Source organism: Kitasatospora sp. NPDC127111 (genome assembly GCF_042677465.1).
Lineage (GTDB): Bacteria > Actinomycetota > Actinomycetes > Streptomycetales > Streptomycetaceae > Kitasatospora.
Map to the genome: position 1 here is coordinate 1 of NZ_JBHXTG010000066.1, position 51,549 is coordinate 51,549.

Sequence of the window (51,549 nt, forward strand, 5' to 3'; positions counted from 1 at the left end):
GGCCGGCCGGCCCCCCCCCGGCACGGGGGGGGGGCCCCCCCGTCGTGTCGCGCTCGGACGGACACCGGGACCGGACCGCACGGGGGTCGGTCGCGGTCCGGTCCCGGCCTCCGGCGGTCAGGAGTCGCGTCGAACAGCCTCGAAGCGACGGCGCCGGAGCACCATGCCGGCCCAGCCGACGCCGATCGCGGCGGCGCCCGCCAGCAGCAGCGGGCCGGTGGCCGAGCCGCCGACGGCGGCATGGGCGGTCGGGACGACCGCGCCGGCCGGCTCGTTGGCGTCGCCGCCGTGCCCGTGGTGGGAAACGGTGGACTTGGACCGGCCCGCGGCGATCTGCTCCTCGCTCGGCGCGGCCGGCGCCGGCGCGGCGAGGGCCGGTACCGGCTGCCCGGCGGTGGCGGCCTTGCCGAAGTCGACGTCGGAGCAGCTGTAGAAGGCCTCGGGGCTGTCGGTGCGCTGCCAGATCATGTAGAGCAGCTGGCGGCCGGTGCGCTGCGGCAGCGTGCCGGTGTAGGTGTAGTAGCCGTCCGTCGCGGTCCGGCTGGTCGGCACCACGGCGACCGGGGTCGGGTCGAGGTCGGACCACTTCAGCGGCTGGGTCGGGTCCCAGCTCTGCTTGGTGATGTAGACGGTCTGGTTGCCCTGGTGCGGCGCGGTGACCCGGAACTTGACGTTGACGGTGCCCGCGCTGACCGGGGTGGCCGGCCAGTCGGTCCGCGGCAGGTCGAGCGCCTTGTACTTGTCCCGGTTGGCGGAGCAGAGCTTGCCGTCCGGGATCAGCGCCTGGTGGCGGCCGTCCGCGTTGGCGATGTTGACCTCGTTCCAGTCGTACAGCGGCTGGGTGCCGCTCATCGCCACGAGGTCCTTGCAGATCTGGGACTTGGGGTTCTCCGGGCCTTCGGCGTAGCAGGCGGCGACCCGGCTGACCGGGTTGGTGATGGTGCCGTGGGCGCCGGCGGTGCCGGTGGCGGCGGCCGACACGGCGATGACCGCGGCGCCGATCACGCCGACGGACAGGGCGGTTCGCTTCATGGACATGGGGTGGGGACTCCTTGACCGTGGTCCGGGTCGATCGTGTGGGGGAGGGACACGTCTGCCCGAGGGGCCGCCGACCCGGCGCGCGGACCCCCGGCCTGAGCGTATGATTGGACTAGACCAGCTGGCAATAGCCCTTTGTGGGCCACTTTTTGACGGACTGTAGCCTCCGGCGCAGCGCAAAGGCCCGACAGGAAGCCGGAGTTAGGCATCCCAGCGGGCCTTCTTAAGACGGCGGAAAGGTCGTCGGCCGCCGTGCTGTCAGAGGAAGGTCTTGGACTCGCCGCGGTAGGTCGGGACGGTCCGCACCACCTCGTCGCCCTCGATCAGGTGCAGTTCGGCGAAGCGCTCGCACAGCTCGCCCGCCTTGGCGTGCCGGAACCAGACCCGGTCACCGATCAGCAGGTCGTCGGCGGCGGAGCCGAGCAGCGGGGTCTGCACCTCGCCGGCGCCCTCCATCGGGTCGTAGCGCAGCCCCGGCGGCAGGTACGGCACGGGGGAGCGGTCCGGGCCGGCCGCCCCGGAGGCCGGGTAGCCGCCGCCGAGCACCGTCACCACGCCGACGCCGGGCCGGCGCACCACCGGCTGCCCGAACAGCGCGGCCGGCCGGCCCCGGAAGGCGCGGTAGTGGTCGAACAGCTGCGGCACGTACAGCCCGGAGCCGGCCGCCACCTCGGTGACCGCCCGCTCCGCGACCGTCGACTCGACGCTGCCGGTGCCGCCGCCGTTGACGAACTCCAGCTCGGCCACCCGGCGCAGCCGGCGGACCACGGCGGCCCGGCGCTCGGCCAGTTCGGTCCGCGCCGTGGCCTGCATGAGCCGGATCAGCCGGGAGCGCACCGGCCGCCCGGGCACGTCGTCCCCCACGCCGGCGATGTGCCCCTCGTACGCCATCAGTCCGACCACCCGGAACCCCCGGCGCCGCTGCACCAGTTCGGCGAAGGCGCCGAGGTCCTCGGGGGTGCGCAGCGGGGAGCGCCGGGCGCCGACCCGGACCCGCCCACCGAGCAGGTGCAGCGCGGTGTCCAGCTCCAGGCAGACCCGCACCTCGGCGGAGCCGGCCCGGGCCGCGTCGATGAGGTCCAGCTGGGCCGGGTCGTCCAGCAGCACGGTGATGGTGGCGGCCAGCTCGGGGTCGGCGGTCAGCTCGGCGAAGCCGGCCCGGTCGGCGGAGGGGTAGGCGAGCAGGATGTCGCGCATCCCGGTGCGGGCCAGCCAGAGCGACTCGGCGAGCGTGAAGCTCATCACCCCGGCGAAGCCGTCCGTCGCGAGCACCCGTTCCAGCAGGGCCCGGCACCGGACCGACTTGCTGGCCACCCGGACCGGCTTGCCGGCCGCCCGGCGCACCAGATCGGCGGCGTTGGCGTCGAACGCCGCCAGGTCGACGACGGCCACCGGCCCGTCCAGGTGGGCGGTGGCCCGGTCGTAGCGGGCGCGGTCGGCCGCGGGCGAGGGCGCGGCGGCGGTGCGGGCAGCAGCTTCGAGCGTGGCCATGCGCGCAGACTGCCACACCTCGCTACCGGTCGGTAGTGGAACGGACGGGGGACCTTCGGTCCGTGTGGTGACGGCCGGGTGGTGGCATAGGGTCGGCCGGGTGGACCGCAAGAACATCCCGAACCCAGGATTCGCCGCCGACGACGGCAGTGCCGACCCCGCGCTCGCCGAGGCGCTCGCGCGCTGGTCGCAGGACCGCGCCGCCGAGCCGGAGGTGCTCGCGGCGCTGACGCCGACCCGGTTGATGGTCCCGATCGTCGCCGTCCTCGGCGAGGTCGAGGTGGACGAGCACGGGCACAAGCACGAGAAGACCAGTGACATGGCCGTCCCGGTGGTCGAGGCCGCCGACGGCCGCCGCGCCCTGCCGGCCTTCACCTCGATGGACGCGATGACCCGCTGGCGGGCCGACGCCCGCCCGGCGCCGGTCGCCGCGCCGCAGGCCGCGATGGTCGCCTTCTCGGAGCGCGCCGACACCCTGCTGATCGACCCGGCCGGCCCGGTGGCCTTCCAGCTGTCCGGCGCCCGGCTGCGCGCGCTGGCGGAGAACCGGCCGTACCTGCCGCCGGTCGCCGACCCCGAGGTGCGGGAGGCGGTGCGGGCGCTGCTGGCGGCCGAGCCGCAGGTGGTGAGCGGTCTGCTGGCGCCCTACCAGGACGGCGACGGGCTGCTCGCGGTGGTGCTGGACCCGGCGCTGGACCAGCCGGGCGTGCAGGCCGCCGCGCAGCGGGTGGGGCAGGCGGTGGCGGCCGACCCGGTGCTGCGGGTGCGGCTCGACCGGGGCCTGAGCCTGGCGGTGCTCCCGGCCGACGCCCGGCTGCCGGGCGAGCCGCTCTACCGGCGCTAGGACGAGCTGCCGGCGCTGGACCGGTGCTGGGCCGACGCCCCCCGGCGCCGGGGAGCGGTGTCCGTTGAACGGCGGAGGGGGCCACCCGCTCACGTGAGCGGATGGCCCCCTCCGTCATCGGGTTCAGGCGTAGACCGGCCCGGTGAACTTCTCGCCCGGGCCCGCGCCCGGGGCGTCCGGGACGAGCGAGGCCTCGCGGAAGGCGAGCTGGAGCGACTTCAGGCCGTCCCGCAGCGGCGCCGCGTGGAAGTTGCTGATCTCGGGGGCGCCGGCGGTGACCAGCCCGGCCAGCGCGGTGATCAGCTTGCGGGCCTCGTCGAGGTCCTTGTCCGCCTCGCCGCCCTCGGCCAGGCCGCACTTCACGGCGGCGGCGCTCATCAGGTGCACCGCGACGGTGGTGATCACCTCGACGGCCGGGACCTCGGCGATGTCCCGGGTGAGGTCGTCGAAGCCGATCGTCTCGTCGTCCGCGGCGGGGTTCTGGGTGGGCTCGCTGCTCAAGGGGGGCTCGTTCCGTCGTGCCGGTGTCCGTACACAGGGAGCGTACAAGGGCGGCTCGGCGGGGGCGGAATAGCATTCGACCCCCCGGCGCTGTATGCTTCGAGACTGACCGGCCAGGTGCTCTCAAGGGCGCCCGGCCAGCAAGTGGAGGCTCCACCCAGGAGGCCCGAGAGGGCAACCGCGAAAGTCTCCCACCTGATCGGCCTCGCGGTCGACGGGTCCGGTCCGCGACGGGCACCACGGTGCCGAGTCGCCCGCAGCGCCCCCAAAACGGGCGCAGCCCCCGGTTGTGTGGAGCCCCGCTTGTACCGAGCGGGGCTTTTTTCGTGTCGCGGTGCGTGCAGTGCCTAGCAGCAAGTCAGGCAGCGCAGCACGAATGAAGCCCCGCCCAGTGGTCGAGTCCACTACGTGCGACCGCCGTCCGACGGCCGCATCGCAGAAGGTGCAACCGAGGAGGCCCCATCAGCACCGAGCCCCGCATCAACGACCGGATTCGCGTCCCCGAGGTGCGACTCGTCGGTCCCAGCGGCGAGCAGGTCGGCATCGTGCCGCTTGCCAAGGCGCTGGAGCTCGCGCAGGAGTACGACCTCGACCTGGTCGAGGTCGCGGCGACCGCCCGGCCGCCGGTGTGCAAGCTCATGGACTACGGCAAGTTCAAGTACGAGTCGGCCATGAAGGCCCGTGAGGCGCGCAAGAACCAGGCGCACACGGTCATCAAGGAGATGAAGCTCCGGCCGAAGATCGACCCGCACGACTACGACACCAAGAAGGGTCACGTCGTCCGGTTCCTCAAGCAGGGCGACAAGGTCAAGATCACGATCATGTTCCGCGGTCGTGAGCAGTCCCGCCCCGAGCTGGGCTTCCGACTGCTGCAGCGGCTGGCCAACGACGTCCAGGACCTGGGCTTCGTGGAGTCCTCGGCCAAGCAGGACGGCCGTAACATGATCATGGTTCTTGGCCCGCACAAGAAGAAGACCGAGGCGATGGCCGAGGCCCGCGCCCTCGCCGACGCCCGCAAGGCCGAGCGTCAGGGCCGGACCACCGGCCCCGACGCCGCCGCGGACGACGCGGACGCGGCCGTCGAGGCCCAGGACGCCACGGCCGAGGCGGAGGCCGTCGAGGACGCCGCCGAGGTCGAGCAGCCGGCCGAGGCCTCCCAGGACGCCTGAGCCTTCACGGCCAGGGCGGCCCGGGGGACCGGCCACCAAGGGTGACGGGGCGTCCCGCCCGGTCACCGCAGATCCATCCTTCACGCCCGCGCGGCAACCACCGCGCGGGCGTGGACGGACTGACGAGGAGATACGGCGAAATGCCGAAGCAGAAGACGCACAGTGGCGCCAGCAAGCGCTTCAAGATCAGTGGCTCTGGCAAGGTGCTGCGCGAGCGCGCCGGCCGTCGCCACCTCCTGGAGCACAAGCCCTCGACGCTGACCCGCAAGCTGGCCGGGACCGTCGAGATGGCCCCCGCTGACGCCAAGAAGATCAAGAAGCTTCTCGGCAAGTGATCGCCCTCCCGCCCGGCGCGAGCCGTGAGCGGGGCAGCTGATCCTTCCCGACCCATTCGAATGACGGACCGCGTGAAGTAGTCCGTGGTCCTACCCAAGGAGTAATCAAGTGGCACGCGTCAAGCGGGCAGTCAACGCCCACAAGAAGCGCCGGGTCATCCTGGAGCGCGCCAGCGGCTACCGTGGCCAGCGTTCGCGCCTGTACCGCAAGGCCAAGGAGCAGGTCACCCACTCGCTGGTCTACAACTTCAACGACCGCAAGAAGCGCAAGGGCGACTTCCGTCAGCTGTGGATCCAGCGCATCAACGCTGCGGCCCGTGCCAACGGCATCACCTACAACCGCTTCGTGCAGGGCCTGAAGGCCGCCAGCGTCGAGATCGACCGCAAGATGCTGGCCGACCTCGCGGTGAACGACCCGGGCGCCTTCGCGTCGCTGGTCGAGGTCGCGCAGAAGGCGCTGCCGGCCGACGTGAACGCCCCGAAGGCCGCCGCCGACGCCGCCTGATCCTTCTTGGATCGGTAGTCGTGACTTGACCGGACCCGCAGGCACCCCCTGCGGGTCCGGTTTTGCGTTCCCCCCAGCGCCCCACGCCGGCGCCCCACGTCAGCGGCACCACACCAGCGCCCCACGTCAGCGCCCCACGCACTCCCAGCGCCACAGAGACGAGACCATGCCGAGCACCGACACCCCCCTGCTCACCTCCCTGCGCTCGCCGCGCGTCGTCGCCGCCCGCCGGCTCGCCAAGCGGAACCAGCGCACGAAGGAGCGCCGCTTCCTCGCCGAGGGCCCGCAGGCGGTCCGCGAGGCCGTCGCGTTCGGGAAGCTGCCGGGCTCGGCCGAGCACGCCGTGGTCGAGGTGTACGTGACCCCGGAGGCCGCCGAGCGGCACGCCGCCATCGTCGGGGCCGCGCTCGCGGAGGGGCTGCCGGTGCTCACCGCGACCGACGAGGTGATCGCGGACATCTGCGACACCGTGACCCCGCAGGGCATCGTGGCGCTCTGCCGGTTCATCGACACCCCGTTCGCCGAGGTGCTCAAGGCCCGGCCGAAGCTGGTCGCGGTGCTCGCCCACGTGCGCGACCCCGGCAACGCCGGCACCGTGCTGCGCACCGCCGACGCGGCCGGCGCGGACGCCGTCGTGCTCACCGACGCCTCGGTGGACCTCTACAACCCGAAGGCCGTCCGGGCCTCCGTCGGCAGCCTGTTCCACCTCCCGGTCGCCGTCGGCGTACCGGTCGAGGAGGTGGTCGGCCGGCTGCGCGAGGCCGGTGTGCGGGTGCTCGCCGCCGACGGCGCGGGGGAGCGCGACCTCGACCAGGAGCTGGACGAGGGCACCCTGGGCGCGCCCGGCGCCTGGGTGTTCGGCAACGAGGCGTGGGGGCTCCCGGAGGAGACCCGCGCACTCACCGACGAGGTGGTGCGCGTGCCGATCCACGGGCACGCCGAGAGCCTGAACCTGGCCACGGCCGCCGCCGTCTGCCTCTACGCCTCCGCGCGGGCCCAGCGCTCGCCGGGCGGATGCCGGGCCAAGGAGTAGCCGCCCTGCGGAAGCCGTCGCGGCCGGGGGCGCGCCCGACGTTTCCCGCCGGGCGCACATTGTCGGTCACGCCCTATTACCAGGGGCTGCGAGACGCTAGGGTCTGCCTCGGTGGGGGGAAAGACACGGTGGGTAATCGGGGAGGACACCCATGGTCGGCAGCGGGCCAGAGCTCGATCCGGACGACCTGCCGGACGGCCTGGTGGTCGCCGATGCGCTGGGCCGGGTGGTCTGCTTCAACCGGGCCGCCGCCCGGCTGACCGGCATCCGCCCGGAGGCCGTGCTGGGCAGTCCGCTGGAGGACGCCCTCCCGCTGGAGGACCTGGACGGCCGCCGCTGGTGGCAGCTGACCGACCCGTACGGCGGGCTGGCGATCCGGACCAGCCAGCCGGAGCGCAACCTGCTGCTGCCCGGCGGGCGTGAGGTGCTGGTCTCCGCCCGGTACGTGCGGGCCCGCCCGCAGGGGCGGCTGGAGCGCCTGGTGATCGCGCTGCGCGGCACCGAGGCCCGCCGGCGGACCGAGCGCAGCCACGCCGAGCTGATCGCCACGGTGGCGCACGAGCTGCGGTCGCCGCTCACTAGCGTCAAGGGGTTCACCGCGACGCTGCTGGCCAAGTGGGAGCGGTTCACCGACGGCCAGAAGCGGCTGATGCTGGAGACCGTCGACGCCGACGCCGACCGGGTCACCCGGCTGATCGCCGAGCTGCTGGACATCTCCCGGATCGACGCCGGCCGGCTGGAGCTGCGCAAGCAGGTGGTGGACCTGGCCGCGGCGGTCCACCGGCACGTGGCGCGCAAGGTCGCCACCGGCATCCCCGAGGACCGCTTCGACATCCGGGTCAGCGAGCCGCTCACCGTGCTCTGGGCCGACCCGGACAAGGTCGACCAGGTGCTGGCCAACCTGCTCGAAAATGCGGTGCGGCACGGTGAGGGAACTGTCACCATCGAGGTGGCACCGGCCAAGGAGGTCGTCGAGGCGCCCGTCTGGGAGCGCTCCGGCACCCCGCCCCGCACCGTGGAAGGCACCGCAGTCACCGTGAGCGACGAAGGAACGGGCATCCCCGAGGATTCGATGCCGCGCGTCTTCACCCGCTTCTGGCGCGGCTCCAAGCGCGGCGGCACCGGCCTGGGCCTCTACATCGTCAAGGGCATCGTGGAGGCCCACGGCGGCTCGATCCGCGTCGACCGCGCGCCCGGCGGCGGCGCCCGGTTCCGATTTATCCTGCCCGCCGGCGTGCCCGACTTCATGCTCTGAGCAGTTCCCGAAGTCGCCGCCGGGCGGGCATCACGACGGTCGCGCTACGCGCTGCGACTACACTCGACCTTTGGCGTTGCGCAACGCCCTGCGCGGCTGTGCCGCGGACACCCTCCCCGAGTACCGAGGCGGGGGCTGCCCGTGCCCCGGCCCCGCCGGGCGTGACGCGAAGGGCCCCTCCTGCCCGTTGGCGGGCGAGGAGGGCGCACGAGCCCCCTTTACCTGAGCACGGACGAGCAGGAGCACGGGAAAGATAGAGATGTCGGCACCCAACAAGTCGTACGACCCGGTCGAGGTCGAGGCCCTCAAGCCCGAGGTGGTGGAGCAGGCCCGGGACGAGGCCGTCAAGGCCTTCGCCGCCGCCACCTCCCTCGACGAGCTGAAGCAGGCCAAGGTCGCCCACACCGGCGACCGCTCCGCGCTCTCCCTCGCCAACCGCGAGATCGGCGCCCTGCCCCCGCACGCCAAGGCCGCCGCCGGCAAGCTGATCGGCCAGGCCCGCGGCGCCGTCAACCAGGCCCTCGCCAAGCGCCAGGCCGAGCTGGAGGCGGAGCGCGACGCCCGTGTGCTGGTCGAGGAGGCGGTGGACGTCACCCTGCCGTACGACCGCACCCCGCGCGGCGCCCGGCACCCGCTGACCACGCTGGCCGAGCGCATCGAGGACACCTTCGTCGCGATGGGCTACGAGGTCGCCGAGGGCCCCGAGGTCGAGGCCGAGTGGCTGAACTTCGACGCGCTCAACCTGGGCCCGGACCACCCGGCCCGCTCGATGCAGGACACCTTCTTCGTCCAGGCCCCGGACGGCTCCGCCGACTCGGGCGTGGTGCTGCGCACCCAGACCTCCCCGGTCCAGGCCCGCACCATGCTCGACCGCGAGCCCCCCATCTACGTCGTCTGCCCCGGCCGGGTCTACCGGACCGACGAGCTGGACGCCACCCACACCCCGGTCTTCCGGCAGGTCGAGGGCCTGGCCGTGGACGAGGGCATCACCTTCGCCGACCTCAAGGGCACCATCGAGCAGCTGGTCTCCAAGCTGATCGGCGACGGCCTGGAGCTGCGCTGGCGCCCCTCGTACTTCCCGTTCACCGAGCCGAGCGCCGAGATCGACCTGCAGTGCTTCGTCTGCCGCGGCGAGTCCGTCGGCAACCCGGACAAGCCCTGCCGGACCTGCTCCTCGGAGGGCTGGATCGAGCTCGGCGGCTGCGGCGTGGTCAACCCGCGGGTGCTCGTCGCCTGCGGCGTCGACCCGAGCCGCTACAGCGGGTTCGCCTTCGGCCTGGGCCTGGAGCGGATCCTGATGAACCGTCACAACGTCGCCGACATGCGCGACATGGTCGAGGGTGACGTGCGTTTCACCCTCCCGTTCGGGATGGAGATCTGATGCGCGTCCCGCTTTCCTGGCTGCGCGAGTACGTCGACCTGCCGGCCGGCGAGACCGGCCGTGACGTCGCGGAGCGGCTGGTCCGGGCCGGCCTGGAGGTCGAGACCGTCGAGCAGCTCGGCGGCGACCTCAAGGGCCCGCTGGTGGTCGGCGAGGTGCTCTCCATCGAGGAGCTGTCCGGCTTCAAGAAGCCGATCCGGCACTGCTTCGTCAACGTCGGCGACGCCAACGGCACCGGCGAGCCGCAGGAGATCGTCTGCGGCGCGACCAACTTCGCCGTCGGCGACAAGGTCGTGGTCGTGCTCCCGGGCGCCGTGCTGCCCGGCCCGTTCCCGATCTCCGCCCGGCAGACCTACGGCCACACCTCGGCCGGCATGATCTGCTCCGCCCGCGAGCTGGGCATGGGCGACGACCACAACGGCATCATCGTGCTCCCGCCCGAGTACGAGCCCGGCACCGACGCGATCGAGCTGCTCCAGCTGGTCGACGAGGTGCTGGACATCGCCGTCACCCCGGACCGCGGCTACTGCCTCTCGATGCGCGGTGTCGCCCGCGAGGCCGCCGCCGCGTACGGGCTGCCGCTGGCCGACCCCGCGCTGCTCGACGTGCCCCCGGCCAACTCCTACGGCTACCTGGTCAAGGTCGCCGACCCGGCCGGCTGCGACCGCTTCGTGGCCCGCACGGTGGTCGGCCTCGACCCGGCCGCCAAGTCGCCGATCTGGCTGCAGCGCCGCCTGCAGAAGTCCGGCATCCGGCCGATCTCGCTGGCCGTCGACATCACCAACTACGTGATGCTCGAGGTCGGCCAGCCGCTGCACGCCTACGACAAGCAGCGGGTCGACGGGCCGATCCTGGTCCGCCGGGCCGAGGCGGGCGAGACCCTCACCACCCTCGACGGGGTCAAGCGCAAGCTGTCCCCCGAGGACCTGCTGATCTGCGACAACAGCGGCCCGATCGGCCTGGCCGGCGTGATGGGCGGCGCCTCCACCGAGATCCTCGACCCGGCCGCCGGCCCGGGCACCACCGAGGTGATCATCGAGGCGGCGCACTTCGACCCGGTCGCCATCGCCCGCGGCGCCAAGCGGCACAAGCTGCCCTCCGAGGCGTCCAAGCGCTTCGAGCGCGGCGTCGACCCGGAGGCCGCCCGCGCCGCCGCGCAGCGCGCCGTCGACCTGCTGGTGCTGATCGCCGGCGGCACCGCCGAGGCCGGTGTCACCGACATCGCCGCGCCGCACCCGGTGCGCACCATCACCATCGCCGCCGACCTGCCCGACCGGGTCGCCGGCACCGAGTACGGCCGCGAGACCGTCACCCGGCGCCTGCAGGAGATCGGCTGCTCCGTCGCGGGCGCCGACGTCCTGGAGGTCACCCCGCCGACCTGGCGCCCCGACCTCACCGACCCGTACGACCTCGCGGAGGAGGTCATCCGCCTGGAGGGCTACGACAACGTGCCCGCCCGGATGCCCACCGTGCCGCCGGGCAAGGGCCTGACCGAGGCCCAGCGGATGCACCGCCGGGTCGGCGTGGCGCTGGCCGCGGCCGGCTACGTCGAGGTCAACAACTACCCGTTCGTCGGGGACGCCGCCTTCGACGCGCTCGGCCTGGAGAAGGACGACCGGCGCCGCCGCACGGTGAAGCTGGTCAACCCGCTCAACGACGAGGAGCCGGCGCTGCGCACCACGCTGCTGCCGGGCCTGCTCGGGGCGCTGCGCCGCAACGTCGGCCGCGGCAACACCGACCTGGCGATCTTCGAGATGGGCACGGTCTTCCTGCCGAAGGACGAGCTGTCCGTGGCGCCGCGCCCGGCCGTCGACCGCCGGCCGACCGACGAGGAGCTGGCCGCGCTGGACGCGGCGCTGCCGCACCAGCCGCGCCGGGTCGCCGTCGCGCTGGCCGGCGAGCGGCTGCCGTCCGGCTGGTGGGGCAAGGGCTCCCAGGCGAGCTGGGCCGACGCGATCGAGGCCGGCCGCACGGTGGCCCGCGCCGCCGGCGTCGAGCTGACCGTCCGCCAGGGCCAGCTGATGCCGTGGCACCCGGGCCGCTGCGCCGAGCTGGTGGTGGCCGGCACCGACCGCGTGGTCGGCCACGCCGGTGAGCTGCACCCGCGCGTCGTCAAGGCCATGGGCCTGCCGGAGCGCACCAGCGCGATGCAGCTCGACCTGGACCTGCTGACCGAGGACGGCGCCGAGCGGGTCTCCGGCCCGGCGGTCTCCGGCTTCCCGGTCGCCACCCAGGACGTGGCGCTGATCGTGGACACCGCCGTCCCGGCCGCCGAGGTCGAGGCCGCGCTGCGGGCCGGCGCCGGCGAGCTGCTGGAGGCGATCCGGCTGTTCGACGTGTTCACCGGCGAGCAGGTCGGCGAGGGCAAGAAGTCGCTGGCGTACGCGCTGCGCTTCCGCGCCGCCGACCGCACGCTGACCGCCGACGAGGCGACCGCCGCCCGCGAGGCGGCCGTCGCCGAGGCCGTGGCCCGGACGGGCGCGGTGCTGCGCGGCGCCTGACGCCCCGTCCGCCGAAGGGCCCCCGGAGACCGACCGGTCTCCGGGGGCCCTTTGCCGTTCCTTGGTTGACGTCCCGTCACTTCTCCACTTCACTCATTAACTATGCAAGTAGATAAAACAGGGGAGGAGCAGCCCCCGCCGATCGAGTTCCGCCTGGACCCGGCCTCCGGCGTCCCGACCTACCTGCAACTGGTGCAGCAGGTCGAACAGGCGCTGCGGATGGGCTGGTTGCGGGAGGGCGACCGACTGCCGCGGGTGCGCGAAGTGGTGGCGGGGCTGGCGATCAACCCCAACACCGTGCTCAAGGCGTACCGGGAGCTGGAGCACCGGGGGCTCGCGACCGGGCGGCGCGGCCAGGGCACCTTCGTCCGCGGGCTGCCCGCCGGCGTCGTGCCGCTGCGCGAACGGGCCGCGCTGCGGAGGGGGTTGCTCGACTGGCTGCGCACCGCGCGGGCCGCCGGGCTGGACGAGGAGGGGATGGCCGCGGTGTTCGAGGACGCGCTGCGCGATCTGCGGAACGGTTCGGACGGGGTGGTGGCGTGAGGGCGCCGGACACGGTGATCGACTGCGGCGGACTGGGCAAGCGCTACCGCCGCTCCTGGGCGCTGCGGGACTGCCACCTCGCGATCCCGGCCGGGTACGTGGTGGCGCTGGTCGGCCCGAACGGCGCCGGCAAGTCCACCCTGCTGAACCTGGCCGCCGGGCTGACCGCCCCGACCGAGGGTGCCCTGAGCGTTCTCGGCGGCGAACTTCCCGGCTCCCCGGGTGCGTTGGACCGGATCGGCTTCGTCGCCCAGAACGCCGCGCTCTACCCGGGGCTCGCCGTCCGCGACCTGCTGCGGATGGGCCGCGGCCTCAACCGGCGCTGGGACGACACCCGGGCCCGCGCCCATCTGGACGGTCTGGGTATTCCGCTCGACCGCAGGTACGGTCGGCTCTCCGGCGGCCAGCAGGCCCAGGTCTCGCTCGCCCTCGCACTCGCCAAACGGCCCGAACTGCTGTTGCTGGACGAGCCGTTGGCCGCCCTCGACCCGCTGGCCCGGCACGACTTCATGGCCCTGCTGCTGACCGCCGTCGCCGAGGACGGCCTCTCGGTGCTGTTCTCCTCGCACGCCGTCGCCGAGCTGGAGCAGACCTGCGACTACCTGGTGGTGCTGGCCGGCGGACGGGTCCAGGTCGGCGGCGAGGTGGACGACCTGCTCGGCGCCCACCGGATGCTCACCGGCCCGACCGCCGAGGCCGATGCGGTCGCGGCCCGGCTCCCGGTGGTCCGGGACCGGCGGGCCGGCGCCCAGTCCCACCTGCTGGTGCGCACCGGCGGCGTGGACGCCCCGGTCGGCCGCGACTGGCGCCAGCAACGCGTCGGACTGGAGGAGCTGGTCCTCGCCTACCTGCGCGAACCGGCCGCCTCCGCGCTTCCCGGCCCGAGCGGGGCCGTCCGTCGAGACGAGAGGGTGCTGCAGTCGTGAGCACGATCACCGCCGGCCTGCCCCTGGGCGGCGTCCTCGGGGCGGTCTGGCTCCGCCACCGCACCGCCCTGCTGACGGGACTCGCCGTCCTGGCCGGCGTCTGTGCCGTGCTGCTGGCCAGCGGCCTGTACGTGCGCGCCGGCTACCGGAGCTCGGGGGCGGAGGCGTGCGATCCGGCGCTGCTGGAGTGCAACCGGGTCTGGAAGGACTTCATCCACGGCTGGGGTGCCCCGCTGATGGTGGGCAACACGGTGCTCTACCTGTTCGGCGGCGCGGTCGGCGCGTTCGTCGGCGGGCCGCTGGTCGCGCGGGAGTTCGAGCACGGCACGTTCCGCTTCGCCTGGACCCAGGGTGCGGGCCGGGGGCGCTTCACGGTGGGCGGGCTGGCCCTGGCCGGGGTGGCGCTGACCGGCGCGACGGCGCTGGTCGGGGTGGAGCTCGCCTGGTGGAACGAACCGCTGGCCCGTCAGGGCGGGCGGTTCAGCCCGGCCCTGTTCGTCGAGGGCGCCCCGGCGCTGGCCGGCCGGGCACTGCTGGCCTTCGGATGCGCGGTGCTGGCGGGTGCGGTGCTGCGCCGGACGGTGGTGGCGGTGGGGGCCGGTCTCGTGGCCTCGGTCGCGGTCACCTTCGTGGCCGAGGGCCTGCGGTTCCACTACCGGACGCCGCTGGAGGACACCGTCCACACCCTGGTGCAGACCTCGGTGGACCAGCGCTGGACGGGGAGCACCTGGTACTCCGATCCGGCGGGGAACCGGATCGGCAGCAGTGAGCTGTTCGACCTCGGGAAGGGCTTCGCCGACGCGGAGAAGCTGGTCCGGGACGGCGGCTACGCGGTGCACGAGGTCTACCAGCCGGCCGACCGCTACTGGTCCTTCCAGTTCGTCGAGTTCGGCTGGATGGCGGTGCTGGGAGTGGCCGCCTGTGCCGTCGCGGTCTGGTGGCTGCGCCGCCGCGCGGTGTGAACGCGGGGCAGGGCCGGGGTGCCCGAGGGGGCAGTGGTTGAGGTGATTCCGTCAAAACCCTTGCGGGGCACGGGGCGTGGCCGCTATCAAGTAGTTAGGAAAGTTTCCTAACTCCACGCGGCGGGTGCCCGCACACCCGCCCCCACGGATACGGAGCCCAGATGCACCGTCAGCAGCACCGCACCGTACGCATGGCCCTCGCCGCCCTGCTGGTGGCCGCGCCCGCCACGGTCGCGGCCACCGGCGCAGCCCACGCGGCGGCCCCGGTCGCCGCGGCCGCCGTCCAGGTCAAGGGCGTCGGCCTGGACGACCCGCACAAGAAGGACATCGCGATGCAGCTGGTGTCCAGCGCCGAGAACTCCTCGCTGGACTGGAAGGCCCAGTACAAGTACATCGAGGACATCAAGGACGGCCGCGGCTACACCGCGGGCATCATCGGCTTCTGTTCCGGCACCGGCGACATGCTCGACCTGGTCGAGCACTACACCGACCTCAAGCCCGGCAACGTCCTCGCCAAGTACCTCCCGGCGCTGCGCAAGGTCAACGGCAGCGACTCGCACGCCGGCCTCGGCTCCGCCTTCGAGCGCGACTGGGCCACCGCCGCCAAGGACGCCGTCTTCCAGCGGGCCCAGGACGACGAGCGCGACCGGGTCTACTTCAACCCCGCCGTCAACCAGGCCAAGGCCGACGGCCTGCGCGCGCTCGGCCAGTTCATCTACTACGACGCCATCGTGATGCACGGCCCCGGCACCGACTCGACCAGCTTCGGCGGCATCCGCAGGACCGCGATGAAGAAGGCGAAGACCCCGGCCCAGGGCGGCGACGAGGCCACCTACCTCAAGGCCTTCCTGGACGCCCGCCGCGCCGCGATGAAGACCGAGGAGGCGCACTCCGACACCAGCCGGGTCGACACCGAGCAGCTGGTCTTCCTCAACGCGAGGAACTTCGACCTCAACCCGCCGCTCAAGTGGAAGGTCTACGGCGACAGCTACAGCATCAACAGCTGACCCGGATCCCGTGGAACGGCCCGGCCCGGACGGTGACGTCCGGGCCGGGCCGAGGTCTTTGCGGCCCCGGGCGTGCCGCCCTGGATTCACGACTTGACGCCTGCGGCCGATCGGATTCTACTGGCCTGCGGCGATGCGGAGACCGCCTTCACTTCCCATTCACTCGATAACGAATTGGTCCGAAGAGGCCCCGGAACCTCCTTCACTTCTTGACGTAATCGCTGTTCTGGCGCTTGACTCCGTCCTCTGCCGCGACGCTGCGGCGCAGTCAGGAGGACCACCCGCCATGAACAGACCCATGCGTCGCGCGGCCACGGGCACGGCCGCGCTGTCGCTGGCGCTCGCCCTCGCGGCCTGCGGCCAGACCGACGGGACGCAGACCCCTGCGGCCGACGGGGCAGCCAAGACCATCGGCCTGCTGCTGCCGGAGAACGCCTCCTCCACCCGCTACGAGGCCTTCGACAAGCCGCTCATCGAATCGACCGTGACCGGGCTCTGCCCGAAGTGCGTGATCGACTACGCCAACGCCGACGGCAACGAGGCCACCCAGAAGCGCCAGTTCGACGACCTGCTGGCGAAGGGCGTGAAGGTCATCCTGCTCGACCCGGTCAACGCGAAGAGCACCGCGCCGTGGGTCGAGGCCGCCGCCGCCAAGGGCGCGAAGGTCGTCGCCTACGACCGGCTGGCCGAGGGGAAGGTCGCCGCGTACGTCTCGTTCGACAACGGCCGCACGGGCGAACTCCAGGGCCAGGCGCTGCTGGACGCGCTCGGCCCGAAGGCCGCCGCCGCCAACGTGGTGATGATCAACGGCGCCGAGTCCGACCCCAACGCGGGCATGTTCAAGGCGGGCGCGCACCGGGCCCTGGACGGCAAGGTCAAGAAGATCGCCTACGAGCAGTCCGGCGAGTGGAAGCCGGAGGTGGCCACCGCGAAGATGAACGAGGCGATCAAGTCGCTCGGCAAGGACGGCATCCAGGCCGTGTACGCCGCCAACGACGGCATGGCCGCCTCCGTCATCGAGGCGCTGAAGGCGGCCGGGATCAAGAACGTGCCGGTGGGCGGCCAGGACGCGTCCATCGACGCGGTGCGCCGGGTGCTGACCGGCGAGCAGACCTACACCATCTACAAGCCGTACAAGCCCGAGGCGGAGGCGGCGGGCACCATCGCCGTCCAGCTGGTCGAGGGCATGGACATCAGCTCGGTGGCGAGCGCGATCACCGAGAGCGGCGGGGTGCGGATCCCCTCGCTGCTGCTCACGCCGATCGTGGTGACCAAGGCGAAGGTGCAGGTCACGGTCGTCGGCGGCGGCCTCTACAAGGCGGCCGACCTCTGCACCCCGCAGGTCGCTGACGCCTGCGCCGCGGCCGGCGTCAAGTAGCGCCCGGACACCGGGGCCGTTCGCGCGGGCCGCCCGGTTCCGCCCGCCGAGGGGGCGGACGGAACCGGGCGGCCCGCCGGGTGTCAGGCGCTCGCGGTGTAGTCGTAGAAGCCGCGGCCGGACTTGCGGCCCAGCAGGCCCGCGTCGACCATCCGGGAGAGCAGCGGGGGAGCGGCGTACAGCGGCTCCTTGTACTCGTCGTACATCGACTCGGCGATCGAGACGATGGTGTCCAGGCCGATCAGGTCGCACAGCCGCAGCGGACCCATCGGGTGGGCGCAGCCGGCCTCCATGCCCTTGTCGATGTCGGACGCGGTCGCCACGCCCGACTCGAACATCCGCACCGCGGACAGCAGGTACGGCACCAGCAGCGCGTTCACCACGAAGCCGGCCCGGTCCCGGGCGCGGATCGGCTCCTTGCCGAGCACCTCGGTGGCGAAGGCCTCGACCCGCTCGGTGGTCGTGGCCGAGGTGGTCAGGGTCGGGATCACCTCCACCAGCTTCTGCACCGGCGCCGGGTTGAAGAAGTGCAGGCCGATCACCTGCTCCGGGCGCGTGGTGGCGGCGGCCAGCTTCACGATCGGGATCGACGAGGTGTTGGAGGCGAGGATCGCGTCCCGGCGCTCGATCACCTGGTCCAGCGTCTGGAAGATCTGGACCTTGATGTCCTCGCGCTCGGCGACCGCCTCGACCACCAGGTCGCGGTCCGCGAAGTCGGCGAGGTCGGTGGTGAAGGTCAGCCGGGCCAGCGCCTCGTCGCGCTGCTCGACGGTCAGCTTGCCCCGCTTGACGGCCGTCTCCAGGGAGTTGGTCAGCCGGGTGCGGCCGAACTCCAGGGCTTCCCCGTTGGCCTCCGACACCAGGACGTCCAGCCCGGCCCGGGCGAACACCTCCGCGATGCCCGACCCCATCAGACCGCAGCCGATCACTCCGACGCGCGCGATGTCACTCACTCAGTTGCCCTTCGGTGGTGCTGGGGGTGCGGCCCCAGCGACAGGTGTCCAGCAAGCCGCTGTTCGGCGGGCGGTGTACCGGTATGTGGGCACCGGTGCACCGCTCCGACGACGTTACTACTCCGTACCGGCGAGTAGGTCATCCCCTCCCCGGGCCGACCGGCCGGCCGGAGGCTGCGCCGAACGGGTGTCCCCGTCGTCCGCGGCCGTGCGCCCGCCGGGCCGGCGCGCCCGCGGCCGGACAGAATGCGGGACGGCCGCGGATCCACGAGCCGGGCCCCCGGGCCGGGACGGGCGGGCCGGGGGGAGGGGCGGGGCACGGTGGCAGGCGAAGGGAGCACGGGGATGGCAACGGGATCGCTCACAGGACAGGTCGCCCTGGTCACCGGAGCCGGCCGGGGCATCGGTCGGGAGATCGCCATCGGCCTCGCCGCCGAGGGCATGGCCGTCGGCCTGGTCGGCCGCACCCACGAGACCATCACCGAAACGCTCAAGGAGTGCGCCCGGCACGGCGCCCGCGGTGTCGCCGTCGCCGCGGACGTCACCCGGCCCGCCTCGGTCCGCGAGGCGGTCCGCGTCGTCGAGCACGACCTCGGGCCGGTCGACCTGCTGGTCAACAACGCCGGCCAGGTCGACCGCGCCGAGGTACCGCTGTGGGAGACCGACGCCAACCAGTGGTGGCAGGTGGTCGAGACCAACCTGCGCGGCCCCTACAACCTGCTGCGCTGCGTCCTGCCCGGCATGGTCGAACGCCGCCGCGGCCGGGTCGTCAACCTCAACTCCGGCTTCGCGCTGCGCCCGGACGGCCACTACACCGCGTACGCCACCTCCAAGGGGGCGCTGCTCCAACTCTCCGACAACATGGCCGACTCGCTCGCCGAGCACCACGTGGTCGTGCTCGACATCAGCCCGGGCGCGGTCGCCACCGACATGACGGCGGGCATGCCGATGTTCCGGGACATGAAGACCTGGGGCTCCATCCCGTACATGGTCGCGGTCACCGTGGACGCCGCCCGCGGCCGCTTCGACGCACTGCACGGCCGGTTCATCCACGCCGGGCGGGACAACCTGGAGGAGCTGGTCAGCCGCGCCGAGGAGATCCGCGAGGCCGACGCGCGGACGCTGCGGCTGCGCCCGTACGGTCCCGAGGACCCGCTGGGCTAGGGCGCCCTGAGGATGCCCTGGGGGCCGGCGCCGACACCAGGGAGCGGGGCGGGTCCGGGCGCCGGGCGGGTCACGCGGGGGCGAAGAGGGCGCTGGCCGTCACCGGCTTGAGCCCGGACTTCGCCAGCCCGTCCAGGATCCCGGGCAGCGCGTCCACCGTGCACTGGTGGCCCATGTGCAGCGCCACCACCGAGCCGCCCTTGACCGAGCCGAGCACCCGGCGCTGCAGCTCCGCCGCGCTCGGGTCGCTGTAGTCGCGCGGGTCGACGTCGAACGCGAGCACGTGCTCGTAACCGACCGCCCTGGCCTGCTCGCGCACCATCGGAGTGGCGTACTGGGCGGCGGACGGCCGGAACCAGCGGCCGATCGAGCCGGTGAGCCGCTGCAACCGCTCCGCGCACTGGGCGATCTCGGCGCGCGCCTGGTCGGGGGTCATCGCGGAGATGTTCAGGTGGTTCTGGGTGTGGTTGCCCAGCTCGTGGCCGCCGTCCAGGACGCGCCGGGCCATCTGCGGCTGCTGGTCCAGCCAGCTGCCGACGGCCATCACGGTCAGCCCGGCGCCGCGCTGCTCGGCGATCTCCAGCAGGGTGGTGGCCAGCTTCGGGTCGCCGCTGCCGTGGAAGGTCAGCGCGACGTTCTTGCCGGTGCGCGGCCCGTACGCGACCTCGACCGGCGTGCCGGGGGCGAGCGGCGCCAGCACCGGCGGGGCCGGCGGCGCGGTGGCGGCGGCCGGGTCGGGGGAGGGGGTGGCGGTCGCCGGTGACGCCGGGGCGGGCGAGGCCGGACCCTCGCCGCCGCCCCAGGCCGGGTCCACCGCGGCCGGGTCGCCGCCGCCCGGGTGGACGGTGCCGGGGTGCACCGCGAGCGCGCCCGGGTCGGCCCGGCGCTGGCCGCCGTCGGCGCAGGCGGTGAGCAGCCCGCCGGTGGCGGTGAGGGCGGCCATTCCGGCGGAGGCGCGCAGGACGGAGCGGCGGGAGACGGTCATCCGGTCGGCAGTCATCGGCAGCCAGCATAGAGACGGCGACACGCAGGGGCGATTCGAGGGGCGGGCCCCGCGGCGCGTGGTTGACGTGCACACATTCCATCCGTGGAGGGCCGGGGAAACCCGAACTCTCGCTGTTTCCACGGCATGTCGTCGGATACGATCACGGCGCACCGCGTGGTGGGGCACGCGCCGCGACGGGGCAGGCATTCCGGCAGTGAGGCATAGGGGGCGGAAGCAGGATGCACGAGGACACCACGGCGACGACCGGCATACCCGCCGGCGCTGACGACGGCACCGAGAACGGCGTGAAGAACGGCGTGGAGAACGGCTCCGGGACCGACACGGACTGGGACTGGGCCCGGGCCGAGGACTGGCAGCCGCCGACCGAACTGGACACCGGTGTCCCGCACACCGCCCGGATGTACGACTACTACCTCGGCGGCAAGGACAACTTCGAGGTCGACCGCAAGGCCGCCGAGGCCGCCATCGCCGCCTACCCGGCGCTGCCCCTGCTCGCCCGCACCAACCGCGAATTCCTGGGCCGCGCCGTCGAGTTCGTCGCCGGCCGGGGCATCCGCCAGTTCATCGACATCGGTACCGGCATCCCCGCCGTCGGCTCCACCAGCGAGGTCGCCCGGCGGGTCGCCCCGGACGCCCGCGTGGTGTACGTCGACAACGACCCGATCGTGGCCACCCACGCCCGCGCCCTGCTGGCGGGTCAGCCGGTCGGCCACACCTCGGTGATCGAGGCGGACCTGCGCGAACCCGCGGCGATCCTCGAACACCCCGCCCTGCGCTCCGCCGTCGACCTCGGCGAGCCGGTCGCCCTGATGCTCGTCGCCGTCCTGCACTTCATCCGGGACGAGGACGGCGCCGAGGCGATCGTCCGCACGCTGCGCGACGCGCTCGCCCCCGGCAGCGCGCTGATCCTCTCGCACGGCAGCCCCGACTTCGCCTCCCGGGAGAGCGCCGCCGAGGGCGCCCGGATCTACCGGAGCGCCAGCGCCCCGCTCGTCCTGCGCCCGCGCGCCGGCGTCGAGCCGTTCTTCGGCGACTTCGAGTTCACCGGGCCCGGCCTGGTCCAACTCCCGCTCTGGCGCCCCGAGGCCGGGCACGTCCCCACCGGCGAACTCCCCGAGGGCTGGCAGGAGGTCTCGGCCTACGCGGGTGTCGCGTTCAAGCGCTGACGGCTCCGCGCACCGGCCCCGGCGCCTCCCCTCCAGAGCGCCGGGGCCGCCCCGCGCCCCCGTCCACCCGACGCTAACCCCCACCACTGACAACCCGTCACCCGAAAGGGCTACCCCCACACCCGTGCCCGGTCTCCCGCCGCTGCCCGACGCCGCCGGCCGGTTGCTGGCATCGGTCGACGCCCCACCCCGGCTGGTCGCCCACCTGAGCCTGGTGCACGAGGTCGCGCGGACGATCGCCGACTGGTGTGCCGCGGCCTGCCCGGGCCTCGCGCTGGACCGCGAGGCGGTGCTGTTCGGGGCCGCCACCCACGACATCGGCAAGACCGTCCACCCGGAGGAACTCTCCGCGCCCGGCTCCGCCCACGAGCCCGCCGGGTACGAGCTGCTGCGCGCCCACGGCGTCCCCGAGCGGCTCGCCCGGTTCGCCCGCACGCACGCGAGCTGGGGCGAGCCGGGCACCAGCACCGAGGAACTGCTGGTGAGCCTGGCCGACAAGGCGTGGAAGAACAGCCGGATCCGCGACCTGGAGGACCTCGTGGTCGACCGGCTCGCCGCTGCCGCCCGGCGCGAGCGGTGGGAGGTCTTCGTGGAACTCGACGACCTGCTCACCCGGATCGGCGACGACGCCCCGCGCCGGCTCGCCGTTCAGGCCGAGCACCCCGTTCGGCGCGGGTAGCGGGGTGCTCGGTGGGCGGCTACCGCCGTCGTAGCTGGTCCAGTTCGCGCCGGTCGCGCTTGGTGGGCCGGCCGGCGCCCCGGTCCCGTTCGCCGGCGGAGGCGACCAGCTCGCGCGGCGGGCGCGGCGGGCTGTTGTCCACCAGGCACTCGGCCGCGACCGCGGCGCCGACCCGCTTGCGGATCAGCCGCTTCACCACCACGACGCGCTCGTAGCCCTCCAGGCGCACCCGCACCTCGTCCCCCGGCTTGAGCGACTGCGCGGGCTTGGCCCGCTCCCCGTTCACCTGGACGTGCCCGGCCCGGCACGCGGCGGCCGCCAGCGCGCGCGTCTTGGCGAGCCGCACCGACCAGATCCAGCTGTCCACCCGGACGCTTCCCTCGTCTTCGACCATCCTCCGAGCCTACCCAGCCGTCCGGCGCGCTCAGGCCTGCGGCGACTCCTGGACGGCCCAGCCGTTGCCGTCCGGGTCGGAGAAGAACACGAAGGAGTTCCAGGCCCCGCCACGCCCGTCCACCCGGGCGCCGGCCTCGAAGTGCTGCACCGGACTCACCTCCACCCCGCGCGCGACCAGTTCGCCGTGCGCCTTGTCGATGTCCGGCACCACCAGCTGGAGTCCCTTCAGCGAGCCCGGCGGCGCGTCCGTGACCCCGGTGCCCACCACGATCGAGCACCCCGAGCCCGGGGGCGTCAGCTGGACCACCCGGACGCCGTCGCGGATCCGGGTGTCGTGGTCCACCGTGAAGCCGGCCTGTTCCTCGTAGAAGACCTTGGCCCGGTCCACGTCGGACACCGGAACCACCACCACTTCGAGCTTCCAGTCCATTTCCCGAGCCCCTTCCGGTCGGGTCCCTCCGGTCTGGCCCCTCCAGTATCGGCCGCCCGGACGGCCCCCGCCCGGCGGTCGGCTAGCCTGAGACCACGATGAACCGCCTCAGCACGCCCGCCGCCGCGACCCCCTTCGTCACCCCGTGGGGCACCTTCGACCTCACCCGCTACCCGGAGGACCCGCGCGAGCGGCTGCGCGCCTGGGACGCCGCCGACGAGTACCTGCTGCGCCACCTGGCCGGCGAGGCCGACAGCGCCCAGGGCGCGCCCACCGGGCTCACCGGCCGTACGGTGGTCGTCCTCGGCGACCGCTGGGGCGCCCTGACCACGGCCCTGGCCGCGGCGCTCGCCGCCGACGCCCCGGCCGGTCCGGTCCAGGTCTCCGACTCCCACCTCGGCCGGCGGGCCACCCTGGCCAACCTGGCCCGGGCCGGCGCCGCCCCCGACGCCGCCCGGCTGCTCACCACCCAGGACGCGCCGCCGGAGCGGATCGACGTCCTGCTGGTACGGGTCCCGAAGAGCCTCGCGCTGCTGGAGGACCAGCTGCACCGGCTGGCCCCGGCCGTGCACGCCGGCACGGTGGTCGTCGGCACCGGCATGGTGACCGAGATCCACACCTCCACGCTCCAGCTCTTCGAGCGCGTCCTCGGCCCGACCCGCACCTCGCTCGCGGTCCGCAAGGCCCGGCTGATCTTCTGCACCCCCGACCCGGCGCTGGAGCCCGGCCCCAGCCCCTGGCCGCACACCTATGCGCTGCCCGGCGACATCGGCCCGGCCGCCGGCCGTACCGTGGTCAACCACGCCGGCACCTTCTGCGCCGAGCGCCTGGACATCGGCACCCGCTTCTTCCTCGGCCACCTGCCGACCGCCGCCCCCGGTGCCCGCGTGGTCGACCTCGGCTGCGGCAACGGCGTGGTCGGCACCGCGGCGGCGCTGGCGAGCCCCGGGGCCGAGCTGGTCTTCGTGGACGAGTCCCACCAGGCCGTGGCCTCCGCCGAGGCGACCTTCCGCGCCAACCTCGGCCCGGACGCGTCCGCCGAGTTCCTCACCGCCGACGCCCTCGACACCGAGGCCGTCCCGCCCGGCTCGGTGGACCTCGTCCTCAACAACCCGCCGTTCCACTCCCACCAGGCGACCACCGACGCCACCGCCTGGCGGATGTTCACCGGCGCCCGCCGCGCCTTGCGGCCCGGCGGCGAACTCTGGGTGGTCGGCAACCGCCACCTCGGCTACCACGTCAAGCTGCGCCGCCTCTTCGGCAACTGCCAACTCGTCGCCGGCAACCCCAAGTTCGTGGTCCTGCGCGCCGTGAAGCGCTGACCCGCGCCCGGCCCGAGCCCGGCCCGCCGCCGGCCCGCGTCCGGGCCGTCCCCGGTTCCTCCCCCGGTTCCTCCGCGGTTTCGCGCCCGGCCCGGCGGCCGGGCGCTTCCCCGCACACTCCTTGCATGAATGTTCCGTACTGCGTATATTCATGCCACGACTAAGGAGGGAACGCCATGGCATTGCGAGTCGCCGTCGCCGGCGCGAGCGGATACGCGGGCGGTGAGGTGCTGCGCCTGCTGCTCGGCCACCCGGAGGTGGAGATCGGGGCGCTGACGGGCGGCTCCAACGCGGGCACCAGGCTCGGCGCACTGCAGCCGCACCTGCTCCCGCTCGCCGACCGGATCCTGGAGCCCACCACCCCCGAGGTGCTGGCCGACCACGACGTGGTGTTCCTGGCGCTGCCGCACGGCCAGTCCGCCGCCGTCGCCGAGGCGCTCGGCGGGAACGTGCTGGTCGTGGACTGCGGCGCCGACTTCCGGCTCAGGGCGGCCGCCGACTGGGAGCAGTTCTACGGCTCCGCGCACGCCGGCACCTGGCCGTACGGCCTGCCCGAGCTGCCCGGCCACCGGGCCGCGCTCAAGGGCGTCAACCGGATCGCCGTGCCCGGCTGCTACCCGACCGCCGCCTCGCTCGCGCTGTTCCCGGCCTACGCGGCGGGGCTCGCCGAGCCCGAGGCCGTGATCGTCGCCGCGTCCGGCACCTCGGGCGCCGGCAAGGCCGCCAAGACCCACCTGCTCGGCAGCGAGGTCATGGGCAGCGTCAGCGCCTACGGCGTCGGTGGCGTCCACCGGCACACCCCGGAGATGTCGCAGAACCTCACCCCGCTCGCGGGCGAGCCGGTCACCGTCTCCTTCACCCCCACCCTGGTGCCGATGCCGCGCGGCATCCTCGCCACCTGCTCCGCCAAGGCCAGGCCCGGCGTGACGAGCGAGGGCCTGCGCGCCGCCTACGCCGAGGCGTTCGCCGGCGAGCCCTTCGTCCACCTGCTGCCCGAGGGGCAGTGGCCGCAGACCAGCAGCGTCTACGGCTCGAACGCCGCGCTCGTCCAGGTCGCCCTCGACGAGGCCGCCGGGCGGATCATCGCGATCAGCGCGATCGACAACCTGGTCAAGGGCACCGCCGGCGGCGCGGTGCAGAGCATGAACATCGCCCTCGGGCTCCCCGAGGAGCTGGGCCTTCCCGTGAACGGAGTCGCACCGTGACCGACCACCAGAACCTCGGAGTGACGGCCGCCAAGGGTTTCCGAGCCGCCGGAGTCACCGCCGGCATCAAGGCGTCCGGCACCCCGGACCTCGCCCTGGTCGTCAACGACGGCCCCTCGCTCGCCGCCGCCGGCGTCTTCACCGCCAACCGGGTCAAGGCCGCGCCCGTGCTCTGGTCCGAGCAGGTCCTCAAGGGCGGCCTGGTCTCCGCCGTCGTCCTCAACTCCGGTGGCGCCAACGCCTGTACCGGCCCGCTCGGCTTCCAGGACACCCACGCCACCGCCGAGAAGGTCGCCGAGGAGCTGAAGCTCAACGCCGGCGAGGTCGCCGTCGCCTCCACCGGCCTGATCGGCGTCCGCCTGCCGATGGACCTCCTGCTGCCCGGCGTCGCCACCGCCGCCGCGGAGCTGAGCGCGACCGGCGGCGAGGCCGCCGCGATCGCCATCAAGACCACCGACACCGTCCACAAGACCGCCCAGGTCACCAGCCCGGCCGGCTGGACCGTCGGCGGCATGGCCAAGGGCGCCGGCATGCTCGCCCCGAGCCTGGCCACCATGCTGGTCGTCCTCACCACCGACGCCGACCTGGACGCCGCGGCCCTGGACGCCTCGCTGCGCGGCGCCACCCGCACCACCTTCGACCGGATCGACTCCGACGGCTGCATGTCGACCAACGACACCGTCCTGCTGCTCGCCTCGGGCGCCTCCGGCACCACCCCGGACCGGGCCGAGTTCGACGAGGCCGTCCGCACCGTCTGCGCCGACCTCGCCCGCCAGCTGATCGGCGACGCCGAGGGCGCGAGCAAGGACATCCGGATCGAGGTCACCGCCGCCGCCACCGAGGACGAGGCCGTCGACGTCGCCCGCGTCATCGGCCGCAACAACCTGCTGAAGTGCGCCATCCACGGCGAGGACCCGAACTGGGGCCGGGTGCTGGCCGCCATCGGCACCACCACCGCCGCCTTCGACCCGAACCGCCTCGACGTCGCCATCAACGGCGTCTGGGTCTGCCGGGACGGCAGCGTGGGCGAGGACCGCGACCTGGTCGACATGACCGGCCGCGAGGTCGTCATCACCGCCCGCCTCAACGCGGGCGAGGCCGCGGCCACCCTGTGGACCAACGACCTCACCGCCGACTACGTGCACGAGAACAGCGCCTACTCCACCTGAGACACCGAGCCCCCGAGGGACACGGAAAAGTGCAGATCGCACCCAAGGGCGAACAGGCCCGCAACAACACCGCGTTGCCCAAGGCCATGACGCTGATCGAGGCGCTGCCCTGGCTGGAGCGCTTCCACGGCAAGACCGTCGTGATCAAGTTCGGCGGCAACGCCATGGTGGACGAGGACCTCAAGGCGGCCTTCGCCCAGGACGTGGTCTTCCTGCGCTACGCCGGCCTGCACCCCGTCGTCGTGCACGGCGGCGGCCCGCAGATCAGCGCCCAGCTGGACCGGCTCGGCCTGGAGTCCTCGTTCACCAACGGCCTGCGGGTCACCACCCCCGAGACCATGGACGTGGTCCGGATGGTGCTGGCCGGCCAGGTCCAGCGCGAACTGGTCGGGCTGCTCAACAGCCACGGCCCGTTCGCGGTCGGCATGACCGGCGAGGACGCCCACACCATGACCGCGGTCAAGCGGTACGCGGTGGTGGACGGCGAGCAGGTCGACATCGGCCTGGTCGGAGACATCGTCAACATCGAGGCCGGCGCCGTGAAGGCGCTGATCGCCGACGGCCGGATCCCGGTGGTCTCCTCGATCGCCCGCGGCACCGACGGCCACGTCTACAACATCAACGCCGACACCGCCGCCTCCGCCCTCGCGGTCGCGCTCGGCGCCGAGATGCTCGTCGTCCTCACCGACGTCGAGGGCCTCTACAAGGACTGGCCGAACTCCGACGACGTGATCAGCCAGCTCAGCGCGAGCGAACTGGAGGAGCTGCTGCCCGGCCTCGCCTCCGGCATGCTCCCCAAGATGGAGGGCTGCCTGCGCGCCGTCCGCTCCGGCGTGGGCACCGCCCGCGTCCTGGACGGCCGGGTGCAGCACAGCCTGCTGCTGGAGATCTTCACCGACGAGGGCATCGGCACGATGGTCGTGCCGGACGACGAAGCGACCGTGACCGGGGGACTGGCATGACTTCCAACGCGCGACTCACCGACCGGTGGCAGCACTCCTTCACCGACAACTACGGCACCCCGCGGATCCCGCTGGTCCGCGGCGAGGGCGCCAAGCTCTGGGACGCGGACGGCAAGGAGTACACCGACCTGCTCGGCGGCATCGCCGTCAACGCCCTCGGCACCGCCCACCCGGCGGTCGTCGAGGCCGTCACCCGGCAGATCGGCACCCTCGGCCACGTCTCCAACCTCTTCATGGCCGAGCCGACCATCGCCCTCGCCGAGCGGCTGCTGAAGCTCTCCGGCCGCGACGGCCGGGTCTTCTTCTGCAACTCCGGCGCCGAGGCCAACGAGGCCGCGTTCAAGATCAGCCGGCGGACCGGCCGCACCCACCTCGTCGCCCTCCAGGGCGGCTTCCACGGCCGGACCATGGGCGCCCTCGCGCTCACCGGCCAGCCCGCCAAGCAGGCGCCGTTCCAGCCGCTGCCCGGCGACGTCACCCACGTCCCCTTCGGCGACGTCGAGGCGCTGCGGGCCGCCGTCACCACCGAGACCGCCGCCGTCTTCCTGGAGCCGATCCAGGGCGAGAACGGCGCGATCCCGCTGCCCGAGGGCTACCTGACCGCCGCCCGCGAGATCACCCGGGCCACCGGCACCCTGCTGGTCCTGGACGAGATCCAGACCGGCATCGGCCGCACCGGGTACTGGTACGCCCACCAGGCCGTCGAGGGCGTCGAACCGGACGTCGTCACCCTCGCCAAGGCGCTGGGCGGCGGGCTGCCGATCGGCGCCGTGCTCGCCTTCGGGGACGCCGCCGAGCTGCTCACCCCGGGGCAGCACGGCACCACCTTCGGCGGCAACCCGGTGGTCGCCGCGGCGGCGCTCGCGGTGCTCGACACCATCGAGTCCGAGGGCCTGCTGGAGCACGTCCGCAAGCTCGGCGACCGGCTGCGGCACGGCATCGAGGCGATCGGCGACCCGCTGGTCTCGCACGTGCGCGGGGCCGGGCTGCTGCTCGGCATCGTGCTCACCGAGCCGGTGTCCGCCCGGGTCCAGGCGGCCGCGCAGGAGGCCGGCTTCCTGGTGAACGCCGCCGTTCCGGACGCCGTCCGGCTCGCTCCGCCGCTGGTGCTCACCGAGCAGGAGGCGGACGCCTTCCTGGCCGCGCTGCCGGAGATCCTCCGGACGGTGCGGGAGAACGCCCCGGCCGATGCGAGCCGAGCGTAGTCCGGGAGAATAATCACATGACCGTTCCCAACTCCGGCCAGTCCGCCGCCGGCCCGACGCCGCAGGTCCCGCAGACCCGCGCCGCGCGCCACCGGCGAATCGTGGACCTGCTCACCCGCCAGCCCGTGCGCTCGCAGAGCCAGCTCGCCAAGCTGCTCGCCGACGACGGACTGGTGGTCACCCAGGCCACCCTCTCGCGGGACCTGGACGAGCTGGGAGCGGTGAAGATCCGCAACCGGGACGGCGCGCTCATCTACGCCGTCCCGGCCGAGGGCGGCGACCGCACGCCACGCGCACCGATGGGCGAGTCGGCCAGCGAGGGCCGGATGGCCCGGCTGGCCGGCGAGCTCATGGTCTCCGCCACCGCCTCCGGCAACCTCGTGGTGCTGCGCACACCGCCGGGCGCCGCCCAGTTCCTGGCCTCCGCGATCGACCAGGCCGAGGTCTTCGAGATCATCGGCACCATCGCCGGGGACGACACCGTCCTGCTGATCAGCCGTGACCCGTCCGGCGGCCAGGCCCTCGCCGACCACCTGATGCAACTCGCGCAGGCCAAGGCCCAGTAGTCCTCCTGTGGGCCCGGTGATCCGGGCCCACAGCCGTACCCGGACACGACCCTCGGCGGACTCCCGGCCGGGGGTTTTGAGTTTCATACGGTGTAGTGCATACTTATGCCTATCGCCGTAAACCTGTTCGCACAGTTGTGAAGGAGAAAGCCGTGACCGAGCGCGTCGTACTCGCCTACTCGGGCGGTCTGGACACGTCCGTCTGCATCGGCTGGATCGCCGAGGAGACGGGCGCCGAGGTCATCGCCGTCGCCGTCGACGTCGGCCAGGGCGGCGAGGACCTGGACGTCATCCGCCAGCGCGCGCTGGACTGCGGTGCCGTCGAGGCCGAGGTCGCGGACGCCCGCGAGGAGTTCGCCGACGAGTACTGCCTCCCGGCCCTCAAGGCCAACGCCCTCTACCAGGGCCAGTACCCCCTGGTGTCCGCCCTCTCCCGGCCGGTCATCGTCAAGCACCTGGTCGCCGCCGCGCAGAAGCACGGCGCCACCACCGTCGCCCACGGCTGCACCGGCAAGGGCAACGACCAGGTCCGCTTCGAGGTGGGCATCAACTCGCTCGCCCCGAACCTGAAGTGCATCGCCCCGGTCCGCGACTACGCGATGACCCGGGACAAGGCGATCGCCTTCGCCGAGTCCAAGGGCCTGCCGATCGCCACCACCAAGAAGTCCCCGTACTCGATCGACCAGAACGTCTTCGGGCGGGCCGTCGAGACCGGCTTCCTGGAGGACATCTGGAACGCCCCGATCGAGGACGTCTACGAGTACACCCAGGACCCGGCCGCCCCCCGCGAGGCCGACGAGGTGATCATCACCTTCGACGCCGGCGTCCCGGTCGCCGTCGACGGCCGCAAGGTCACCGTCCTGCAGGCCATCGAGGAGCTGAACAAGCGGGCCGGCGCCCAGGGCATCGGCCGCCTCGACATGGTCGAGGACCGGCTGGTCGGCATCAAGTCGCGCGAGATCTACGAGGCCCCCGGTGCGATCGCCCTGATCACCGCCCACCAGGCCCTGGAGAACGTCACCGTCGAGCGCGAACTCGCCCGCTACAAGCGGCAGGTGGAGCAGCGCTGGGCCGAGCTGGTCTACGACGGCCTCTGGTTCTCCCCGCTCAAGCGCGCCCTGGACGGCTTCGTCAACGAGGCCAACCAGCACGTCTCGGGCGAGATCCGGATGGTCCTGCACGCGGGCCGGGCCGTCGTCAACGGCCGCAAGTCGGACCAGTCGCTGTACGACTTCAACCTCGCCACCTACGACACCGGCGACACCTTCGACCAGTCGATGTCCAAGGGCTTCATCGAGATCTTCGGCATGTCCTCGAAGATCGCCGCCCGCCGCGACCTCGCCTGAGCCACCCCTCCCCGGGCCCCGGCCGACCCACCTCGCGGCCGGGGCCCACCCCTCACCGACCCCCTCACGTGCAAGGAGCCCGAGCGATGCCTGCCGACCAGAACGCCGACGTCCGACTCTGGGGCGCGCGCTTCGCCGACGGCCCGTCCGAGGCGCTGGCCAAGCTCTCCGCCTCGGTGCACTTCGACTGGCGCCTCGCGCCGTACGACATCGCCGGCTCCAAGGCCCACGCCCGGGTCCTGCACAAGGCCGGCCTGCTCAGCGAGGCCGAGCTCGACGGCATGCTGGCCGGGCTCGACCAGCTGCTCGCCGACGTCGAGGCCGGCACCTTCACCGGCACCGTCGCCGACGAGGACGTCCACACCGCGCTGGAGCGCGGCCTGCTGGAGCGGCTCGGCGCCGAACTCGGCGGCAAGCTGCGGGCCGGGCGCTCGCGCAACGACCAGATCGCCACGCTCTTCCGGATGTACCTGCGGGACCACGCGAAGATCATCGGCGGGCTGGTGCTCGACCTCCAGCACGCCCTGGTGGGCCTGGCCGAGGAGCACCCGGACACCGCCATGCCGGGCCGCACCCACCTCCAGCACGCCCAGCCCGTGCTCTTCGCCCACCACGTCCTCGCGCACGTGCAGGCCCTCAGCCGGGACGCCGAGCGGCTGCGCCAGTGGGACGCCCGCACCGCCGTGTCGCCGTACGGCTCCGGCGCGCTGGCCGGCTCCTCGCTCGGCCTCGACCCGCAGGCGGTCGCCGCGGACCTCGGCTTCGAGCGCGGTTCGGTCGGCAACTCCATCGACGGCACGGCCTCGCGCGACTTCGTCGCCGAGTTCGCCTTCGTCACCGCGATGATCGGGATCAACCTCTCCCGGATCGCGGAGGAGGTGATCATCTGGAACACCAAGGAGTTCGGCTTCATCACGCTGCACGACGCCTTCTCCACCGGCTCCTCGATCATGCCGCAGAAGAAGAACCCGGACATCGCCGAGCTCGCCCGTGGCAAGTCCGGCCGTCTGATCGGCAACCTGACCGGCCTGCTCGCCACGCTCAAGGCGCTGCCGCTCGCCTACAACCGGGACCTCCAGGAGGACAAGGAGCCGGTCTTCGACTCCTGCGACACGCTGGAGGTGCTGCTCCCGGCCTTCACCGGCATGATGGCCACCCTCACCGTGCACCGGGAGCGGCTGGAGGAGCTGGCCCCGGCCGGCTTCTCGCTCGCCACCGACATCGCCGAGTGGCTGGTCAAGCAGGGCGTGCCGTTCCGGGTCGCGCACGAGGTGGCCGGTGCCTGCGTCAAGGTCTGCGAGCAGCAGGGCATCGAGCTGGCCGACCTGACGGACGAGCAGTTCGCCGCGATCTCCGAGCACCTCACTCCCGAGGTGCGGTCCGTGCTCAGCGTCCACGGCGCGATCGCCTCGCGCAACGGGCGCGGCGGCACCGCCCCCTCGGCGGTCGCCGTCCAGCTGGCCGAGGTCAAGGCCGACCTGGCGCGCCAGGAGGAGTGGCTCCAGGGCTGAGGCCGGGGCCGGCCCGAGGGCCGCGGGAGGGGCGTGGCGGACCGGCCGTCGCGCCCCTTCCGCGTGCGCGCGACCGGCCGGCCGTAACCGCTCCGGCCGACGGCCGGTCATGCACGGTATGTGCACCAACGTTCCGTCCGTCCCCTCCGCCGAGGACGAGGTGTTCGCCGCCCTCCGGCGCCGCCTGGTCCGCGAGGCGGTGGCCGCCCTGCCCGGCCGCTGCCCGCAGTTGGTCGCGGCCCTCGCCGAGGACCCGCCGCCCACCTACCGCGAGCTCTCCGAACGCCTCGGCATGCCGCGCGGCTCCATCGGCCCCACCCGCTCCCGCTGCCTCGCCTGCCTGCGCGCCCTGCTCCACGCCGAGCGCCACGGCTGACCGCGGCCTTCCCCGCCGTGGGCACCCGCGCCGTGGGCACCCGCGCCGTGCGCACCTCCGCCGTGCGCACCGCCGTCGTACGCGCCCGCGCCGGACGTGACCTCGGCCACGTCCGGCGGCCGGGAGGTTGAGAGCAGCTGACACAGGGGTAGAGCGCTGGCGAACGTAGCTCCTGACGGCCGTGCGAGCGCTTGAACCCGGGCGTGAGCGCGCCGCCGGCGCCGTGGACCCGATCCGGGCCCCGCGGCTGGTACGTTCGTGCGCCACCCCCGGTCAGGGCAGATCCCCGGCCGGGGCACCTCCGGCAGGGCATCCGGTGCGGCACCCTCACGTTTGCGCGCCGGGCACGACGATGGGGAGGCCCCAGCACATGGGCATGAGCGTGATCATCTCGGCGGCGGACGCCGATGACGCGGAGCAGATCCTCAAGCTCCAGTACCTCGGCTACCAGAGCGAGGCCGAGCTCTACGGCGACTGGACCCTGGAGCCGCTGACACAGACCCTGGAGAGCCTGCGCGGCGAGCTGAGCGAGCAGCAGTTCCTGGTCGCCCGCCTCGGCGACGAGGTGGTCGGCACGGTGCGCGGCCGGATCGACTCCGACGGCATCGCCCGGATAGGGCGTCTGGTCGTCCACCCCCGGATGCAGCGGCACGGCCTGGGTGGCCGCCTGCTGGAGGCGCTGGAGCGCCGCCTCGCCGAGGACGGCCGCCCGCTGACCGCCTACCGCCTGTTCACCGGCCACCGCAGCCTCGGGAACCTGCGCCTCTACGCCCGCCAGGGCTACCGCCAGACCGCCGTCGAGCAGGTCAACGGCCGGCTCAGTCTGGTCCACCTGGAGAAGTCCGCCGACGCCGAGCTCGCCGCCTCCGCCTGACCCCGCCCGGCCGCCCCATCCGGCCCGGCACCGCCACCATTCGGACGATCCGGAGGCGGTGCTGGGCCGTATCGTTGCAGGTGGCGGCGTTGTGTGTCCGCATTGCGGACGCCGGATGCAAAGAATTGGGCGCAAATCCGCCCATCTGATTTACTGGCTCACATGACTGCGACGACGAACTGCACCCCCACCGGCACCCTGCCGGCAGGTGAGCGTGCCATGTGTCGTCGAATGTGTCACTGCTGAGGGCCACCGCCTCACCGCTCGCGCCCCGAAGCGAGACCCCGCCGCCCGCGCCCCGCGCGAGCGCCCCGCCTGCCAGCAGCGCAACCCCCCTCCCTCCGCCTGCCCGTCCACGGGCCGGTGGCGCTCCCTGACGACCCGCAAGGGCCACGCCGTCGCGCGGCCCGACACCGCCCGGCGGTGACGGTCCAGGGCTGGCAGGTCCGGATCCCCCTGGCGCAACGCCGTCCTCGCCGTCGACCGCAACCCGGTCCGGCGGCCGCACGCCGTCCGTCCCCGACCCACGGAAGCACCTGTGATCACCACCACGGACCTCACCAAGGTCTACCGCTCCCGCGGCCGCGAGGTGACCGCCCTCGCCGGCGTCGACCTGCACGTCCGCCCGGGCGAGGTCTACGGAGTCGTCGGCACCAGCGGTGCCGGCAAGTCCACCCTCATCCGCTGCGTCAACATGCTGGAGCGCCCCAGCTCCGGCACCGTCACCGTGGACGGCGTCGAGCTGACCGCGCTCCCCGGCGGCGAGAACCGCGCCGGCAAGGAGCTGCGCGAGGCCCGCCGCCGGATCGGCATGGTCTTCCAGCACTTCAACCTGCTGTCCTCCCGCACCGTGCAGGAGAACGTCGAACTCCCGCTGGAGATCATCGGCCTGGACCGCACCGAGCGCCGCCGCAAGGCCGCCGAGCTGCTCGACCTCGTCGGCCTCGCCGACAAGGCCCGCAGCTACCCGGGCCAGCTCTCCGGCGGCCAGAAGCAGCGCGTCGGCATCGCCCGCGCCCTGGCCGGCGACCCCAAGGTGCTGCTCTCCGACGAGGCCACCTCGGCGCTCGACCCCGAGACCACCCGCTCCATCCTCAAGCTGCTGCGCGACCTCAACCAGCAGCTCGGCCTGACCGTCCTGCTGATCACCCACGAGATGGACGTCATCAAGTCCGTCTGCGACTCCGCCGCCCTGATGCGCGGCGGCAAGGTGGTCGAGTCCGGCGCGCTGACCGACCTGCTCGCCCAGCCCGGCTCCGAGCTCGCCCGCGAGCTCTTCCCGCTCAGCGAGTTCGGCACCGGCCACCCCGGCGGCACCGTGCTGGAGATCACCTTCCAGGGCGACAGCTCCGCCCGGCCCTTCGTGTCCCAGCTCGCCCGCACCTACCAGATCGACATCAACATCCTGGGCGCGGCCGTCGAGACCATCGCCGGCCGGATGGTCGGCCGGATGCGGGTCGAACTGCCCGGCAGCAGCGCGGACAACGTGGTGCCGATCGGCTTCCTGCGCGAACAGGGCCTGCAGGTGGACGTGATCGGCGCGGACGGCGTCGACGTGGCGAGCGGAGCGGTGGCATGACCTGGGACCAGATGCAGGAACTGATGTGGCCCGCCACCTGGGAGACCCTCCAGATGGTCGGCGTCGCCACGGCCGGCACCGTCCTGCTCGGCCTGCCGCTGGGCGTCCTGCTCGTCGTCACCGACAAGGGCGGCCTGCTGCAGAACCGGCCGGTCAACAAGGTGCTCGGCGCCGTCGTGAACATCGCCCGCTCGGTGCCGTTCATCATCCTGATGATCGCCCTGATCTCCTTCACCCGCTGGCTGGTCGGCACCTCCATCGGCTGGCAGGCCGCGACCGTGCCGCTCACCATCGGCGCGATCCCGTTCTTCGCCCGGCTGGTCGAGACGTCCGTCCGCGAGGTGGACCGCGGCCTGGTCGAGGCGGTGCAGTCGATGGGCGGCTCCACCTGGACCATCGTCCGCAAGACCCTGCTGCCCGAGGCCCTGCCCGGCCTGGTCGCCTCCGTGACCACCACGGTCATCACGCTGATCAGCTACTCGGCCATGGCCGGCGCGGTCGGCGGCGGCGGCCTCGGCACCCTGGCCATCAACTACGGCTACTTCCGCTTCGAGACCGCCTTCATGTGGACCATCGTCGCCGAGCTGGTGATCATCGTCACCCTCGTGCAGCTGCTCGGCGACTGGGCCGTCCGCGGCCTGGCCAACCGCGGCCGCACCGGAGGCCGGACCCGCCTGCTCCGCCCGCGCGGCGGCACCCCCGCCGCCCCGGCCGCGCCCGACGAGGACCTCGTCACCCCCTAGACCACCCGTCGTCCGCACCGGACGCGGTTCCCCGTACCACGCAGAAAGGCACTTTTCGTGCGCAACGCCCTGAAGTTCACCAGTGTCCTCGCCACCGCCGGCATCGCCCTCTCGCTGGCCGCCTGCGGCAGCTCCGGCTCGTCCGGGTCCTCCGACCCGAACGCCGCGCTGACAGTCGTCGCCAGCCCCACCCCGCACGGCCAGGTCCTCAAGTACGTCAAGGACAACCTGGCGGAGAAGGCCGGCCTCAAGCTCACCATCAAGGAGGTCACCGACTACGTGACCCCCAACACCGCGGTGCAGGACGGCTCGGCCGACGCCAACTACTTCCAGCACGTGCCGTACCTGGAGGACTTCAACAAGAAGCACGGCACCCAGATCGTCTCCGTCGGGACGGTCCACCTGGAGCCGCTGGGCGTGTACTCGAAGAAGGTCAAGGCCATCGGCGACCTCGCCAACGGCGCCACCGTCGGCCTGCCGAACGACGCCACCAACGAGGGCCGCGCGCTCAAGCTGCTCGCCGACAACAACATCATCACGCTCAAGGCCGGCGTCGGCACCGGGGCCACCCCCGCCGACGTCACCGGCAACCCGAAGAACCTCAAGTGGAAGGAGCTGGAGGCCGCCCAGCTGCCCCGCTCCATCGACGACCTCGACGCCGCCGTCATCAACGGCAACTACGCCCTCGACGCGGGCCTCAAGCCCAACGGCGACTCGCTGGTCCTGGAGAAGGCCGAGGGCAACCCGTACGCCAACATCCTCGCCGTGAAGCAGGGCAAGGAGAACGACCCGCGGGTCAAGAAGCTCGCCGAGCTGCTCCGCTCGCCCGAGGTCAAGAAGTACATCGAGGACAACTTCAAGGGTTCCGTGATCCCCGCGTTCTGATTCCCTGTTCTTGATCCCCGTGTGCTGATCCCCGCGTTCCGGCACCCGCGCCCCGACCCGGGAGCACGGCCCCGCACGCCCACGACCGGGCCCCCGCCGCTGACCGGCGGGGGCCCGGTCGGGCAGTATGCACCAGTGACGCCCTGACAGACCGTGTTCTGACGTACCGTCGTCCGGTCCGCGCACCGCGTGACACCGGGGGCACCGGCGAGGCGTACGGTGTGTCCACGACCCGGCGAGGAGAGACGGCATGGCAGCGAGCTTCCCCGAGACCGCCATCAGCACCGAACGGCTGGTGCTGCGCCCCCTTGCGGAGGACGACGCCCCCGGCCTCGCCGAGATGATGGCCGACGAGCTCGTGCTGGCCTGGACCGACCTCCCGCACCCCTTCACCGAGGCGTACGCCGCCGAACTCGCCCGCACCCTCGCCCCCGCCCACCGCGCGGCCGGCCACGGCATCGTCTTCGCGGTCACCGAACACCTCACCCAGCGCCTCGTCGGCCTGGTCGAACTGCGCAACACCGACTGGCGGCTGCGTTCCACCGAGATCGCCTACGTCACCGCCCCCTGGGCGCGCGGCGAGGGCTACGCGCCGGAGGCCGTCCTCGCCGTCGCCCAGTGGCTCTTCGAGGACCGCGGCTTCCTGCGGCTGGAGATGCGCACCGCCGCCGGCAACACCGCCGCCCAGCAGGTCGCCCAGAAGATCGGCGGCATCAGCGAGGGTGTGCTGCGCAGCGCCTGGATAGTGCGCGGCGAGTCCGGCGAGATGACGGTCGGGGCGCCTCCCGGCCGCCGGGCCGCAGGAGAGAGCCGCAGCGACCTCATCCTGTGGAGCCTGCTGCCGGAGGACATGGAGAGTCCGGCGGACCACGGGGCCGGCCGCCGGCCCGGCGACCACCGGTACGTCCTCCGCGACTGACCCGCGCCCGCGCCCGGGCCGGCGCGTGCCGGCCTGCTCGGCGCGCCCCGCCCGTCGGGTCCACGGGCGGCGGACATGTGTGCGAGATGTCGGCGCCCAGGGGATGACACCCGGTAGCCTCTGCACCGGCGCCGCACGCGGGCGCAGCATGTCGGCGCACCGAGGCGAGGGAGAACGGCCGCAGATGGCTGACCGGATCACGGTCATCGGGTGGGACGGCACACCGCTGACCGAGGCCGCCGGCGCGGCCCTGGCCGCGGCGACCCTGGTGGCCGGCGCCCCCTACCAGCTCAGCGCCCTCCCGGTGCCGTCCGGCGCCGAACGGATCGCCCTCGGCGACATCCGGCTCGCCGCCCGCCGGATCGCCGAGCACCGCGGCGCCGCCGTCGTCGTCGCCGAGGGGGACCCGGGCTTCTTCGGTGTCGTCCGCACCCTGCGCCGCCCCGAGTACGGCCTCGAACTGGAGGTCCTGCCCGCCGTCTCCTCGGTCGCCGCCGCCTTCGCGCGGGCCGGCATGCCCTGGGAGGACGCCCAGGTGGTCAGCGCCCACGGCGGGCGGCTGCGCCGCGCGGCCAACATCTGCCGGGCCAACCCCAAGGTCGCCGTGCTCACCGCGCCCGGTGCCGGGCCCAGCGAACTCGCCCTGATGCTGCGCGGGGTGCACCGCACCTTCGTGGTCTGCGAGGCCCTCGGCACCCCCGAGGAGGACGTCACCGTCCTCACCTCCGACCGGGTCGCCGACCACATCTGGCGCGACCCCAGCGTGGTGCTCGTGATCGGCGGCAACAACAGCGGCAACAACGGCGGCCCGCGGACCGGCACGGCCGGCGAGGCGGCCGGCTGGCTGGCCGGGCGCCCGGTCGGCTTCCCCGGCGCGGACCGCGGCTGGGCACTGCCCGCCGACGCCTACGCGGGCGCCGGGCGCGCGGAGGACGCGCCGGGCGCATCGGAGTCGCTCCCCGCGCACGCGCGCGCCCTGGTGCTGGCCCGTCTGGGTGCCCGTCCCGGCGACCTCGTCTGGTCGGTCGGCGCGGGCAGCGGCGCCCTCGCCGTCGAGGCCGCCCGCTTCGGCGCCGCCGTGGTCGCCGTCGAGGCCGACCGCTCCGCCTGTGCCCGCGTCGCCGTCAACGCCCGCCGCTACGGCGTCGAGGTGGAGACCGTCCACGGCGGCGGCCCGGAGGTGCTCGGCGGCCTGCCCGAGCCGGACGCCGTCGTCGTCGAGTCCGGCGGCACCCCGGTGGTGCGCGCCGTGCTCGCCCGCCGCCCCGAACGCTTCGTGGCCGTGGCCCGCACCTTCGCCGAGGCGGAGGAGATCCGCCGCGCCATCGGCGAGGCCGGCTACCGGCCCGACGGCGCGCTGCTCCAGGCCGCGCCGCTGGCGGCGGACGGCGCGGGCGCGCTGCGCCTGGGCGCGGGGGAGCCGGGCGTGCTCCTGCTCTGGGGTGAGCAGATCGTGTGAAGACGAAGCGCCTCCGGCGGCGTCCGGCGGGTGGCGCCGGGTGGCACATCCGGTGAGGGTTGCGGCCCGGTCCCGGTGGTCCGGTGACGATCCGGTGCGGATCCGCCCCGCCGGCGGTGGTGCGCCGGGGGACGGGGGGCGCGCGAAGCGGTGATCCAGGTCGCATCCGGACACCGATTCGAGAGGCGGTGGCGCCGGGCCGGTAGTGTGGCGTCCGGGACGGCGGCGGCGTCCGCGAGCCCGCCCGATCCGGTCGGTTTGTCGCCTTTTTGACGTGATGCAAGCCGGTACGGCTCGGAGTGTGGGCAATTCGACGGGCCGCGTGCCGGACCTGGAGAATGCCGTAGGGTCCGGTGCGGTCGTGCCGGTTGCCCCGGCTTGTCGTTGTTTCAGATGACGCGCCGCCCCTCGCGGGTGGTGCGCGGGCCGGGGTGCCGCAGCGCGCCGGAAGGACGTCGGCCGCAGCGCCTCGGGCGCGGCGGCCGTGTGTGGTTGAGGGGCGGGCCGGTGCAGGCCCGGCCCGTGCGGATGGGCGCTGCGGTCGGTGATCGCGTCGCCAAGGGCGCGGCAGCGGCCTGGAAGGAGCTTTGACATGACCGATGGCGGCCACGTCCCGAACGAGGGACTGCCGGAGCACCTGCTCGCCGGGTCCGACCCGCTCGGCGGCCCGGAGGGCGTCGCGGCCGTCGCACCCGTGCAGGGCGTCGCCCCCGTGACGGGTGTCGCGATGGACGGCGGTGTGATCCCGGCGCCCGCGATGCCGAACGGCGCGATCCCGAACGGAGCGGTCCCGAACGGCGGGATGCCGGTCGGCGGGGTGCCGGTCGGGGCGGTGCCGGGGAACGGCGTGCCCGGCGCGGTGCCGTCGGCCACCGGCATGGTGCCGCCGCAGGGCTTCCCCGGTCAGGCGCAGCCGCTCGGCACGCCCGGCTACGGCGTCCCGGTCGTCGGTGCGGCCGGCGCGCCCGTCGCCGGCGTGCCCGGTGAGGGCTGGGCGGCCGACCAGGGCGCGCCGGGCCCCGCCTTCCACTTCCTCGACGAGCCCGACCAGCCGGACCCGCTCGACGACGAGGACGACGTCCTGCTGATGCCCGGCCCGCAGGGCTCCTGGGGCGAGCCGGTCGCCGCCGTCCCCGCCGAGCCGGGGGCCGAGCAGCACGGCGCCGAGCCGCGGGGCGTGCCCGGTACCCCGGTCGAGCCGTCCTGGCCGCCGCTGGAGCCGCCGGTGCTCGGCGCCGCCGACCAGGCCGCGCAGCAGCACCCGGGGCAGCCGCAGGTTCAGCCGCTGCAGGCCCAGGGCCAGCCCCTCCAGGCCGTTCCGCTCCAGGCGCAGGGCCAGGACGCGCTGACGGCGGCTCAGCAGCCGCGCCGGCCGCTGCACGCCGGCCCGCCGATCCCGGACCCGTCGCTGATGACCGGCCAGGTGCCGGTCCGCTCGCTCGCCGACCGCGGCCCCTCGCAGGGCGGCACGCCCGCCCACGGCATCCCGGTCGTCGTCGGCCAGCCGGAGCCGCAGGCCGCCGTGCCCGTTCAGGCTCAGCCGGTGTCGCAGGCGGGGCCGCAGCCGGTCCAGGGCGTCCAGCTGGTCCAGGAGGTGCCGCAGATGGTCGGGGCCATCGAGGTCGTCGAGGTGGCGGAGGCCGCCGAGGTGACCGAGGCCGCCGGGGCCGCCGGGGCCGTTCCGGCCGCGGAGCCGGTGACGGTCGAGCCGGTGGCCGCCGAGGCCGCCGTGGCGGAGGCCGTCGTCGCCGAGGCGGTGGCGGAGCCCGTCGCCGAGCCGGCCGCCGAGGCCGTCGTCGCCCTGCCCGTCGAGCAGCCGCACGTGCAGCCGGTCGAGCCTGCCCAGGCCGGGGCCCAGGAGGCCGCCGCCGAGGCGCCCGTGGCCGAGGCCGCCGCGGCTGCCGAGGCCGTCGCCGCCCCGGCCGAGCAGCCGCAGGCCGGTCAGCCGCGCCGGATCTCCGCCTTCCTCGCCGCGCCCGCCCCGCACGGTCTCCCGCAGGTCGAGGCGACCGAGCCGGCCCAGGCCGCCGAGCCGGTCCAGGCCGTCGCCGAGGGCGAGGCGCCGCAGCCCGCCCCCATAGCGCCCGCCGAGCAGCCCGGGGCGCCGGCGGCCGAGCCGGCCCAGGACGCGGTACCGGCCGAGGGCGCCGCCGCCGTCGCCGAGGCCGAGGTCCGGCCCGAGGCCGCCGCCGAGACGGCGGCCGGCACCGGTGAGATGCCGTCCGGCCAGGCCGTCGCCGCACCCGAGGGCGAGCCCGGGGCCGGAGCCGGGGCGGAACAGCCGCAGGAGGCCACGCCGGCCGGGGCCGCCGCTCCCGAGGCCGTGACGCCCGAGGCCGCACCGGAGGCCGTCACCGAGGCGCCCGCCGCCGTCGCGCCCGAGGCCGCCGCCCCGCAGCCCGAGGCCGGCGCCGACGCGCAGCCGGAAGCCGCCCAGGGCGCCGAGGCCGTCGTCGCGGAGGCCCCCGTGGCCGAGGCCGCACCGGAGGCCGTCACCGAGGCGTCCGCCGACGCCCCCGCCGAGGCTTCCCCGGCCGCGCAGGCCGCCCCGGAGCCGGCCGCGCAGGCCGCCCCGGAGCCGGCCGTCGAGCCGGTCGCCGAGCCGGTCGCCGAGCCGGCCGTCGAGGCGGTCGCCGGGACCTCCGAGGAGGCCGCCCAGGCGCCCGCCGAGGAGCCCTCCGCCGAGGACCTCGCCCCCGAGGAGCCCGCCGAGCCGCGCGGCCCCGCCGCCCCCGCCTTCGACGAGAACGGCCGCGAGGCCGTCCACCAGGTCATCCGGGAGCGCCGCGACATCCGCAACGGCTTCCGTCCGGACCCGATCCCGCACGAGGTGCTGATCCGCGTCCTGGAGGCCGCCCACACCGCGCCCAGCGTCGGCTACTCCCAGCCGTGGGACTTCGTGGTGATCCGCTCGGCCAAGACCCGCCGCAAGATGCACGAACTGGCCGAGCGCCAGCGCGAGGCGTACGCGGACTCGCTGCCCAAGGGCCGGGCGAAGCAGTTCAAGGAAATCAAGACCGAGGCGATCCTGGAGACGCCCGTCAACATCGTGGTGACCGCCGACCGCACCCGCGGTGGCCGGCACACCCTGGGCCGCCACACCCAGCCCCAGATGGCCCCGTACTCGGCCGCCCTCGCGGTCGAGAACCTCTGGCTGGCCGCCCGCGCCGAGGGCCTCGGCGTCGGCTGGGTGAGCTTCTTCGACGAGGACGAGATGGTCCGCGAGCTCGGCCTGCCCGAGCACCTGGAGGTCGTCGCGTACCTCTGCGTCGGCTACGTCGACGCCTTCCCGGACGAGCCCGAGCTCCAGCAGCAGGGCTGGGCGAAGAAGCGCCCGCTGTCCTGGGTCGTCCACGAGGAGCAGTACGGCAACCGCGCGCTGCCCGGCGAGGAGCCGCACAGCCTGCTCTCCGAGACCCTGCGCGGCATCCGCCCGCTGGACGCCAAGGCGCTCGGCGAGGCCTGGGACCGCCAGAAGCGGATGACCAAGCCGGCCGGCTCGCTCGGCATGCTGGAGATCATCTCCGCCCAGCTGTCCGGTCTCTCCCGCAAGTGCCCGCCGCCGATCCCCGAGTCGGCCTGCGTGGCGATCTTCGCCGGCGACCACGGCGTGCACGCCCAGGGCGTCACCCCGTGGCCGCAGGAGGTCACCGCCCAGATGGTCGGGAACTTCCTGGCCGGGGGAGCGGTGGTCAACTCCTTCGCCAAGCAGATCGGCACCGAGGTCTGCGTGGTGGACGTCGGCGTCGCCGCCGAACTGCCCCACGCGATCCAGCAGGGCCGCACCACCGGCCTGCTGCCGCGCAAGGTCCGTCCCGGCACCGGCGACATGACCCAGGGCCCGGCGATGACCCGCGAGGAGGCCCTGAAGGCGATCGAGGTCGGCATCGAGACCGCCCGCGACCTGGTCGCGGCCGGGAACAAGGCCCTGGTCACCGGCGACATGGGCATCGCCAACACCACCGCCTCCGCCGCCCTGATCTCGGTCTTCACCGGCCTCGACCCGGCCGAGGTCACCGGCCGCGGCACCGGCATCGACGACGAGACGCACGCCCGCAAGGTCGAGGTGATCCGCGCCGCGCTGGCCCTGCACCGGCCGGACCCGTCCGACCCGATCGGCGTCCTCTCCGCCGTCGGCGGCCTGGAGCACGCCGCGATCGCCGGGTTCCTGCTCGGCGCCGCCTCGCTGCGCACCCCGGTCATCCTGGACGGCGTGATCGCCGGCTCGGCCGCGCTGGCCGCCAAGGCGATCGCCCCCGAGGTGCTCGCCGCCTGCATCGCCGGCCACCGCTCCGCCGAGCCCGGCCACCAGGCCGCGCTGGCCAAGCTCGGCCTGCGCCCGCTGATCGACCTCGACCTGCGGCTCGGCGAGGGCACCGGTGCCCTGCTGGCCCTGCCGCTGGTGCAGAGTGCGGCCCGGGCGATGCACGATGTAGCCACGTTCGACTCCGCCGGGGTCACCGAGAAGGCCTGACGCCTGCCCGCACCGCTCCGTGTACCGGCCCGAGGGCGCGCCGGTACGCGGAGCGGTGCCGTACCCCCACCACCCTCACCCCCGATCAGGAGCACCGCCCATGACCGCGCCCAACCCGCACCCCGGTACCGAGGGCCGCACGCCCTACCCGGTCGGCCTGTTGCTCGCCGGCCGCCGCGTCGTCGTGGTCGGCGGCGGCCACGTCGCCCAGCGCCGGCTGCCCGCCCTCATCGCCACCGGTGCCGACCTGCACCTGATATCGCCGACCACCACGCCCGCCGTCCAGGCCATGGCCGACGCCGGCGAGCTGACCTGGCACGAGCGCCGCTACCAGGACGGCGACCTCGCGGACACCTGGTACGCCCTGGTCGCCACCGACGACCCGGAGGTCAACGCGGCGGTCAGCGCCGAGGCCGAGCGCGAGCGGGTGTTCTGCTCCCGCAGCGACGACGCGGCCGCGGCCACCGCCTGGACGCCCGCCAGCGGCCGCGACGCGGGCGCCACCGTCGCCGTCCTCACCGGCGACCCGCGGCACTCCGCCGCGCTGCGCGACTCCATCGTGGACGGCCTGCGGGACGGCTCGCTGGCCGCCCGCCAGTACCGCGCGCACGGCGCCGGCGTCGCCCTGGTCGGCGGCGGCCCGGGCGACCCGGACCTGATCACCGTCCGCGGCCGCCGGCTGCTGGCCGACGCGGACGTGGTGGTCGCCGACCGCCTGGCCCCGCGCGAGCTGCTCGCCGAGCTGCCGGAGCACGTCGAGGTGATCGACGCCTCGAAGATCCCGTACGGCCGGTTCATGGCCCAGGAGGCGATCAACCGCACCCTGATCGAGCACGCCAAGGCCGGCAGGTTCGTGGTCCGGCTCAAGGGCGGCGACCCGTACGTGTTCGGACGCGGCGGCGAGGAGCTGCTGGCCTGTGCCGAGGCCGGGCTGCCGGTCACCGTGGTCCCGGGCATCTCCAGCTCGATCAGCGTGCCGGCCGCGGTCGGCGTGCCGGTCACCCACCGGGGGATGACGCACGAGTTCACCGTGATCTCCGGCCACGTCGGCCCGGACGACGAGCGTTCGCTGACCAACTGGGAGGCCGTCGCGCGGATGAGCGGCACCCTGGTGCTGCTGATGGCCGTCGACAAGATCGGCGCGATCGCGGCCAAGCTGGTCGAGTGCGGCCGCCCGGCCGACACCCCGGTGGCCGTCGTCCAGGAGGGCACCACCGCTGCCCAGCGCCGCGTGGACGCCACCCTCGCCACCGTCGCCGCCACCGTCGAGGCCGAGCAGATCAAGCCCCCGGCCGTGATCGTCATCGGCGACGTCGTCAACGTCCTGGCCGCCGCCTTCCAGCACTGACCCGCCGGGCCGGCGCCGGCAGCCCCTTGAGGGCGGCCGCAGCCTCCTGGGCGCGTCCCCTGAGCGCGTCCCTGGGCCAGTCCCCCGAGCCCGTCCCCTGGGCCCGTCCCGCACGGTGCGACGTGCGACTTCGCCCAGTGCGCTGGAGCAGGAAGTCGGCCCGGCCGACTTCCTGCTCCAGCGCCTCCCGCGGCTCCGGCTACTCCAGCGGCTGCTCGGTCCAGATCACCTTCCCGGTGGCCGTGTACCGCGTCCCCCAGCGGTCCGCGAACTGGGCGACCAGGAACAGCCCGCGCCCGCCCTCGTCCGTGGTCGCCGCGTACTTCAGGTGCGGCGAGGTGCTGCTCGCGTCCGACACCTCGCAGATCAGCGCCCGGTCCCGGAGCAGCCGCACCCGGATCGGCCCCGACCCGTACCGGATCGCGTTGGTCACCAGCTCGCTCAGGATCAGCTCGGTCACGAACGCCGCCTCGTCCAACCCCCACTGCGCCAGCCGCTCGGCCACCGCCGCCCGCACCACGCTCACCGCCGCCGGGTCGGACGGCACGTCCCACTCCGCCACCTGGTCCGGCGCCAGCACCCGGGTCCGCGCGACCAGCAGCGCGATGTCGTCCTGCGGATGCGCCGGCAGCATCGCGCCCAGCACGTCCGCGCAGGTCTGCTCCGGCGTCCGCGGCGGCCCGGTCAGCGCCGCCCGCAGCAGCTCCAGCCCCTCGTCGATGTCCCGCTCGCGGTCCTCCACCAGCCCGTCCGTGTACAGCACCAGCCGGCTGTCCTCCGCCACCTCCAGCTCCGCCGTCTCGAACGGCAGCACCGCCAGCCCCAGCGGAGGCCCGGTCGGCAGCTCCGGGAACACCACCCGGCCGTCCGGACCGACCAGCGCCGGCGGCGGGTGCCCGGCACTCGCCAGCGTGCAGCGCCGCGACACCGGGTCGTAGATCGCGTACAGGCAGGTCGCCCCGGTCACCGCGGCCGCACCGCCGGTCGCCGACTCCTCCTGGTCTATCCGGTTCACCAGGTCGTCCAGGTGCCCCAGCAGCTCGTCCGGCGGCAGGTCGAGCGTCGAGAAGTTGTGGATCGCCGTCCGCAGCCGCCCCATCGTCGCCGCCGCGTGCAGGCCGTGCCCCACCACGTCGCCGACCACCAGCGCCACCCGGGCGCCCGGCAGCGGGATCACGTCGAACCAGTCCCCGCCCACCCCCGCCTGTGCGGGCAGGTACCGGTGCGCCACGTCCAGCGCGTTCTGCTCCGGCAGGCTGCGCGGCAGCAGGCTGTGCTGCAGCGTCACCGCCATCGCGTGCTCCCGGGTGTACCGGCGCGCGTTGTCGATGCACACGGCGGCGTGCGACACCAGCTCCTCGGCCAGCGCCAGGTCGTCCTCCTCGAACGGCTCCGCCCGGTCCGCCCGCCAGAACCGGGCCACCCCCAGCAGCACCCCGCGCGCCCGCAACGGCACCCGGACCAGCGAGTGCACCCCGTACTCCAACGCGTGGGCCGCGCCGTCCGGGTCCTGCTCGCGCCACGCGTGCGTCTCCGCCAACCTGGGCTCCAGCGCCGGCTGCCCGCTGTCCAGCGCCCCGGCGAGCGGCGTCGACGGCCTGACCTCCAGCACCGTGCCCACCGGGTAGAACGGCGAGTCGCCCCGGACGCCCTTGAACGCCGCCCGGCGCATCCGCCCGATCGCCAGCCCCGGCGGTGGCTCCTCGCCCTCCAGCACCTGCTCGGCGAGGTCGACCGTGACGAAGTCGGCGAACCGCGGCACCGTCACCTGCGCCAGCTCCTCGGCCGTCCGCGTCACGTCCAGCGTGCTGCCCACCGTCACGCCCGCGTCGTACAGCAGCCGCAGCCGCCGCTGCGCCACCTCGGCCCGGCCGGAGAGCGCCAGCAGCTCGGTGGAGTCACGCAGCGTGGCGACGCAGCCCGGCGGGCCGCCGTCCCGGTCGGTCAGCCGGACGTTCACCGCCAGCAGCCGCTCACCGGCCAGCACCACCTCGTCGGTGACCGGCCGGTTGGCGGTCAGCAGCTCCTCGGGAGCCGGGTCCAGGCCCAGCTCCGTCACCGGACGGCCCTCGGCATCGGCCGGCAGGTCCAGCAGGCGGCGCGCCTCGTCGTTGCACAGCAGCAGCCGCCCGTCGCCCGCGACGATCAGCACGCCCTCGCGCACCGCGTGCAGCACCGCCGCGTGGTGCTCGTACATCCGCGTCATCTCGGCCGGGCCGAGCCCGTGGGTCTGCCGCCGCAGCCGCCGGCTGATCAGCGCCGTGCCGCAGGTCGCCAGCCCCAGCGCCACCGCGGCCGCGCCCAGCACGACCGGCAGCTGCCGCTCGCTGGCGCTGCTCACGTTGGCGATCGTGATGCCCGACGACACCTCCCCGACCACCTGGCCGTCCGGCGCGCGCACCGGCACGATCGCCTGGACCAGCGGCCCGATCGTGCCGTTGACCTGCTCGGTGACCACCTGGCCCTGCACGGCGGGCTCGTAGTTGCCGACGAACTTCTGGCCGATCCGGGCCGGGTTGGGGTGGGTGTAGCGGATGCCGTCGGTACTGAGCACGACGACGAAGTCCACGCCCGCGTTGACCCGCGCCGCCTGCGCGTGGGGCTGGAGGATCGCGGTCGGGTCGGGGGAGCGCAGCGCCTCCACGATGCCGGGCGAGTTGGCGAAGGTCTGCGCGACCGCCACCGACCGGTTGGTCGCCTCCTGCCGGGCGTCGTTGCGGGACTGCACCACCAGCGCGACCACGGCGGCCGCCACCAGCAGCAGCACCACCAGGACTTGCAACGCGAAGACCTGCCCGGCGACGGACCGGCGCTTCACCGGCCTCGGCCGAGCTGTTCGTGGCTGCTGGTGCCGACCGTGTGGGCGCCCACCGGAGGAGTCGGCGGTGCCTGTGGCACGGGAAGCGGTGGTGGAGCCAGAAGCACCAGAAGCCGACGGAGCCCATGATCGGCCCGAAAAACGGGCCATACGTCATATTTGCACTCTGCGTGCCGACGGGCCAAGGCCAACCACACCCCACCGCTCCGCCGTTTGGCCTTCCCCACCCCGACTTGGCAAGATCGCAGGGTGTCCGAACCCCGCACCATCACCGACCCCGCCGACCCGCGCCTCGCCGACTACACCGGCCTGACCGACGTCGAACTGCGCCGCCGCCGCGAACCCGCCGAGGGCCTGTTCATCGCCGAGGGGGAGAAGGTCATCCGCCGCGCCCTCGCCGCCGGCTACCGGATGCGGTCGATGCTGCTGACCCCCAAGTGGCTGGACGTGATGGCGGACGTGATCGCCGAGGCCGAGGCGCCCGTCCACGTCGTCGAACCCGCTCTCGCCGAGGCCGTCACCGGGTACCACGTCCACCGCGGCGCCCTCGCGTCGATGGAACGCAAGCCCCTGCCGGACGCCGCCGCGGTCCTGGCCGGCGCCCGCCGGGTGGCCGTGCTGGAGGGCCTGGTCGACCACACCAACCTGGGCGCGATCTTCCGCAGCGCCGCCGCCCTCGGCATGGACGCGGTGCTGCTCTCGCCCGACTGCGCCGATCCGCTGTACCGGCGCGCGGTCAAGGTCTCGATGGGGGCCGTGTTCGCCGTCCCGTACGCCCGGCTCGACCCCTGGCCGGCCGCCCTCGACACGGTCCGGGCGGCCGGCTTCAGCCTGCTCGCCCTGACCCCGGCGGACACCGCCGTCGACCTCGGCACCCTGGCCCCGAACCGCCTCCCCAAGGCCGCCCTGATGCTCGGCGCCGAAGGCGACGGCCTCACCCGCCACGCCATCGCCGCCGCCGACCACCCCGTCCGCATCCCCATGGCCCACGGCATCGACTCCCTCAACGTCGGCGCCGCCGCAGCCGTGGCCTTCTACGCCGTCACCGCCCCCTGACCCCACCCCCACCAAGGCCGCCGCCCGCTTCCCCGTGCGGGGGGCCTGCCGCGTCGGCCTCACCCTGGCTTACCTCCCGCCCACGCCGCCACGCGGACCTCGGCCTCCTACGCCGTCGCCGCCCCCTTGACCCCACCCCGCAGCGAGGCCGCGCCCGCTTGCGCAGGAAGTCGGCTCGGCCGACTTTCCGTGCGGGTCCCTGCTGCGGTGTCTTCACTTCGGCGGGCGTGCCGCCAGCACCGGCCCGGCGCAGCCGCAGCCTCCCCCCGCCATCGCCGCCCCCTTGACCCCACCCCGCAGCGAGCCCGCCGCCCGCTTGCGCAGGAAGTCGGCTCCGCCGACTTTCCGTGCGGGCCCCGGCCGGGTGGGCGAGTGGGAAGTCGGGTCGGCCGACTTCCTGTGCGGGGAGCTTGTCGTGGTGGCTTCACCTTGGCGGGCGTGCCGCCAGCACCGGCCCGGTGCACCCGCAGCCTCCCACGCCGTCACCGTCCCTTGACCCCACCCCCGCCGACTTTCCGGCGTGCCGCGGTGACTTCACCTTGGCGGGCGTTTCGCCAGCGTCGGCCCGGCGCAGTCGTGTTTTCTACGTTGTCGCCGCCGCCCCCTGAGCTGGCCTCCAGCGGGCGGATGCGGGCTTGCGCTGGAAGTCGGCTCCGCCGACTTTCCGTCCGGGCCCTGGCCGGGGGAGTGGGAAGTCGGATCGGCCGACTTCCTGTGCGCGGGCGTGCTGCGGTGGCTTCACCTTGGCGGGCGTTCCGCCGTCGTGGCTTCCTACGTCGTCGTCGCCCCACTTGACCACGCCCACAGCGGCCGCCGCCCGCTTGCGTAGGAAGTCGGCTCGGCCGACTTTCAGTGCGGGCCCCGGCCGGGTGGGGGAGCGGGAAGTCGGACCGCCCGACCCCGTGCGGGCCCCTGCTGCGTGTCTTCATCTCGGCGGGCGTTACGCCAGCGTCGGCCTGCCGCAGCCGCAGCCTCCTACGTCCCTGCCGCCCCTTGACCCCACCCGTTAGCGAGGCCGCTCGGCTCGGCCGATTTTCCGTGCGGGGCCGGGTGGGGAGTGGGAAGTCGGGTCGGCCGACTTCTTGTGCGGGGAGCTTGCCATGGTGGCTCACCTTGGGCAATCTGCCAGCGTCGCTCTGTGGCGGCCGTGGCCTTCTACGTTGTCGCCGCCGCCCCTGAGCTCGCCTCCAGCGGGGCGGCTGCGGGCTTGCGCTGGAAGTCGGTTCCGCCGACTTTTCGTGCGGGCGTGGGGGGTGTGTGGCGGGGGAGTGGGAGGTCGGGTCGGCCGATTTCCTGTGCGGGAGCTTGCCGTGGTGGCCTTGCCTTGGCGGGCGGTCTGCCGGCGTCGGCCTGGCGCAGCCGCAGCCTCCCACGCCGTCGCCGCCCTCTGACCCCACCCCGCCGACCTTCCGCCTGGGCCCTGGCCGAGGATTGGAAGTCGGATCGGCCGACTTTCTGTGCGCGGGCCTGCTGCGGTGGCTTCACCTTGGCGGGCGTTCCACCGGCGTCGGCGCGCCACGGCCGTGGCCTCCTACGTCGTCGCCGCCCCACCCTGAGCTCGCCCTCAGTAGCCTCCGCTCGGTTGCGCTGGAAGTCGGTTCCGCCGACTTTCCGTCCGGGCCCTGGCCGGGGGAGTGGGGAGTCGGGTCGGCCGACTTCTGGTGCGGGGGTCTGCCGTGGTGGCTTCACCTTGGCGGCAATCTGCCAGCGTCGCTCTGTGGCGGCCGTGGCCTTCTACGTCGTCGCGGCCCCCTGGCCTTGCCGCCAGCGAGGCGGCCGCGGGCTTGCGCTGGAAGTCGGGTCGGCCGACTTTCCGTGCGGCGCCGGCGTGCAGTCGCCTCTCGGGGGCCGCCCGCTGTCAGCTGGTGGGGGCGGTCGGGGGTGCGGGGGCTGCGGCGGGGGGCGGGGTGACCGTGAGGGTGGGGGCGCCGGGCCAGGACTCCTCCAGGGTGCCGTCTGACCGGACCGTGTAGCGGGTGGAGGTGGTGGCCCCGGTCTGGGCGCTGCGCTCCTCCCGGACGAGCGCGCCGTTGTCGAGCCGCCAGGTCGCCGTGGCCAGCGGATCCGCGGCCGAGGAGCGCGACGTCAGCGGCACGGGCGCGTCCCCGTTGAAGCCGAACAGCTGGACCAGGTCGGCCGGCACCGAGCCCTCGGCCCGCCGCAGCACCACCAGCGCGGCAGGCGCGCCCTTGAAGCGGGCCGGCAGTACGGCGCTCAGCGCGACCTGCGGCCCCGGCCCGGCCGCGCGGCCGTCCCGCAGCGCGATGGCCGGGCCGCCGGCCGGATCGGGGTAGCTGCGGTTCGGCCAGTCGACGGTGGGCCCGGGCCCCTGCGCGGGCGCCAACGCCTCACCGGCCGGGACGCCGCCGCGGGCCGCCGCTGCCAGCGGCGTCGGCGACTGCGGCGCGGGCGACGGGGCGGCCCCGTCCACCGACTGCCCGCCGCCGGCACCCGGCTGGTCGGCCGGTGCGGACGCCGCGGTGACCGCCGTCCCGCTGCCGGCCGGGCCACGCCCCTGGTCGCTGCGGTTCTCGCAGCCCTGCGCCGCGGCGATGGCCAGCGCCACACCGAGCGTGACCGTGACGAAGACGATGAGCCGCTGCCGCAGCAGCCGCTGCCGCGCGGTGCCGGGACGGCCACCGGGGACCGGCGTGTGCTGCCGGTCCCGGCCCCGCCCGCGCGGCCGGTCGCCGCCCGGCCGTTCCCCGCGCGGCCGGTCCGTCCGCTGCGGCTCCCGCTCGCGCGGCCCCGCCGACCCGCCCGGCCCGCCGGCCCGCCCGGGCGGCGGGGTGTGCGGACGCTCGCGCATCGGCCGGGTGGCCTGCGCCGACTCGGCCCGCGGCATCGGTGTGGTCGCCGCCTGCCCGGAGTGGCCCTGCGGCCGACGCTGCGCCGCTCCCCGGGCGCCGGGCCGGGCACCGGGGTGGACGCCCGGGTGGGCGCCCGGGTGGGCGCCCTGCGGCCCGCCGGCCCGGCCACCGACGGGCACCCCCTGGTGCCCGCCCGCCTGGACGCCCGGCCCGCCCGGCCCGCCGACGTGCCCGCCCGGGTGCCCGACGCCCTGCGGCC

The 51,549-nt window shown here is 74.1% G+C and carries 43 protein-coding genes and 1 pseudogene; 35 read left to right on the forward strand and 9 right to left on the reverse strand.

Going from position 1 to position 51,549, the window contains the following annotated elements:
- Positions 1–117: 117 nt before the first annotated feature.
- Both ACFVHB_RS30845 and ACFVHB_RS30850 read right to left on the reverse strand, forming a co-directional pair.
- Positions 118–1,038, reverse strand: coding sequence for a lytic polysaccharide monooxygenase (locus ACFVHB_RS30845; protein ID WP_380328787.1), 921 nt, complete (start codon positions 1,036–1,038; stop codon positions 118–120).
- Between the two features lie 258 nt (positions 1,039–1,296).
- A complete protein-coding gene (locus ACFVHB_RS30850) occupies positions 1,297–2,529 on the reverse strand; it encodes an alanine racemase (protein WP_380328789.1) in 1,233 nt (410 codons plus the stop codon).
- Positions 2,530–2,629: 100 nt separating this feature from the next.
- Between ACFVHB_RS30850 and ACFVHB_RS30855 the strand changes: the two genes are divergently transcribed.
- Positions 2,630–3,373, forward strand: a complete 744-nt coding sequence (locus ACFVHB_RS30855; RefSeq protein ID WP_380328791.1) for an SseB family protein — start codon at positions 2,630–2,632, stop codon at positions 3,371–3,373.
- A 123-nt stretch (positions 3,374–3,496) separates the two neighbouring features.
- Here the strand turns inward: ACFVHB_RS30855 and ACFVHB_RS30860 are convergent, their stop codons facing one another.
- A complete protein-coding gene (locus tag ACFVHB_RS30860) occupies positions 3,497–3,874 on the reverse strand; it encodes a DUF1844 domain-containing protein (RefSeq protein WP_360191440.1) in 378 nt (125 codons plus the stop codon).
- Between the two features lie 461 nt (positions 3,875–4,335).
- On the opposite strand from ACFVHB_RS30860, the gene infC reads away from it, so the two are divergent.
- From infC to ACFVHB_RS30920, 12 genes are all read left to right on the forward strand, one after another.
- Positions 4,336–5,043, forward strand: coding sequence for a translation initiation factor IF-3 (gene infC / locus ACFVHB_RS30865; protein ID WP_380328862.1), 708 nt, complete (start codon positions 4,336–4,338; stop codon positions 5,041–5,043).
- Positions 5,044–5,183: 140 nt separating this feature from the next.
- On the forward strand, positions 5,184–5,378 hold the full coding sequence (gene rpmI, locus ACFVHB_RS30870) for a 50S ribosomal protein L35 (RefSeq protein WP_030286227.1): 195 nt from the start codon (positions 5,184–5,186) through the stop codon (positions 5,376–5,378).
- A gap of 109 nt (positions 5,379–5,487) precedes the next feature.
- Entirely contained in the window at positions 5,488–5,883 is a 396-nt protein-coding gene (rplT, locus tag ACFVHB_RS30875) for a 50S ribosomal protein L20 (RefSeq protein ID WP_030055649.1), read from the forward strand.
- A 166-nt stretch (positions 5,884–6,049) separates the two neighbouring features.
- On the forward strand, positions 6,050–6,916 hold the full coding sequence (locus ACFVHB_RS30880; RefSeq protein ID WP_380328794.1) for a TrmH family RNA methyltransferase: 867 nt from the start codon (positions 6,050–6,052) through the stop codon (positions 6,914–6,916).
- Between the two features lie 151 nt (positions 6,917–7,067).
- A complete protein-coding gene (locus tag ACFVHB_RS30885; protein WP_380328796.1) occupies positions 7,068–8,171 on the forward strand; it encodes an ATP-binding protein in 1,104 nt (367 codons plus the stop codon).
- A 259-nt stretch (positions 8,172–8,430) separates the two neighbouring features.
- A complete protein-coding gene (pheS, locus tag ACFVHB_RS30890) occupies positions 8,431–9,552 on the forward strand; it encodes a phenylalanine--tRNA ligase subunit alpha (protein WP_380328798.1) in 1,122 nt (373 codons plus the stop codon).
- Positions 9,552–12,053, forward strand: coding sequence for a phenylalanine--tRNA ligase subunit beta (gene pheT / locus ACFVHB_RS30895; RefSeq protein WP_380328800.1), 2,502 nt, complete (start codon positions 9,552–9,554; stop codon positions 12,051–12,053). Before pheS ends, pheT begins: the two co-directional genes overlap by 1 nt.
- A gap of 102 nt (positions 12,054–12,155) precedes the next feature.
- Positions 12,156–12,596: a GntR family transcriptional regulator gene (locus ACFVHB_RS30900; protein ID WP_380328802.1), complete on the forward strand. Its 441-nt coding sequence runs from the start codon at positions 12,156–12,158 to the stop codon at positions 12,594–12,596.
- Complete coding sequence (locus ACFVHB_RS30905) at positions 12,593–13,522, forward strand: ATP-binding cassette domain-containing protein (RefSeq protein ID WP_380328804.1); 930 nt, start codon at positions 12,593–12,595, stop codon at positions 13,520–13,522. Before ACFVHB_RS30900 ends, ACFVHB_RS30905 begins: the two co-directional genes overlap by 4 nt.
- On the forward strand, positions 13,519–14,484 hold the full coding sequence (locus ACFVHB_RS30910; RefSeq protein ID WP_380328806.1) for a hypothetical protein: 966 nt from the start codon (positions 13,519–13,521) through the stop codon (positions 14,482–14,484). Before ACFVHB_RS30905 ends, ACFVHB_RS30910 begins: the two co-directional genes overlap by 4 nt.
- Before the next feature lie 161 nt (positions 14,485–14,645).
- On the forward strand, positions 14,646–15,491 hold the full coding sequence (locus ACFVHB_RS30915) for a chitosanase (RefSeq protein ID WP_380328808.1): 846 nt from the start codon (positions 14,646–14,648) through the stop codon (positions 15,489–15,491).
- 286 nt (positions 15,492–15,777) lie between these two features.
- Complete coding sequence (locus ACFVHB_RS30920; protein ID WP_380328810.1) at positions 15,778–16,869, forward strand: sugar ABC transporter substrate-binding protein; 1,092 nt, start codon at positions 15,778–15,780, stop codon at positions 16,867–16,869.
- A gap of 83 nt (positions 16,870–16,952) precedes the next feature.
- Here ACFVHB_RS30920 and ACFVHB_RS30925 read toward each other — a convergent pair whose 3' ends face one another.
- Positions 16,953–17,822: a 3-hydroxybutyryl-CoA dehydrogenase gene (locus ACFVHB_RS30925; protein ID WP_380328811.1), complete on the reverse strand. Its 870-nt coding sequence runs from the start codon at positions 17,820–17,822 to the stop codon at positions 16,953–16,955.
- Between the two features lie 345 nt (positions 17,823–18,167).
- Between ACFVHB_RS30925 and ACFVHB_RS30930 the strand changes: the two genes are divergently transcribed.
- On the forward strand, positions 18,168–18,986 hold the full coding sequence (locus tag ACFVHB_RS30930) for an SDR family NAD(P)-dependent oxidoreductase (RefSeq protein WP_380328813.1): 819 nt from the start codon (positions 18,168–18,170) through the stop codon (positions 18,984–18,986).
- A gap of 70 nt (positions 18,987–19,056) precedes the next feature.
- Here the strand turns inward: ACFVHB_RS30930 and ACFVHB_RS30935 are convergent, their stop codons facing one another.
- A complete protein-coding gene (locus tag ACFVHB_RS30935; RefSeq protein ID WP_380328815.1) occupies positions 19,057–19,986 on the reverse strand; it encodes a polysaccharide deacetylase family protein in 930 nt (309 codons plus the stop codon).
- A 224-nt stretch (positions 19,987–20,210) separates the two neighbouring features.
- Here ACFVHB_RS30935 and ACFVHB_RS30940 point away from each other — a divergent pair, with 224 nt between their 5' ends.
- Entirely contained in the window at positions 20,211–21,158 is a 948-nt protein-coding gene (locus ACFVHB_RS30940) for an SAM-dependent methyltransferase (protein ID WP_380328816.1), read from the forward strand.
- A gap of 124 nt (positions 21,159–21,282) precedes the next feature.
- A complete protein-coding gene (locus ACFVHB_RS30945; RefSeq protein ID WP_380328818.1) occupies positions 21,283–21,837 on the forward strand; it encodes an HD domain-containing protein in 555 nt (184 codons plus the stop codon).
- Positions 21,838–21,856: 19 nt separating this feature from the next.
- On the opposite strand, the gene ACFVHB_RS30950 is transcribed toward ACFVHB_RS30945, so the two are convergent.
- Both ACFVHB_RS30950 and ACFVHB_RS30955 read right to left on the reverse strand, forming a co-directional pair.
- Positions 21,857–22,231: an RNA-binding S4 domain-containing protein gene (locus ACFVHB_RS30950; RefSeq protein ID WP_380328820.1), complete on the reverse strand. Its 375-nt coding sequence runs from the start codon at positions 22,229–22,231 to the stop codon at positions 21,857–21,859.
- Positions 22,232–22,261: 30 nt separating this feature from the next.
- Entirely contained in the window at positions 22,262–22,663 is a 402-nt protein-coding gene (locus ACFVHB_RS30955) for a VOC family protein (RefSeq protein WP_380328822.1), read from the reverse strand.
- Positions 22,664–22,761: 98 nt separating this feature from the next.
- Between ACFVHB_RS30955 and ACFVHB_RS30960 the strand changes: the two genes are divergently transcribed.
- The 17 genes from ACFVHB_RS30960 (at position 22,762) to cobA (ending at position 44,606) form a co-directional block, all read left to right on the forward strand.
- A complete protein-coding gene (locus ACFVHB_RS30960; RefSeq protein WP_380328824.1) occupies positions 22,762–23,985 on the forward strand; it encodes a methyltransferase in 1,224 nt (407 codons plus the stop codon).
- Positions 23,986–24,161: 176 nt separating this feature from the next.
- On the forward strand, positions 24,162–25,190 hold the full coding sequence (gene argC, locus ACFVHB_RS30965) for an N-acetyl-gamma-glutamyl-phosphate reductase (RefSeq protein WP_380328826.1): 1,029 nt from the start codon (positions 24,162–24,164) through the stop codon (positions 25,188–25,190).
- Positions 25,187–26,359, forward strand: coding sequence for a bifunctional glutamate N-acetyltransferase/amino-acid acetyltransferase ArgJ (gene argJ, locus ACFVHB_RS30970; RefSeq protein WP_380328828.1), 1,173 nt, complete (start codon positions 25,187–25,189; stop codon positions 26,357–26,359). The genes argC and argJ overlap by 4 nt, the downstream gene beginning before the upstream one ends.
- An 86-nt stretch (positions 26,360–26,445) precedes the next feature.
- Positions 26,446–27,321 carry an acetylglutamate kinase gene (gene argB, locus ACFVHB_RS30975; protein WP_380328864.1) on the forward strand — a complete coding sequence of 292 codons (876 nt, stop codon included), beginning with the start codon at positions 26,446–26,448 and terminating at the stop codon, positions 27,319–27,321.
- The gene (locus ACFVHB_RS30980; protein ID WP_380328830.1) at positions 27,318–28,526 is read left to right on the forward strand and encodes an acetylornithine transaminase; all 1,209 of its coding nucleotides are present in this window, start codon (positions 27,318–27,320) and stop codon (positions 28,524–28,526) included. Before argB ends, ACFVHB_RS30980 begins: the two co-directional genes overlap by 4 nt.
- Positions 28,527–28,543: 17 nt before the next feature.
- Positions 28,544–29,092 (forward strand): arginine repressor, encoded by a 549-nt coding sequence (locus tag ACFVHB_RS30985; protein ID WP_380328832.1) that lies wholly within the window; start codon positions 28,544–28,546, stop codon positions 29,090–29,092.
- Between the two features lie 152 nt (positions 29,093–29,244).
- Positions 29,245–30,438 (forward strand): argininosuccinate synthase, encoded by a 1,194-nt coding sequence (locus ACFVHB_RS30990; RefSeq protein WP_380328834.1) that lies wholly within the window; start codon positions 29,245–29,247, stop codon positions 30,436–30,438.
- Positions 30,439–30,524: 86 nt separating this feature from the next.
- The gene (gene argH / locus ACFVHB_RS30995; protein ID WP_380328836.1) at positions 30,525–31,949 is read left to right on the forward strand and encodes an argininosuccinate lyase; all 1,425 of its coding nucleotides are present in this window, start codon (positions 30,525–30,527) and stop codon (positions 31,947–31,949) included.
- A 118-nt stretch (positions 31,950–32,067) separates the two neighbouring features.
- Positions 32,068–32,325: a hypothetical protein gene (locus ACFVHB_RS31000; RefSeq protein ID WP_380328838.1), complete on the forward strand. Its 258-nt coding sequence runs from the start codon at positions 32,068–32,070 to the stop codon at positions 32,323–32,325.
- A 370-nt stretch (positions 32,326–32,695) separates the two neighbouring features.
- Positions 32,696–33,199 (forward strand): GNAT family N-acetyltransferase, encoded by a 504-nt coding sequence (locus tag ACFVHB_RS31005; protein WP_380328840.1) that lies wholly within the window; start codon positions 32,696–32,698, stop codon positions 33,197–33,199.
- Between the two features lie 538 nt (positions 33,200–33,737).
- Positions 33,738–34,778 (forward strand): methionine ABC transporter ATP-binding protein, encoded by a 1,041-nt coding sequence (locus ACFVHB_RS31010; RefSeq protein WP_380328842.1) that lies wholly within the window; start codon positions 33,738–33,740, stop codon positions 34,776–34,778.
- Positions 34,775–35,521, forward strand: coding sequence for a methionine ABC transporter permease (locus tag ACFVHB_RS31015; RefSeq protein ID WP_380328844.1), 747 nt, complete (start codon positions 34,775–34,777; stop codon positions 35,519–35,521). Before ACFVHB_RS31010 ends, ACFVHB_RS31015 begins: the two co-directional genes overlap by 4 nt.
- Before the next feature lie 57 nt (positions 35,522–35,578).
- Positions 35,579–36,406 (forward strand): MetQ/NlpA family ABC transporter substrate-binding protein, encoded by an 828-nt coding sequence (locus tag ACFVHB_RS31020; protein ID WP_380328846.1) that lies wholly within the window; start codon positions 35,579–35,581, stop codon positions 36,404–36,406.
- 250 nt (positions 36,407–36,656) lie between these two features.
- Complete coding sequence (locus ACFVHB_RS31025) at positions 36,657–37,325, forward strand: GNAT family N-acetyltransferase (protein ID WP_380328848.1); 669 nt, start codon at positions 36,657–36,659, stop codon at positions 37,323–37,325.
- A 184-nt stretch (positions 37,326–37,509) separates the two neighbouring features.
- Positions 37,510–38,784, forward strand: a complete 1,275-nt coding sequence (gene cbiE / locus ACFVHB_RS31030; protein ID WP_380328850.1) for a precorrin-6y C5,15-methyltransferase (decarboxylating) subunit CbiE — start codon at positions 37,510–37,512, stop codon at positions 38,782–38,784.
- A gap of 592 nt (positions 38,785–39,376) precedes the next feature.
- On the forward strand, positions 39,377–43,258 hold the full coding sequence (gene cobT, locus ACFVHB_RS31035) for a nicotinate-nucleotide--dimethylbenzimidazole phosphoribosyltransferase (protein ID WP_380328852.1): 3,882 nt from the start codon (positions 39,377–39,379) through the stop codon (positions 43,256–43,258).
- 100 nt (positions 43,259–43,358) lie between these two features.
- The gene (gene cobA / locus ACFVHB_RS31040) at positions 43,359–44,606 is read left to right on the forward strand and encodes a uroporphyrinogen-III C-methyltransferase (protein ID WP_380328854.1); all 1,248 of its coding nucleotides are present in this window, start codon (positions 43,359–43,361) and stop codon (positions 44,604–44,606) included.
- Positions 44,607–44,805: 199 nt separating this feature from the next.
- Here the strand turns inward: cobA and ACFVHB_RS31045 are convergent, their stop codons facing one another.
- Entirely contained in the window at positions 44,806–47,574 is a 2,769-nt protein-coding gene (locus ACFVHB_RS31045; RefSeq protein WP_380328856.1) for a SpoIIE family protein phosphatase, read from the reverse strand.
- 99 nt (positions 47,575–47,673) lie between these two features.
- Between ACFVHB_RS31045 and ACFVHB_RS31050 the strand changes: the two genes are divergently transcribed.
- Positions 47,674–48,480, forward strand: coding sequence for a TrmH family RNA methyltransferase (locus ACFVHB_RS31050; protein ID WP_380328858.1), 807 nt, complete (start codon positions 47,674–47,676; stop codon positions 48,478–48,480).
- Between the two features lie 1,858 nt (positions 48,481–50,338).
- Here the strand turns inward: ACFVHB_RS31050 and ACFVHB_RS31055 are convergent.
- Positions 50,339–51,325: a hypothetical protein gene (locus tag ACFVHB_RS31055; RefSeq protein ID WP_380328860.1), complete on the reverse strand. Its 987-nt coding sequence runs from the start codon at positions 51,323–51,325 to the stop codon at positions 50,339–50,341.
- Positions 51,326–51,349: 24 nt separating this feature from the next.
- Here ACFVHB_RS31055 and ACFVHB_RS31060 point away from each other — a divergent pair.
- Positions 51,350–51,549, forward strand: a pseudogene (locus ACFVHB_RS31060) (FkbM family methyltransferase); the annotation flags it as partial.

Excerpts from the sequence above, each read along its gene's own strand:
- ACFVHB_RS30845 (WP_380328787.1), bottom strand. The coding sequence starts at position 1,038 with ATGTCCATGAAGCGAACCGCCCTGTCCGTCGGCGTGATCGGCGCCGCG.
- ACFVHB_RS30850 (WP_380328789.1), bottom strand. The coding sequence starts at position 2,529 with ATGGCCACGCTCGAAGCTGCTGCCCGCACCGCCGCCGCGCCCTCGCCC.
- rpmI (WP_030286227.1), top strand. The coding sequence starts at position 5,184 with ATGCCGAAGCAGAAGACGCACAGTGGCGCCAGCAAGCGCTTCAAGATC.
- ACFVHB_RS30880 (WP_380328794.1), top strand. The coding sequence starts at position 6,050 with ATGCCGAGCACCGACACCCCCCTGCTCACCTCCCTGCGCTCGCCGCGC.
- ACFVHB_RS30885 (WP_380328796.1), top strand. The coding sequence starts at position 7,068 with ATGGTCGGCAGCGGGCCAGAGCTCGATCCGGACGACCTGCCGGACGGC.
- pheS (WP_380328798.1), top strand. The coding sequence starts at position 8,431 with ATGTCGGCACCCAACAAGTCGTACGACCCGGTCGAGGTCGAGGCCCTC.
- pheT (WP_380328800.1), top strand. The coding sequence starts at position 9,552 with ATGCGCGTCCCGCTTTCCTGGCTGCGCGAGTACGTCGACCTGCCGGCC.
- ACFVHB_RS30900 (WP_380328802.1), top strand. The coding sequence starts at position 12,156 with ATGCAAGTAGATAAAACAGGGGAGGAGCAGCCCCCGCCGATCGAGTTC.
- ACFVHB_RS30915 (WP_380328808.1), top strand. The coding sequence starts at position 14,646 with ATGCACCGTCAGCAGCACCGCACCGTACGCATGGCCCTCGCCGCCCTG.
- ACFVHB_RS30920 (WP_380328810.1), top strand. The coding sequence starts at position 15,778 with ATGAACAGACCCATGCGTCGCGCGGCCACGGGCACGGCCGCGCTGTCG.
- ACFVHB_RS30930 (WP_380328813.1), top strand. The coding sequence starts at position 18,168 with ATGGCAACGGGATCGCTCACAGGACAGGTCGCCCTGGTCACCGGAGCC.
- ACFVHB_RS30935 (WP_380328815.1), bottom strand. The coding sequence starts at position 19,986 with ATGACTGCCGACCGGATGACCGTCTCCCGCCGCTCCGTCCTGCGCGCC.
- ACFVHB_RS30940 (WP_380328816.1), top strand. The coding sequence starts at position 20,211 with ATGCACGAGGACACCACGGCGACGACCGGCATACCCGCCGGCGCTGAC.
- ACFVHB_RS30950 (WP_380328820.1), bottom strand. The coding sequence starts at position 22,231 with ATGGTCGAAGACGAGGGAAGCGTCCGGGTGGACAGCTGGATCTGGTCG.
- ACFVHB_RS30955 (WP_380328822.1), bottom strand. The coding sequence starts at position 22,663 with ATGGACTGGAAGCTCGAAGTGGTGGTGGTTCCGGTGTCCGACGTGGAC.
- ACFVHB_RS30960 (WP_380328824.1), top strand. The coding sequence starts at position 22,762 with ATGAACCGCCTCAGCACGCCCGCCGCCGCGACCCCCTTCGTCACCCCG.
- argC (WP_380328826.1), top strand. The coding sequence starts at position 24,162 with ATGGCATTGCGAGTCGCCGTCGCCGGCGCGAGCGGATACGCGGGCGGT.
- argB (WP_380328864.1), top strand. The coding sequence starts at position 26,446 with ATGACGCTGATCGAGGCGCTGCCCTGGCTGGAGCGCTTCCACGGCAAG.
- ACFVHB_RS30980 (WP_380328830.1), top strand. The coding sequence starts at position 27,318 with ATGACTTCCAACGCGCGACTCACCGACCGGTGGCAGCACTCCTTCACC.
- ACFVHB_RS30985 (WP_380328832.1), top strand. The coding sequence starts at position 28,544 with ATGACCGTTCCCAACTCCGGCCAGTCCGCCGCCGGCCCGACGCCGCAG.
- argH (WP_380328836.1), top strand. The coding sequence starts at position 30,525 with ATGCCTGCCGACCAGAACGCCGACGTCCGACTCTGGGGCGCGCGCTTC.
- ACFVHB_RS31000 (WP_380328838.1), top strand. The coding sequence starts at position 32,068 with ATGTGCACCAACGTTCCGTCCGTCCCCTCCGCCGAGGACGAGGTGTTC.
- ACFVHB_RS31005 (WP_380328840.1), top strand. The coding sequence starts at position 32,696 with ATGGGCATGAGCGTGATCATCTCGGCGGCGGACGCCGATGACGCGGAG.
- ACFVHB_RS31015 (WP_380328844.1), top strand. The coding sequence starts at position 34,775 with ATGACCTGGGACCAGATGCAGGAACTGATGTGGCCCGCCACCTGGGAG.
- ACFVHB_RS31025 (WP_380328848.1), top strand. The coding sequence starts at position 36,657 with ATGGCAGCGAGCTTCCCCGAGACCGCCATCAGCACCGAACGGCTGGTG.
- cbiE (WP_380328850.1), top strand. The coding sequence starts at position 37,510 with ATGGCTGACCGGATCACGGTCATCGGGTGGGACGGCACACCGCTGACC.
- cobT (WP_380328852.1), top strand. The coding sequence starts at position 39,377 with ATGACCGATGGCGGCCACGTCCCGAACGAGGGACTGCCGGAGCACCTG.
- cobA (WP_380328854.1), top strand. The coding sequence starts at position 43,359 with ATGACCGCGCCCAACCCGCACCCCGGTACCGAGGGCCGCACGCCCTAC.
- ACFVHB_RS31045 (WP_380328856.1), bottom strand. The coding sequence starts at position 47,574 with ATGGCCCGTTTTTCGGGCCGATCATGGGCTCCGTCGGCTTCTGGTGCT.
- ACFVHB_RS31055 (WP_380328860.1), bottom strand. The coding sequence starts at position 51,325 with ATGCCGCGGGCCGAGTCGGCGCAGGCCACCCGGCCGATGCGCGAGCGT.